Source organism: Pedobacter sp. L105 (assembly GCF_009765875.1).
In the GTDB taxonomy this organism is placed as follows: domain Bacteria; phylum Bacteroidota; class Bacteroidia; order Sphingobacteriales; family Sphingobacteriaceae; genus Pedobacter.
Genome location: NZ_LMUP01000004.1, coordinates 1 through 57,671, shown reverse-complemented (window position 1 = coordinate 57,671; position 57,671 = coordinate 1). Strand labels below are relative to the sequence as shown.

General features: G+C 41.5%; 36 protein-coding genes (1 of these 36 running past the window's edge). 17 read left to right on the top strand and 19 right to left on the bottom strand.

The window, feature by feature from the left end; all coding sequences use genetic code 11:
- From GSQ84_RS05315 to GSQ84_RS05300, 4 genes are all read right to left on the bottom strand, one after another.
- Positions 1-868 carry the 5' portion of a RagB/SusD family nutrient uptake outer membrane protein gene (locus GSQ84_RS05315; RefSeq protein ID WP_158796236.1) on the bottom strand. It extends 755 nt beyond the left edge of the window, so 868 of the gene's 1,623 nt are visible here — the first part of the coding sequence; it begins with the start codon at positions 866-868; its stop codon lies off the left edge, out of view.
- Between the two features lie 10 nt (positions 869-878).
- Positions 879-4,115 carry a TonB-dependent receptor gene (locus GSQ84_RS05310; RefSeq protein ID WP_158796235.1) on the bottom strand — a complete coding sequence of 1,079 codons (3,237 nt, stop codon included), beginning with the start codon at positions 4,113-4,115 and terminating at the stop codon, positions 879-881.
- Between the two features lie 259 nt (positions 4,116-4,374).
- Positions 4,375-5,559, bottom strand: coding sequence for a FecR family protein (locus GSQ84_RS05305; protein ID WP_158796234.1), 1,185 nt, complete (start codon positions 5,557-5,559; stop codon positions 4,375-4,377).
- 93 nt (positions 5,560-5,652) lie between these two features.
- Positions 5,653-6,228, bottom strand: a complete 576-nt coding sequence (locus tag GSQ84_RS05300) for an RNA polymerase sigma-70 factor (RefSeq protein ID WP_158796233.1) — start codon at positions 6,226-6,228, stop codon at positions 5,653-5,655.
- A gap of 202 nt (positions 6,229-6,430) precedes the next feature.
- On the opposite strand from GSQ84_RS05300, the gene GSQ84_RS05295 reads away from it, so the two are divergent.
- A complete protein-coding gene (locus tag GSQ84_RS05295) occupies positions 6,431-7,117 on the top strand; it encodes an FkbM family methyltransferase (protein ID WP_158796232.1) in 687 nt (228 codons plus the stop codon).
- On the opposite strand, the gene GSQ84_RS05290 is transcribed toward GSQ84_RS05295, so the two are convergent.
- From GSQ84_RS05290 to GSQ84_RS05235, 12 genes are all read right to left on the bottom strand, one after another.
- Complete coding sequence (locus tag GSQ84_RS05290) at positions 7,118-8,392, bottom strand: outer membrane beta-barrel protein (RefSeq protein ID WP_158796231.1); 1,275 nt, start codon at positions 8,390-8,392, stop codon at positions 7,118-7,120. It abuts the gene before it with no gap.
- The gene (locus tag GSQ84_RS05285) at positions 8,389-8,973 is read right to left on the bottom strand and encodes an RNA polymerase sigma factor (RefSeq protein WP_158796230.1); all 585 of its coding nucleotides are present in this window, start codon (positions 8,971-8,973) and stop codon (positions 8,389-8,391) included. Before GSQ84_RS05285 ends, GSQ84_RS05290 begins: the two co-directional genes overlap by 4 nt.
- Before the next feature lie 156 nt (positions 8,974-9,129).
- Positions 9,130-9,921: a hypothetical protein gene (locus GSQ84_RS05280; RefSeq protein ID WP_158796229.1), complete on the bottom strand. Its 792-nt coding sequence runs from the start codon at positions 9,919-9,921 to the stop codon at positions 9,130-9,132.
- A gap of 2 nt (positions 9,922-9,923) precedes the next feature.
- A complete protein-coding gene (locus GSQ84_RS05275; RefSeq protein ID WP_158796228.1) occupies positions 9,924-11,249 on the bottom strand; it encodes a vanadium-dependent haloperoxidase in 1,326 nt (441 codons plus the stop codon).
- The gene (locus GSQ84_RS05270; protein WP_216848878.1) at positions 11,246-14,557 is read right to left on the bottom strand and encodes a VCBS repeat-containing protein; all 3,312 of its coding nucleotides are present in this window, start codon (positions 14,555-14,557) and stop codon (positions 11,246-11,248) included. Before GSQ84_RS05270 ends, GSQ84_RS05275 begins: the two co-directional genes overlap by 4 nt.
- A gap of 132 nt (positions 14,558-14,689) precedes the next feature.
- Positions 14,690-16,294, bottom strand: a complete 1,605-nt coding sequence (locus tag GSQ84_RS05265) for a SusD/RagB family nutrient-binding outer membrane lipoprotein (protein ID WP_158796227.1) — start codon at positions 16,292-16,294, stop codon at positions 14,690-14,692.
- A 5-nt stretch (positions 16,295-16,299) separates the two neighbouring features.
- On the bottom strand, positions 16,300-19,491 hold the full coding sequence (locus tag GSQ84_RS05260) for a SusC/RagA family TonB-linked outer membrane protein (protein ID WP_158796226.1): 3,192 nt from the start codon (positions 19,489-19,491) through the stop codon (positions 16,300-16,302).
- A gap of 995 nt (positions 19,492-20,486) precedes the next feature.
- Complete coding sequence (gene eutC, locus GSQ84_RS05255; RefSeq protein WP_158796225.1) at positions 20,487-21,251, bottom strand: ethanolamine ammonia-lyase subunit EutC; 765 nt, start codon at positions 21,249-21,251, stop codon at positions 20,487-20,489.
- A 13-nt stretch (positions 21,252-21,264) separates the two neighbouring features.
- On the bottom strand, positions 21,265-22,641 hold the full coding sequence (locus GSQ84_RS05250) for an ethanolamine ammonia-lyase subunit EutB (protein ID WP_158796224.1): 1,377 nt from the start codon (positions 22,639-22,641) through the stop codon (positions 21,265-21,267).
- A 5-nt stretch (positions 22,642-22,646) separates the two neighbouring features.
- The gene (gene eat, locus GSQ84_RS05245) at positions 22,647-23,996 is read right to left on the bottom strand and encodes an ethanolamine permease (RefSeq protein ID WP_158796223.1); all 1,350 of its coding nucleotides are present in this window, start codon (positions 23,994-23,996) and stop codon (positions 22,647-22,649) included.
- A 116-nt stretch (positions 23,997-24,112) separates the two neighbouring features.
- Entirely contained in the window at positions 24,113-25,735 is a 1,623-nt protein-coding gene (locus GSQ84_RS05240; RefSeq protein WP_158796222.1) for a SusD/RagB family nutrient-binding outer membrane lipoprotein, read from the bottom strand.
- Between the two features lie 23 nt (positions 25,736-25,758).
- The gene (locus GSQ84_RS05235; protein WP_158796221.1) at positions 25,759-28,941 is read right to left on the bottom strand and encodes a SusC/RagA family TonB-linked outer membrane protein; all 3,183 of its coding nucleotides are present in this window, start codon (positions 28,939-28,941) and stop codon (positions 25,759-25,761) included.
- 430 nt (positions 28,942-29,371) lie between these two features.
- Between GSQ84_RS05235 and GSQ84_RS05230 the strand changes: the two genes are divergently transcribed.
- A complete protein-coding gene (locus GSQ84_RS05230; RefSeq protein WP_158796220.1) occupies positions 29,372-30,595 on the top strand; it encodes an ROK family protein in 1,224 nt (407 codons plus the stop codon).
- On the opposite strand, the gene GSQ84_RS05225 is transcribed toward GSQ84_RS05230, so the two are convergent.
- A complete protein-coding gene (locus GSQ84_RS05225) occupies positions 30,549-31,442 on the bottom strand; it encodes an AraC family transcriptional regulator (protein WP_158796219.1) in 894 nt (297 codons plus the stop codon). The two genes, GSQ84_RS05230 and GSQ84_RS05225, sit on opposite strands and share 47 nt — an antisense overlap.
- 155 nt (positions 31,443-31,597) lie before the next feature.
- Here GSQ84_RS05225 and GSQ84_RS05220 point away from each other — a divergent pair, with 155 nt between their 5' ends.
- The 9 genes from GSQ84_RS05220 (at position 31,598) to GSQ84_RS05180 (ending at position 43,129) form a co-directional block, all read left to right on the top strand.
- A complete protein-coding gene (locus GSQ84_RS05220; RefSeq protein ID WP_158796218.1) occupies positions 31,598-33,043 on the top strand; it encodes an arabinose isomerase in 1,446 nt (481 codons plus the stop codon).
- Between the two features lie 88 nt (positions 33,044-33,131).
- Positions 33,132-34,208, top strand: a complete 1,077-nt coding sequence (gene rhaT, locus GSQ84_RS05215) for an L-rhamnose/proton symporter RhaT (protein ID WP_158796217.1) — start codon at positions 33,132-33,134, stop codon at positions 34,206-34,208.
- A 21-nt stretch (positions 34,209-34,229) separates the two neighbouring features.
- Positions 34,230-36,350 (top strand): bifunctional aldolase/short-chain dehydrogenase, encoded by a 2,121-nt coding sequence (locus GSQ84_RS05210; RefSeq protein WP_158796216.1) that lies wholly within the window; start codon positions 34,230-34,232, stop codon positions 36,348-36,350.
- Between the two features lie 22 nt (positions 36,351-36,372).
- Complete coding sequence (locus GSQ84_RS05205; RefSeq protein ID WP_158796215.1) at positions 36,373-37,647, top strand: TIM barrel protein; 1,275 nt, start codon at positions 36,373-36,375, stop codon at positions 37,645-37,647.
- Positions 37,647-39,035 (top strand): FGGY-family carbohydrate kinase, encoded by a 1,389-nt coding sequence (locus tag GSQ84_RS05200; protein WP_158796214.1) that lies wholly within the window; start codon positions 37,647-37,649, stop codon positions 39,033-39,035. The genes GSQ84_RS05205 and GSQ84_RS05200 overlap by 1 nt, the downstream gene beginning before the upstream one ends.
- A complete protein-coding gene (locus tag GSQ84_RS05195) occupies positions 39,032-39,766 on the top strand; it encodes a (Fe-S)-binding protein (RefSeq protein ID WP_158796213.1) in 735 nt (244 codons plus the stop codon). The genes GSQ84_RS05200 and GSQ84_RS05195 overlap by 4 nt, the downstream gene beginning before the upstream one ends.
- A gap of 9 nt (positions 39,767-39,775) precedes the next feature.
- Positions 39,776-41,155 (top strand): lactate utilization protein B, encoded by a 1,380-nt coding sequence (locus GSQ84_RS05190; protein ID WP_158796212.1) that lies wholly within the window; start codon positions 39,776-39,778, stop codon positions 41,153-41,155.
- A gap of 9 nt (positions 41,156-41,164) precedes the next feature.
- The gene (locus GSQ84_RS05185; RefSeq protein WP_158796211.1) at positions 41,165-41,749 is read left to right on the top strand and encodes an LUD domain-containing protein; all 585 of its coding nucleotides are present in this window, start codon (positions 41,165-41,167) and stop codon (positions 41,747-41,749) included.
- A gap of 66 nt (positions 41,750-41,815) precedes the next feature.
- Positions 41,816-43,129, top strand: coding sequence for a carbohydrate porin (locus tag GSQ84_RS05180; protein ID WP_158796210.1), 1,314 nt, complete (start codon positions 41,816-41,818; stop codon positions 43,127-43,129).
- Positions 43,130-43,214: 85 nt separating this feature from the next.
- Here GSQ84_RS05180 and GSQ84_RS05175 read toward each other — a convergent pair whose 3' ends face one another.
- Entirely contained in the window at positions 43,215-43,847 is a 633-nt protein-coding gene (locus GSQ84_RS05175) for a porin family protein (protein ID WP_158796209.1), read from the bottom strand.
- A 291-nt stretch (positions 43,848-44,138) separates the two neighbouring features.
- On the opposite strand from GSQ84_RS05175, the gene GSQ84_RS05170 reads away from it, so the two are divergent.
- Complete coding sequence (locus GSQ84_RS05170) at positions 44,139-45,845, top strand: glycoside hydrolase family 3 protein (RefSeq protein ID WP_158796208.1); 1,707 nt, start codon at positions 44,139-44,141, stop codon at positions 45,843-45,845.
- On the opposite strand, the gene GSQ84_RS05165 is transcribed toward GSQ84_RS05170, so the two are convergent.
- Entirely contained in the window at positions 45,846-46,376 is a 531-nt protein-coding gene (locus GSQ84_RS05165) for a thioredoxin family protein (protein ID WP_158796207.1), read from the bottom strand.
- 136 nt (positions 46,377-46,512) lie between these two features.
- On the opposite strand from GSQ84_RS05165, the gene GSQ84_RS05160 reads away from it, so the two are divergent.
- The 5 genes from GSQ84_RS05160 to GSQ84_RS05140 all read left to right on the top strand — a co-directional run bounded on the left by GSQ84_RS05160 (position 46,513) and on the right by GSQ84_RS05140 (position 57,437).
- Positions 46,513-49,749, top strand: coding sequence for an exodeoxyribonuclease V subunit beta (locus GSQ84_RS05160; protein WP_158796206.1), 3,237 nt, complete (start codon positions 46,513-46,515; stop codon positions 49,747-49,749).
- A 3-nt stretch (positions 49,750-49,752) separates the two neighbouring features.
- On the top strand, positions 49,753-52,659 hold the full coding sequence (locus tag GSQ84_RS05155; RefSeq protein ID WP_158796205.1) for a PD-(D/E)XK nuclease family protein: 2,907 nt from the start codon (positions 49,753-49,755) through the stop codon (positions 52,657-52,659).
- Positions 52,660-52,784: 125 nt separating this feature from the next.
- Entirely contained in the window at positions 52,785-53,771 is a 987-nt protein-coding gene (locus GSQ84_RS05150; RefSeq protein ID WP_158796204.1) for a pyruvate dehydrogenase complex E1 component subunit beta, read from the top strand.
- Positions 53,772-53,845: 74 nt separating this feature from the next.
- Complete coding sequence (locus GSQ84_RS05145) at positions 53,846-56,161, top strand: Tex family protein (RefSeq protein WP_158796203.1); 2,316 nt, start codon at positions 53,846-53,848, stop codon at positions 56,159-56,161.
- Between the two features lie 1,120 nt (positions 56,162-57,281).
- Positions 57,282-57,437: a hypothetical protein gene (locus GSQ84_RS05140; protein WP_158796202.1), complete on the top strand. Its 156-nt coding sequence runs from the start codon at positions 57,282-57,284 to the stop codon at positions 57,435-57,437.
- The last annotated feature ends 234 nt before the right edge of the window (positions 57,438-57,671 follow it).

Sequence of the window (57,671 nt, the reverse complement as noted above, 5' to 3'; positions counted from 1 at the left end):
AAGCCAGTACAAACAGGTTTTCGGTCGATGAGGTTGTGTTGGTATTGCTAAAGGTAACAGTTAGGTTAGGATCAAGCGTAGCCGCACCATTCTGCCCTCCGGTCTGTCCGGTTAAGATCTTATCACACGCTGCTGTACATTCATCCCATTTGGCTGTTCCTGTCCATACTTCTGCATTCAGATAGAGTTCAGCCAGCATGGCATAACCTGCGGCCTGTGTAATTCTTCCTACAGATTGCTGGGAGAGTTTAGGTAACAGGTCTACATTGGCTTTCAGTTCGCTTTCTATAAAAGCGAAAACCTGTGCGCGGCTTTCTGTCGGCGGACTCAATGGAGTTCCAACCTGGGTAACTACAGGGATGTTTCCATAAAGGTCCATCAGTTTCAGGTAATGCCAGGCACGGAATACTTTAAGTTCAGCAACATATTGATCTCTTTGTACAGCTGTAATTCCCATACGGCCCAAATCATAAGCCATCAGGTTAGTGATCGGGTCGTTGCAATAACCAATCCCTGTAAACATTAAACTCCATGGATTCCAGATATTGTCTTCGAGTGAGTTCCAGGTGTGGTAATGCTGACGGATCCAGTCGCCATTGTCATAACCATGAACTCCTTTTACCGGCCAGGCCAGCTGATCTCCGGATAACTCATTAAGTCTGTAAGCACTTTGCTGACCAGTAGGGGCAGCCCATGCACCGGCATGGGTATAAGGCCTGAGCACTGCCGATAATACCTCATTGGGGTTATTATAATAATTGTCGCTCGTTATCTCGCTGTATACGTTTTCATTCAGTTTGGTACAGCTGCTGCCTAGTACAAGTAGGATCAGTAAAGAGAAAACTGATAGTTTGTAATGTCTTTTCATGTTCTTGAATTTAAAAACCTACGTTAAGTCCTAAAGTGAATGTTCTGGTTCGGGGATATACACCGTGGTTATCAATACCTGGCGCCAACCCAGTATCTTCTACCTCAGGATCTACTCCCTTATAGCCGGTGATGGTAGCCACATTTTTGGCACTTGCGTAAACTCTCAGGTTACGGATATATTTGGTTTTAGGCACAAAGGTGTAGCCGAAAGTAACGTTGTCCAGCTTCACAAAACTGCCTGATTCCAGGTAATAATCTGAAAACTGATAAGATCCGTTTAAATCCTTATGCGTAGTATTGGCCGAAGCCAGAACGTTGTTTGGTAAGGCTACTTTATTTCCATAAGAAAGCTCCGTGGTATTAAGTATGTCATAATCAAACTTACCGCGTAAGAAAACTGTCAGGTCAAATTGTTTGTATTTGAAAGTATTGGTCCAGGAAGCATAATATTTTGGAATACCATTTCCAATTACTGTTTTATCGGCATCAGTGATGACGTCTGCACTTACTTTTTCTCCTTTAGCATTGTAAAAAAGCCAGTCTCCTGTTGATGTAAATCCAGCAAAACGTTTACCGAAAAAGTCACCCAGTTTACCACCTGCTACCGTCCGGATGGCGTTACCCAGCGCACCATTACCACTTATAGGGCCAAATTCAAGGTAATCTATATTGTAGATATCATTTGAAAAGCTCAGCATCTTACTGCTTTGAGTACTTGCTGTAACGGTTGAGTTCCAGGTGAAGTCTTTCCTTTTCAGGATCACCCCGTTCAGGCTCAGTTCCACTCCGCTGTTCTGGATGGCGCCTACATTGGTATAAATCGTAGATTGGATATAAGAGGGAAGCTGGGTATTATAATTTTCCAGCAGGTCGGTCGTTTTACGTTTATATACATCTAAAGTACCGTTCAGACGAAAATTGAAAAGGGAAAAATCCAAGCCTACGTTTACTTCCGTTTTCTTCTCCCATCTCAGATCGGGATTGGGGTTTCTGCTTGGGCCATAAGTCTGGTTCCATGTTTCTCCGCCGTTTGGATCGATGCCGAACAAATAGTAATTACCTGTACCCAGCGTAACGAGTGATTGATAATTAGGGATTCCCTGATTACCCGTTACACCAATTCCTGCTCTTAGTTTTAAGTTACTGATCGCTTTAATGTTGTTCATGAAACTTTCTTTGGTGATATTCCATCCGGCTGATGCCGCAGGGAAATTTCCCCATTTGTGGTTTGCACCAAAACGGGAGGAGCCTTCATGACGTAATACCAGTTCCAGCAGATACTTGTCTTTGTAATTGTAGTTTACCCTTCCAAAGAATGCAATTAGTTTGTTGTCTTCCTTAAAACTGTTAAGGCCTCCTTTTCCATCAGTAAGAAAAGTACCAGCATTGAGGTTATTATCCTCGAAAACATCATTGGCAAAGCCTGAATTTTCAGCGTAAAAATTTTCGGTATTGTTGTATTGATAGCTATAACCAGCGATCACATCAATGTTATGGTCCTTCGCAATGGTGGTTGTGTATTCAAGGGTAGGCTCTACAGCGTAATTTTTTTCCAGGTAAGAGTATTTATAGGCATATCCGGTTCCATTAATAGCGGTTCCATTTAGCATATAGCCCTTTTGCGAATCAAAGGAACCCTGATCATAATATAGGTCATCTATATATGCATTTCGCTGTATAGAGCCGAAAATAGAAGCTTTTAACCCTTTAATGATTTCTAACGTAAGTTTTGCATCTCCAGAAGTAGTTTGCTGGTCCCTGGTATATTTTTCCTGGGCCAGGCGTGCGATCTGGTTGGGGTAAGTTTGATCCTGGTAAAAACTACCATCTGGGTTATAGATAGGATCTGTAGGGTTTTGCACCAGAGCGTTATCAAAATTTGTACCTATGCCCAAAGGATTATCTGCAGAATTTCCGCCCAGCAAATTCGCTTTATTATAGTTTGTCGCCAGATTGATCTGTGCACTTAATTTGCCTTGCAAGCCTTTTTGCGTAACACTTAAACGGGTGCCGTAATTGGTACGGGTATTTTGCTGAGCAATACCATTCAAGTCGTTATAGAAAACCGAAGCCCGGTAAGTTGCATTTTCACCGCCACCCGAAAGTGCCAGGTTATGGTATTGGGTGAGATTATTCTTATCCAGCAATGCCCCATAAAAATCTGAGGAAGAGCCATTGTCATATTGTTTATTCACCAGCCCCTGGCTGATTAAAGAGCGGTAACCTGCCGCATCTAAGAAATCAGGTTTTTTAAGTAAATAATCCCTGGAAAAGTATGTGGAATAATCATAAGTTGCAGGGCCTTTTTTCCCTTTTTTGGTGGTCACCAAAATAACCCCTCCATTGGCACGCGTTCCGTAAATTGCCGCGGCAGAACCATCCTTCAGTACAGACATCGATTCAATATCGTCCTGTTGCAAAAGGTCAAGATTCCCTCCCGGAATACCATCAATAACAATTAAGGGGCTTCTGTCACCAGTCAGCGAGGTTACCCCGCGCAACTGTATAGAAACACCAGAGTTAGGGTCACCACCGCCAGTTCTGGTAATGGTCAAACCAGCAACTTTTCCCTGTATCAGGTCCATTGCATTTTTGGAGCCTCCCTGGTTAAAATCTTCAGCTTTTACATTGGATACGGCCGAGGTGAGTTCTTCTTTTTTCTGCGTACCATACCCAACTACCACAACCTCGGTCAGCGCCTGGTTATTTTCAGCCAGCTTAACATCGATCTGTGTACGGTTATTGATGGCTATCTCCTGAACGGCAAATCCAATGGAGCTAAAAATCAGCGTCGAATTACCTTCGGCGATCAGGGCATATTTCCCATTGGCATCTGTAACGGTACCAACTGTAGTTCCTTTTACTTTTACACTGACGCCTGGCAATGGCTGTCCCTTATCATCAGTAATTGTTCCGCCCACTTTCTGTACGCTCCGCCCATTTTTCAAATCGTCTTTCCTTCTCAAAACAATGGTCTGCTGAATAATTTTGTAGGACAAGGGCTGATTATTGAGGCATTCATCAAGGGCTTTTTCGATACTGGCATTATCCAGATCGATATTGACCAATGACTCTTTAGCGATATCCTGTTTATCGTAAAGTAAGCTGTATCCGGTTTGTTCTGCGATGATGTTCAGGATCTTTTCCACAGAAACCTTTTTTTGATGGATACTGACAACCTGGCTATAACTTGCAGCGCTTACCTGGGTGAGCGCCGCAATAAAAATAACGACGGTTAATTTCATGATTAAAATAGTTTGGGCCGGGAGTGGCCAGGCTATAGGGCGTGCCTTAGCATTAAAATTCATACATTTGTTTGGTTAGTTAAACATTTAGTTCATTCATCATGCAGCGAATGTGAACCTGACTTTTTTCCGGGAAAGTGCTGCGAACACTTCCCGGTTTTCTGCTTTTTTCAGCCAGATTTTATTGCTTAATCTTAGGGTCGGTTTTTTTTCATAGCTCGGTATTTATTAGGTTTATCATAGATTGATCTTTATTTGGTTAATTCGTCACAATAATTCTTTTTTCTTCAATTCTGAAATTTATGCCTGTATAACTCAACATATTGAACAGGGTAGAAGCATTTACATTTCGTGAAAGCGTTCCCGTAAGCCTTTTAGTGGGTATTTTACCCTCATAAACTACGCTTACATCATACCAGCGGGCAACCTGACGCATTACTTCCTGTATCCCGGTATCCTCAAAACTGAAATTGCCGTTCTTCCATGCCATTACTTCGCGTTCATTAATGTGTTTCTGGATCGAGATCTTGCCATCTTGATTCAGTAGAGCCTGCTCTCCAGGTTTAATCAGATCTGAAGCCGTGGCACTGCTTACACTAACACTGCCTTCCAGCAGGGTGGTTTTGGAGGTGCTTTCGTCGGGATAAGCCATTACATTGAAATGGGTACCAAACACTTTGATGGATGTATTGGCTGTTTTAACGATAAAAGGGCGAGCTGGATTTTTTGCCACTTCAAAATAAGCTTCACCTGTCAGCTCCACTTTCCTTGACTGCTGGTTAAAGCAGACAGGGAAACGAAGCGACGAGGCGGCATTTAGCCATACTTTTGTACCATCAGACAGGAGTATTTGATATTGCCCGCCTTTAGGGGTAGAAATCATATTTTCTGCATCATCTGGTTTACCCGTTACTGCAGTAAGGTTGTATAACAATTGTCCGCTGCCGGTCTTTGTGATCTGTAAACCATCATGCTCAACCAAAACTCCATTCCGGATATGATCTAATTTGATCGTTTTACCATTTGCCAGAGTTAAAATTGCGTGGTTTCCTCCGGGAAGGATATCCTGTTTAGGGCTGTGCTTAACCGTTTTAACAACCAGAGCCGGGTTTCTTTGGTGGAAATAAAAAAAACCAGTCATTAGTAAAATGGCTGCTGCAGCTGCTTTCAGCAGGAAAGAAAAGCTAGCCTTCTTTTTTGTCAGGAGAGGCTGTTCAGCTTCCACTTTAAGAATAGAATTTAAAATCTCTTCCGTTTTTTCTGGAGAGAAAAGTGGTTTTTCGGTAGCTGCATCTTCCCAAAGATCTTGTAGAAGCATAGAGAGCTGTTCATCATCAGGAGATTCACAAACTAATTTATAGAGTTCATCAATTTCTTGCTGCGTAGCTGTATGTTCTGCATACAGTTTAAACAAGTAAGTGATTCTTTCTCTAGATGTGTCCATATGATGTTAATCAGTTCTATTTGGATAATAGCTGTGGGCTACTGACTAAAGACACAAGGGATGATAAAAAGGGGGTATAGCTTTCTGTTTTTTTTATAAATACTTATAAAGTACTAGCAAAAGCAGTATAGATTCCATGTTTGCGCGTACATGGGCAATGATGGAAGAGTTGGCAATCTTTAAATACTTTTTTACCGTTTCACTGGAAATATTCATTTCATCAGAAATTTCAACGTATTTAAGTCTTCTGTGCCTGCTCAGCAGATATACTTTTTGCTGTTGGGGTGGCAGTTGGTCTATAGCCTCGTCTATTAAACGGTAATACTCACTCAGATCATTGTCTTCCTGATCCTGATTTAATATATTTTCAAAATTGGTGATCAGCGCACGCTCCTTCATTATTTTACGAAGGGAATTTAATGCCTGATTTTTTGAGATTACGAACAGATATGCTTTAAAGTTCCTGACGTCTGTAAGTTTCTCCCGGTTAACCCAGATTTTCATAAACACATCCTGTACAATTTCTTCTGCCAGTTCCATAGAATCGGTAATTCGAAAAATATAATTACCCAAATGCTGATGGTGCATTGTAAATAATTTACGGAAGGCAAACTGGTTTCCCGATGCAATCTGAAGTAGTAAATTATTTTCCCAATTATCTGTGACCATACATAATTATTTGAGGTGTTATTACAAATAACAAAAAAATAGTTAGATATCCACTATCGAATTTACAAAAGCGAAAAAAGTAAATGTATGATATAACATTTACAGGATAGCATTTCCCCTGATTTAATAAATTTTTATCCCTTACAAGCGTTTGATTTCTTTCCACCGTATTACTAGTGTTGATTAATTATATCACTACTCGATGGGCACTATCCTACAACTATTAAAAAAGAAATTTCCTATAGATAATTTTTTCTTTCATAAATCCTACTCGCAGGAAGGAGAAGACATGGTTTACCGGTCATTTTATGAAAACCGTAAACATTACAAAGGCTTTTATATTGATGTAGGTGCCTTTCATCCTTATCGCTTTTCAAATACATTATACTTTTATCAAAGTGGCTGGAGGGGTATTAACATAGAACCAACCCCTGGAGCCATAAAAATATTTAAGCTTTTGCGTAAAAGGGATATCAATCTTAATATTGGAATAAATACTGCAATGGGAGAACTTCCATTTTATTGCTTTAATGAACCCGCTTTAAACAGTTTCAATAAGCAAATTTCAGAAAACATCGCTGCAGCTAAAAGATACCGTATAAAAAAGATTATTCCTGTACAAACCATGCCCTTGTCAAAAATACTGGATAATTATTTGCCTGCAGGCACAACAATAGATTTTTTAAATATAGATGCAGAAGGACTTGATCTGGAGGTTTTAAAATCCAATGATTGGAATAAGTATATCCCTTTATTTATTATGATTGAGGTGAGAATAACGCTCGAAGATTTGGCCATTTCTGATGTTTATAACTATTTATTAGCCAGAAATTATCAATTGGTTGCCAAAACCAGCAGAACGTCTTTTTTCAAGCTCAAACAACACTAATTACTTTTTAAATTTATAGTGTACACCTAACTGTAAAGAATGGTTATACGATTGATAACTACCAAGGTCACTGCTTACTTTATAAGGCGTTAAATTTTGCTGATAGCTGGCATCCAGGTAAAACTGTTTAATACGAATGCTTATTCCACCGGTAAATCCAATATTTATTTTATTTACAGTAGTATGTTTTAGGGTAGAATCTACTCCCTGTTTAATAACGGGTATGGTATCTTTTAAATTTGTTAAGGTTGCAAACTGGTAATTTATACCGGATTGTTTGATAGGGAAGCTGATGAGGGGTCCTGCATTCAAACTAATTATATTTGATATCCGGTATGAAACAGTGAGGGGAATAGTCATGACCGCTATATTTCTCTTGTCCGTCACTTTAAGCACTTGCGTCGTATCCGGTCGGGACTTTATAAGAGAAGAAGTATAGCTGCCAGAGAGTGCCTCAGAGGTAACTATTCTCAGTCCTCCATTTAAAAGCCAGCGTGTTCTTAGTCCGTAGCTGCCAAAAATCCCAAAATAAAAACTGTTTTTGTTACCTTTATTCAGACCTGCCTCTAATCCATAATCAAACAAAGGAGTTGTCATCTTCTTTGGTTCAAAGGAGGTCTTCTTTGTTTTAATTTTCCTGAAAAATTTATCTTCAATGGGTTCAAGTTGTGCTGGCAGGAGTAAGGCATATGTACGATTGTCTTTTTGAAACATGGACGATTGATGTCTCGCCAATACATTTTTAACACCAATTGTAGCTGTATCCTGAGTATCTATAGTAGATTTATTGGCTCCGTAAGACGAAGCTGTGCCATACTGTAATCCTCTTTCTTCTTTCATTTGCCCTTCTGCTTTTGCCTTTTCAATAATCTTTATCTTTTTTATACTGTCGGCTTTTAAGAGATCAGAAATTTGAAGAAAGTCAGAATCTGCCTGGGCCGATTGGAGTTGTTTATGATTTAAGCTATCTGCAGAAAAATGACGCCTTTCTTTTTTTGATTTGGTGTTTTTTTTACCCGTGTGCTGAGGAACTGAAAAATAAACAACTGTACTGATCATCGCAGCAGCAGGAAGAGCAAAGAATAAAGAGGAAGTTATTTTTGCCGTCAGTGATTTCGCTGCGATGTGTGTGCCCGGTGAGGCTCCACCGTGAACAGGCATTTGTGTATCCAGCATATTTTTCATGCTTGCCCATGCAGAGCCTGCATCCTCCTTTAAGGGAAGCTCTGCCAGCTTTTTACGCCAGAGTTTACGATACCATGCTGAATTTCTCATGTTGCCTTATTATAATTATCAGTTGGCGGATCGATATGGTTTCCCGGTAACATCAGCATGGCCCTCAGTTGTTTTTTTCCTGCTGAAAGATGCCATCTTGAAGTACTCTCGCTGATCATTAATTGTTCGCCTATTTCTTTATGGGAATATCCTTCAATAACAGATAAATTAAAAACAATTTGTGTCGCAGCTGGCAATTTACGGATATAGCTTAAAAGATCCTCTGCATAAAGTTTATCCAGAACTTCCGGAGCGATAAAAACATGATCAGCATCTTCTATGGTATTTTCGTGATTAAATTTGATTTCCTTTCTCCCAAGGTCTATACACGTTCTGACAATAATGGTCTTTATCCAGGTACTTAACTTGCCTTTATTTTCATCAAATGTAGCTATATGCTGGAATATCTTTAAAAATCCGTTATTAAGCGCTTCTTTAGCCAGCTCATCTGATTTCAAATATCGATAGCATACACGCAGCATTTCGGCATAAAATAATTTATATAAATCCTCCTGAGCTAAGCGTTCATTAGCCTTACAGCCTTTAATCAGCTTGGAGTGTTGCTTAGCAAATAGATTCATTCATACGTTTAGTAATCCGCTACTCATAGGTTCTCTGCATTAATTACGCAGGGTTTGAGGTAAACGTGTGGCTAAATGTATTTTATTTTAATGATTTTTATTTCCTTTAAATCAACTTTTATTGTTGGCGATTGAAAATCACCAACATATCCTTGACTACTTACCGTTCGGAGGCAAAATTTCTCGCTCCATAGGCGCAAGCGAAAACCATAAGGCAAGCAAAACACCATAACTGCCGCCCCTTTCAATCCATTCAAAAATTTCGTAATGCGGATAAAAAAGTTCTGTTCCCATTTTCCAGATGATAAATATCACCAATATAGGTCTTGATGGACGAATCAACAAAAGCAATGCGGCTATCAGTTCGATGATCCCTGCGGTAAAGGCAACCTCGTGTGCATCATGGAAACCAAGGGACGCGTACTGTCCCAGCAAACCTTTTTTACCGATCAGATTAAGCCAGGCATGGCCTGCGAACAATAAAAATGCAGTAATTCTCAAGCTGAGCTGTATATTTTTTAGCTGACCATCCTGAAGTACCATAGGAGTCTTTAATTTCTCGAACCAGGACCTTAAGCCCTGGCCGGTGTTACATAACAGCAACAGCGCAAATGGGGCTCCGTAATTACCCGCTCTCTCTATAAATTCTCCAAAAGGCTCCCCGGAAAGAGGCCTGAAGGACGCCGTCAGCAAAGCCCATATGACCAGCCATGCTGCAATGATTCTAATAGGATAAAATAAGAGTATCAGACCTAAAATAATATCAACTGTACCTACCATAGGCATGAGCTGGTATGCCATATCATGGCCAATTCCAAAAACTGCAAAGTAATTGGCCCAGATGGCTTTAGTGATGATCCCAAATGCCCCATGACCAATAAAACACATTGCAGACGTCACACGAAGTGTATAGTATATCCTTTGTTGGGTTGAAAACGACTTTTTCATGTCTAATTCTGCCTGGTAATGCCCGCCTTCTTAATTTTCTCGATGATGTAGCCCGCAACGTCCTTACCTTGTTTATTGCCTGCTTTGATGCTGTCCATAAAATGGATTCCTCCATAAAACCTGGATATGGAAGCTTCTTCTGCTGCCTGTGTAAAAGAGGTAAAACTGCGGATGCCCGAGCCAAATGGAATCTCGGTATCATCGGTATAGGCAAAGTGATCACCCAGCAGATAAGTAAGCATAGCTGCCGAAGCATTTGAAGCCACCGCATGTCCGCTGGTGTTTTCAGGAAATGGAGGGGTTTGCAATACAGGCCTCCACTTCAGGTCTATGTTCCTGTTGATATAAGTTTCAGGCCGTACCCGGTTACTTCTGTATTTTTCATCCCAGCAGGCAATAAAGGCATCCATCAGGGAAATAGACTCCATGGTAACTACTACAATGGATTGATCAAAGCCTAAATTCGCTTTTTTAACCACTAAACAAGCAATATTCATCCAGTGCCCGGCGGGGCTGATCTTCTTAAAACCAATCATCATATGGCCTGAGGTAGTTACCGCAAAAGGATTACAATCCCAAAAATTTGCTTTGTTCAAACTCTCCGGTGTCTGGTTTTTTGAAGCATCATAAACCTGTCTGGCAAGATGATAAAAATTGCTGGTCGTGTCTTTACTGTAAGGGGTAGCCGGAGTGGGTTTGAACTGCGAAGAAGAGTCGAGCACTAATGGTTTTATAGTCGTCCAGTTAGGTTCTACCGCATCAAGGTAGGCCGGAGGAGTGGGATACCAGTAAGCATCACCCTTTTTCGGAGTATATCTTAATTTACCGCTTAATTTACCATAACCATCTGTTTTGGAAAAATTAATCACCTGTGCAGCGATCTGTTTAGCCAGCTCTATTGATTGTGTAATAATAATCTCACTGATTTTATTTTTTCGGAGCAGGGCCACATAAGTGTCCTCGTCATCCTGCAATAGATAACCAGATGGCAGCATAATTTTACTGGTTTCCAGTACGCAATAAATAGCAGCGATCCGGTAATCATAACCTTTAACGTCTGTGGTGATGTTTGTTGGAAAGCGGGAGATAAATGATGAAGGTGCGGGCACTTTTTGGTTATTCTGAGAGACAATGGTATAGGACCCCAGCATGATGTAAGAATAATAGCGGCTGGCCACAGGCGGGCTAACCACATCATGTATCATCACCATATTAACTGCGTTGATAACAGGTCTGATTTCCAGGTAATCCGGCAGGGATTTTGCGGCATGGGCAAACAGATTGGCACTATAAAGGAGTGCTACGACTAAGAGGTTACGCGTCTTCATTTTGTTTCTTGATAAAATTGAACCGGTGCATTGGCAATCCCAATCATCAGGTAATTGGTTCCGTTGATTTTTATTTCCAGGGCAGACTTTACATCACCTGTAATAGAAAGCCCGCTTTCGGTTTGGCTGAGGTATTTAAAACCACCTTTTCCATCACCAGTTAACAAACAGCCATAATTGGCATCCATGCTGCCTAACTTCAGGCGGTTATCAAAATGGTTTCCAAGAAGCAGGAGGTCTTCTTTTCCATCATGGTTAAAGTCTTTAACCAATGTCTGGTAAACAGGGGAGAACTGCGCTTGTAAGGGTAGTGCCGTAGCGATAAACTTGCCATTTTTATTTAAATAACAACTAGTTAGTAAATTATCGACGGTTAGTTTTCCTGCTTTTGCCAATTGTTCAGGTGTAAAGATATCCTTCATCGTCACATCAGCATAGGCTTTATAGGAATTGAACTTTTTACGCATAGGGTAGATCAGGTCATTGAGCTCATCCCTGCTTACAAATGGATAGCTGGTGCCCTGAACATAGAAATTGAAAAATGGATCCATAGAGCCATTACCATCAAAATCGGCGTAATACATTTCTGCTGGCTGTTGTTCAGTAGCCCTGATCGGTGAATTTAAGCCAAGGTTTCCTACAATTAAGTCGGGACTGCCGTCACCGTCAACATCTGCTACGTTAAGCGAAGACCAGAAACCATTTACTGGTTTGCCGAAGTATTGATCAGTCTGGTCAACAAAACCAGCTTTTGTATTCATATATACCTTAATGGGCATCATCTCTCCGCAGATGATCAAATCCTTCCTTCCATCTTTATTGAGGTCAATCCACTGGGCATCGGTTACCATACCTGCATTAGCGAAAGGAACGTCTTCAACAGTGAAAATACCTTTGCCGTTGTTGACCAATAGATAACTTTTAGGCGTCGCAGGATACTGTCCCGGGATTACGCGTCCACCTATAAACAGGTCAATATCTCCATCGCCATCAAAATCGCAGGGACGGACGCAAGACTTGCTATTGGCATTGACTGCCGGTAGAGGGGCATCGTTAAACTCTCCCTTTCCATTATTTAAAAATAACTGATCCTGTAAATCCTGGGTGTTGGGATTATACAAAGCATAACCTCCTTTAACCAGGTAGAGGTCAGGGAACCCATCCCCATTGGCGTCAAAAAACACCGCTGCGGATACGGTTGAGGTTTGCTCTCCGCCGGGCAGATCAACTGACTTAAACTTACCATCTTTCTGCTGCGTAAAGATCTTTCCTGGTGAAAGCTGATCGCCACTGATAAAGAGGTCTTCCATTCCGTCTTTATTTACATCTGCTTTTACGATCACCGGAGAGGTTTTCGAATACATAAATAACATTACCAGCTGACGTTTAAAATCATTGATGTAATTGTCGGCAGGTTTGTAAGTTAATAAGGGCTCTGCTTTGGTAAATAATGGCGCATTGATCTTAACCTTATTCTTTTTATGGTCCGGTTTGTCGGGCTGGTAATCAATCACCAGGTGCTGATCAGGTTTAACATCCTGTAGGAGCTGTCTGTTCCCGTCCGGCCAGATAATTCGAATAGAATCAATTGTTTTCTGCTTGCCGAGTCCGAAATTCAATTTGCTGGAAACGCTCGACAAATAACCACGCCCAGGGTTCACTTCCTGGTACTGTAAACCTTCTTTGGTATATACATAGATTTTTGCACCTACAGCATTGGTATTGGCACCCTGGCCTTTTAATTTGATGCTGATATAGGAGTTGGCCGTAGTTTCCCGGCTGGTGTTTTTGTAAACAGTAGCTTCTTCGTTAATGTTATTGACTATCAGGTCAAGGTCGCCATCATTATCCAGATCGGCATACACGGCGCCACTGGAAATGGTAGGGTTAGTCATTCCCCATTCCTGCTGCTTATTTGTAAAAGTGAGGTCGTGGTTGTTTTTAAATATATAGTTGGGCAGCTTAGTTGAAGGCATGGCTTTAATTAGATCCATCAACAGAAAGGGCTCCTTTGCCATCGCTTTCTTTATTTTATAATCGCCCCAATAGCGTAAAAAATCTTTATTGGTATAATCACGCAGATAACCATTCGTGATAAAAATATCTTTGTAACCGTCATTGTCATAATCGGCTATCAGGGGGCACCAGCTCCAGTCGGTAGCGGCAACTCCGGTTAACTGTGCAACTTCACTAAATGTTCCATTGCCATTGTTCAGCTGAAGCATATTGCGCATGTATTGTTTGTAAAGATCCTGTTTAAGCATCAGTTCAAAAGTTTCGTAATTTTCTTCCAGCTGCAGGGATTTTTGCCGGTGGTTGTCTTGCGGCAGCATATCCAGTGTAAGAATATCGGGAAGACCATCGTTGTTGTAATCGGCGATATCTACACCCATAGAGAAGTGCGACATGTGCCTTAAATATTCTTTTGACTTTTCTGTAAATGTACCATCGTGGTTATTGATATACATAAAGTCAGATTCATTGTAATCATTGGTCACGTAGATATCCGGCCATCCATCCTGGTTAATATCAGCAATAGCTATACCGAGGCCAAAGGTGAGTGGATTTTGGATAATACCCGCTTTTTTAGAAACATCTACAAAGTGATTGCCCTTATTTTCAAATAATTTATTACTGGCTAGCTCATCCGTTTCATTGCGTACCTGTGCAAATTCCATATTGTCAATTTTCTTGACGTTATGGTTTAGCAGCATCATATCCAGATCGCCATCATTGTCATAATCAAAAAAAACGGCCTGTGTACTATAACCAGGATCGTCTAATCCGTATTCTTTTGATCTTTCTGTAAATGTCGAATTTCCATTATTGATAAATAGCTGGTTTCTGCGTTTATCAGCGTCTACTTTTCCCGAATAACAAATGTAAATGTCCATGAAACCATCGCCATTTACATCGGCCATCGTTACCCCGGTTTTCCATCCGCCTGAGCGGCCTTCCAATCCTTTGCAGGCTTCTTTAGTAATGTCTTTAAACTTCATATTCCCCATATTAAGGTAAAGTTTATTTGGCATCATATTACCTGTAAAAAACAGGTCTTCCAGGCCATCATTGTTGATATCACCAACGGAAACACCACCGCCGTTATAAAAATATTCGTAAGAAAGCACATTCAGGCTTTCGTTTTCATTGATCGCGTTATTGAAATGAATATTGGTTTGCTGGGAAGGTACAATTTGAAACAGCGTTTGCTGAGCAGAAGCCATAAAGCTATTGCCGTATAAGAGGATAGCTAAAACGCTATACCTTAAAAATACCTTTTTATTGAAGAGTGTTAGATGTTTAGGCATAAACAATTTTATAAATTAAACTCTTAATATACAGGATTAATCCCTGAATTTTGATGTTTGAACTTAAATTTTAATTAAAGAAAAAGGAGACGGTTACCGTCTCCTTTTTCTTTATTAGGTAATGGATAAAAACTATTTGCTATCCCACCATACTCTTGCAATGTAAGTGTCTCCGCCAGATAGACGGGCAACAGCTGCACTGTAATTTGTTGGGTTAGTAGAAGGGATACCTGTTGGATATGGTATTCTTCTTGGAATACTTCCGTCTGTAAACTGACCTGAATAAACTACTGGTGTTAATACAGGGAATCCTGATCTTCTCCAGTTGCTCCAGTTCTCATTAAAGTTGAACAAAGTAGCTGTTGCTACCCAGTATTCTGTATTGATCTGCTGTAAAGCTGTAGCTGGATTTAACGGATGCGCAGCAACATAAGTCGCAATGCTTCCTGCGTCAACAGTAGCTACCGGACTGGCGTTCAGTTGTGCTAAAGATGACATGTCTGCAGCTAATGCATTTGCGTAGTGAGTTGTAGCAGCACCTGTAGCCCATCCTCTTGTAGCAGCTTCCGCTAACAACAATTCAGATTCACCATAAGTTAACAGGAAGTTTGCACGGCTCTTATCTTCGTAAACCAAAAATCTTGGTCTAGAATATTTACCATCTGGTGCAGGTGCATCACCTGCAACCGCTGGATCAGCAGGAGTTGCGCCAGGAAATCCAGGTGCATTAGAGATATCAGTAGTACCACCGTTCTGGTCGTAACCATTTGGCATACCAATTTGTAAACTGGCAGTATTGATACCAGCAGCTAAATTCTGGTTTGCAGCTTTACCAGTACCTGATGCGATCTCTCCGATTGCAGAAATACGAGGGTCAGCATTTGCCTGCAGGTAATCCATCAATGTTTTAGACCAGCGAACTTCTCTAAAATCATCCGTAACCAATAATGCATTCGCATCACTGTTTGAATAACTATCTGCATTATCAGCATATACTTTAGCGTTATCAGTAACAGCAGCCATTGTACCGCCTGCGTAAGCTAATTCAGCATATTTCTGTGCTGTTGTTGGATCAACTTTAGTTAAACGCATCGCTAATCTTAGCATCAGCGAGTAACCTAGTTTTTTCCATTTTGTGATATCACCACCATAGAAAAGATCTGATGTTGGTTTATCTTTAGCAACATCTAAAGCTGCGGTAGCGGTTACCAATGTAGATAACATCGAAGTATAGATATCTTTCTGTGTATCAAATACAGGAGTAGTAACGCCTGTTTTTGCTTGTAACGCTTGTGAGTAAGGAATATCTCCGTAAGCATCTGTTACACGTTGTAAGATGAATATATTCATGATGGTACCAATGTTATCCAAATTTGTATAAGCAGCATTGCCTTTTACCAAATTCTTCATTTCATAGGTCAGGGTTGCTGCGCTGTAGCCTGAGCTCCAGGTTCTGCCCTGGTAAGCTGTACCACTTCCCCTGTACACATATTTATCACCATTACCATAATAATCGTAAGTAGAGGCTAAGCCTTGTGCCCACATACTTTGGTACAGCAACTGATCATATCCAGTTTGTCCAAAAGACATTTGCGACTGTGATAAGAGGAAATTTGGATTAAATAATGCTGCTGTGGTCTGATTTGGATCCGTATTTTTAGCAGTAAAGTCTTTTGTACAACTTACAAAAAAAGAACTAGCTATAAGTAAGGAACTATATATGATTCGTTTTTTCATGTTTGTTACTTTTTAAGATTAATTTTTAAACTAAACCCGTATGTTCTGGTTGATGGTAAACTTGTACCCTCGATACCTGCATATCTGATGTCTGAAGAGAAAGTCGACTCTGGGTCAATATTGTCAGAATGTTTCATGATTGTCCAGATGTTACGGGCAACCAGGTTGAATGTAATAGAGCTGAATGGAGTCCTGTTTAACTGATCTTTACCCAAAGTATATCCAAAGCTAGCCTGACGAAGTTTAATGAAGCTTCCGTCAAGAACATCTAATGAAGAGATGTTACGTGCTAATCCCTGATAGTAATCTTCTGTTTTCACAGCTGTAGTATTTGCTGTTCCATCTGCATTTACACCGGCACCTGTGATCGTACCACTTGCTGGTCTGTTCAAAGTGATCTGGTTTTCTCCGCGATAGATACTATAGTAGTTTGTTCCTGATAAGATTTTGTTTCCAAAACGGTAATCAGTCAGTACAGACAAGCTGAATTTTTTGTAAGTAAAGTTGTTGGTAAAACCACCGTAGATTTTAGGAACTGTAGATCCCATAGCTTTCAAGGCACCTCTTTGTGGAATGCCGGCAGCGTAAACGATGTTTCCTTTAGCATCACGCAGGTAGTCGTAAGCCATGATCTGTGGACCAGGCATTCCTACAACTAGTGCAAGGTTGGCATTTAAAGGACGGTATGTTCCAAGAGTTTGATCTGAATTGTTGGCGTCTGTAGCTAAAATCTTGTTCTTTACATAAGTAAAGTTGAAAGATGGTGACCAGCTAAAATCACTGGTACGTACTGGTGTGCCATTAATTTCGATCTCTACACCTCTGTTTTGAGTAGATCCTGTAGGAACGTACTGGCTAGTATAACCTGAAGAGATATCAATAGAAGAACTGATAATTTCATTTTTAGTTTTACGTGCAAAATAATCTACGTCAAAACCTAATCTTCCTTTTAAGAATTTCAATTCTGTACCTACTTCAAATTCTTTCAGGGTGAAAGGTTTTAAAAATAAGTTTGGAAGTGATTGAGAGAAAGTTCCTGAACTTACTCCATTGATAGAGTTAGCCACATTATAGTAGATGTTTGTACCATAGATATTAGTAGGCTCACCACTTGTCTGAGCATATGACATACGCAATTTACCATAATCCAAAGCTGGAATTTTTACCAGGTTAGAGAAGATAAAACTACCAGATACTGATGGAGAGAAGATACTGTTATTACCGGCTGGCAAAGTAGAATAAACATCATATCTGCCTGTAGTACTTAATGTCAGGTAATCTTTGAAGTTAAAGTCAGCAGTGTAATAAGCAGAGTTTGTTTGTTTCTGCGCATAAGTATAATTGCTGTTTCTGCTACCAAAGTTGGTTAAACTGTAGAAATAAGGGATAATAAATCCATTGTTTCCACTGATATTGTATTGATCAGTAGTATTGGTACGAATGTTTCCACCGGCACTCACATCAAAGTTTAAATAATCTTTAACAATGTCATGTTTCACACCTAATAAAACATCAGAGTTTAACTCTGTGATCGATCCTGTTGATTGTGACATGTTACCATTAGTGTTCAGATAAGCAGTTCCTGTTGGTTCAACGTGTACAACCGTATTGTTACTGTTATCATAGCCTAATCTCGCTTGTGCATAGATCCAGTCAGTAACCTGATATTTCAGGGACATCGACGAAATTAAACGCTTTCTGCCTACGTTAGTGATAAACTCATTTGCTGCCCAGTATGGGTTAGTTACATAAATATCATTAGTAAACGATTGCTCTTTTCCATTAGCCAAAACTCCTGGATTAAGGATAGATTGAGCTTCGTTGGGAGCCAAGAAAGTAACGTTGTTCGGGTTACCCGGACCATCACTTAAAGATGCTTTGTTCTTAGCAAACTCGTCGATGTAATTTATGTTTACAGCAGCTGTTAAATGTTTAGTCACATCCTGTGTTCCGCTGAAATTGAATGTTTTTCTTGATAAACCACTGTTTGGAACAATAGAAGCGTTGCTCAGCGTAGTTGCTGATAAACGGAACGTACCTGTTTCACCTCCACCATCAAGTGAGAGTGTGTTGGTGTAAGTATGGCCTGTATTGTAGAATTTCAGATAGTTATCGTCAGTTTTTGAGTAAGCATAACTCTTACCGTCAAACTGAAGAACAGATGAACCGTCTAACGCCGGGCCCCATGCTAAACTTCCGCTGTTTAAGGCATCAGCTACACTTGCTGGTTTTGCTCCGTATTGTCCTTGTCCGTAAGTAGATTGGAAATTAGTGTTATCTACTGCTTTATCTATCTGATAGTTAGTACTGTATTCTACACCGATACCTGAATTTTTCTTGCCGCCTTTTGTTGTAATTAAAATTACACCATTAGCCGCGCGTGAACCGTATAAAGCGGAAGCCGACTGACCTTTTAGTACGGTCATGCTTTCGATATCATCAGGACTGATGTTAGAGATACCATCACCATAATCAGCACCACCCCATTCTGAAGCGGAACCTCTTTGTGTGTTATCCATTGGTACGCCATTGATAACAAATAATGGAGAACCTGCACCAAAACTTGTTACCCCTCTTAACAGGATCCTTGCTGATGAACCCGGACCGCCATTGGTACCGTTGATACTTAAACCAGCAACCTGACCTTCAAGAGATAAGGCAACGTTGGTTTCTTTTACTGTACTTAATGCTTCACCTTTTACTGTTGTTACAGCATAACCTACTTTACGTGCATCTTTTACAATACCCAAAGCTGTTACTACTACTTCATGAAGGTCTTTAGAGTTTGGTACTAAATTAACTGTGATTTTTGTTTTACCACCTACTGATACTTCCTGTGGATTATATCCAATGTAAGAGAAGATCAGGACAGCATTATCAGGAGCTGAAATCGTGAACGTACCTTCAGCATTGGTTGTTGCTCCCTTAGTGGCGCCTTTAACCTTTACTGAAACACCAACTAATGGTTGGCCTGTTTCATCTAGTACTTTTCCTGAGATAGTTTGGTCTGCTAACTTACTGAATGGTGTAAGCGCAGTATAGACTGTTGGTTTAAAAATTACTTTCCGTGCATTAACTGTAGCTGAGGCGTCCAGATTAAAAAACAATAAGGAGGCGAACGCAAATTTTGCTGTCAAACGGAGCTTTGGGAAGCCCTGTTTAGCAATTGCATTCTGCAGGTTATTATTTATTTTCATATTTTTTTACATTGTTGGGTTAATGATGTGCTCTGCTTATGTTGCAGATTTCTATTTTGTAGACCAAGACAATGGTCCGGGATGCAACTATCTTCTGTAGATATTTACATGAGGGGCAAGTAGCGTTATCTCATAGATTAGGAATAAGAGGTAAATAATAGTTAGGTATAAGAGGTCAATGTTTTGTCGGATGAATGCAGTAGGATTTACTTCCAGTCCAAGACGGACTAGCTTAAAATACCTTTTCATGATGTGCAGAGGGGAAAGTAACGTTATTTCATAGGCAAATAATAGTTTCTGTTGGTTTAGGTATGTTGGCTAAATGGTTTTATCAATTTTTTTCAATCACCTTCCTTTTAAAGGATGAATTATTTAGGTAATTGTCTTATTTAGGTTCTTTTTAATTTTTTTCTTTTAAAATTTTAACTGTTTTATTGAAAATTGTACCGTAAAATTCCGTGTCTTATTGTTGTCGAGAACTAAAGTAACTTTATTTTTACAAATTATCTATTATTTTTTAATTTTTTTAAAAACATTTCAATTATTTGCTGAAGAGCACGATTAAATGTGGTTTAACAGTGACTAAATTCTGTTGTACTACTATATGTCAAAATTAAAATAGTAAAATATCTGGTTTCTATTCTTGGGAATATTTCGATGCAATCGATGGTATTCCGGAATAAGCTTTTTTAGCGGCTATAATTTGGTAAATAAATAGTTTAACTGTTTTGGAAATTTGGTTTGTTTTTGACTAGAATTTATTTTAAAAAGCAGGTATTTTATTGGTTGTTTTACTAATTAATTTTTCAAATAAGTAAGAGTGCATACAATTATTTATTGGAATTCTATCAGATTGTCAGAATTTAAATCTAATGTAACTATATAATTACAAATAATCTATTTTTTTTAAAAATATTCTTCCTTTTCGGGCGAAAGCTGTTGATAGAGATATTGGGTGTTCAGGATAGGGGGTAGGTGTAGAAGATGATTAACAATCAGCTGTCCAATAAACCTGCATTGTCTTTAAGCTCTACACCTGATAATTTTCTTTTGAAAGCTTCCTGAATGAGATAGAATATTTTTTCTGCTGCCAGGTGAAAAGATAAGCCCTGTTTTCTGATGTTAGACACACAGTTTCTTGATTCGTCGGTAAGCCCTGGTTTAGGATAATACGTAAGATAGGCCCCTATACTGTCGGCAGCGCTCAACCCCGGGCGTTCACCAATCAGTACCACGGAGAATTTTGCCTGCAAGCCATAAGCGATCTCATCACCTATAGCCACCCGTGCCTGTCCGGCCAGGCATATTGGAGATAATTTATAATTTACTCCTTTAAGTAAAGGGATCAGATTTTCCAGCAGTTCGGCGGCATGGTCATTGATTGCGCCTGCAGATAGCCCGTCGGCAAGGATAATGCAGATATCATTAGCATTAGCATAGTCTTTTACCAGCTGACTGGAGGTATTATCCAGGAGTCTTCCCAAATCGGGTCTTTGTAAATATTGCTGGCGGTTTCCTGCCTGGCTATGGAGTTGTAATAGAGGGAGGTCCAAAGGACTTATTGCCTTTATCAGGTGCTCATTGTTCAATAAAGAATATACTGCGTCCCTTGCATGGGCATGGGCCAGTTTAAATTCCAGTTCCTGTTTTAGCGGAATACTGCTGCCTGCGCGTCCAAGAGCTATTCTTGCATCTGTAAACTGTTTTAAAGAATTCCATGGATCATTAATCTTAACCGCAGCAGGCTCTCTTTTCTCCATGTGATAAATTTAATTAAAATAAATGATCAATCATCCTGGTCATCAGCTGGGTTTGCGCAAGCTTTCCCTTTTCATCTGTAATCCCCTGTTTGATCAGCCATTGCTCAAATTCGGGAGCGGGTCTTAAACCAAGTACTTTCCGAAGGTATAAAGCGTCATGAAAGGAAGTAGACTGATAATTGAGCATGATGTCGTCCGAACCTGGAATGCCCATGATGAAATTGCAGCCCGCAACACCCAGTAAAGTGAGCAGATTATCCATGTCGTCCTGATCTGCTTCAGCATGGTTTGTATAACATATATCTACGCCCATGGGTAAACCCAATAACTTTCCGCAAAAATGATCTTCGAGTGCAGCCCTGATGATCTGTTTTCCGTCGTACAAATATTCCGGGCCGATAAAACCCACAACGGTATTTACCAGCAAAGGATTATATTTTCTGGCTACACTGTAAGCCCGCGCTTCACAGGTTTGCTGGTCCACACCATGGTGTGCATTGGCAGACAATGAACTTCCCTGTCCGGTTTCAAAATACATCACATTATTCCCTTTTGTTCCCCGGTTTAACGATAGGGTAGCATCGTAAGCCTCATCCAGTAAAGCAAGGTTAACACCAAAACTCGTATTGGTCTGCTGGGTGCCGGCTATCGACTGAAAGCACAGATCAACAGGGGCCCCGCTGTTAATTAAACCAATAGTTGTGGTAATGTGGCTCAGCACACAGGATTGTGTTGGAATGTCAAACTGCTGACGCACGGTATCAATTAGATTCAGTAAGTTCATCACTCCTGCAGGGCTGTCTGTAGCCGGGTTAATGCCGATAACGGCATCACCACTTCCATACAATAAGCCATCTATAATGCTTGCGGCAATACCTTTAGGGTCGTCTGTTGGATGATTCGGCTGCAAACGTGTAGACAGGTGTCCCTTTAAGCCTATGGTATTCCGAAAACAGGTAACCACCTCACATTTTTTTGCTACGGCAATCAGGTCCTGGTTCCGCATTAATTTTGATACTGCTGCCGCCATCTCCGGGGTGATTCCCATCTTTAACTGTTGCAGAACTAAGCCATCGGTTTCCTCATTTAGCAGCCAGTCGCGGAATTCACCTGTTGTTAAATGTGCTATCGGCTGAAATGCCTGGCTGTTATGGCTATCAATAATCAGACGTGTAATTTCGTCTGTTTCATATGGGATAACCGTTTCATTTAGAAAGGTTTTCAATGGAACGTCTGCTAAAGTGATCTGGGCTGCAACCCGTTCTTCATAACTTGCGGCACAGATTCCTGCAAGCGCATCACCCGTCCTGAAGGGGGTGGCCTTGGCTAGCAAATCTTTCAGGTCGTTAAATCTGTAAACCTGCTGATGTATGGTATGTTGGTAAGCCATAATAATCAGTCTAATATCGGAACAGCAATATTTTCTAACAGTACATCATTTGTTATCTTTTCTTTATGTTTTCCGGTAAGAATAAAAATGAAAACCGACACGGCGAGGCCGGCGAAGAAAATAAAACTCAATATAAGATTATAATAAACGATCGCCATCAGGCAAACAAAAGATAAGACCAGGGCAACAGCCGGAAAAACAGGGTAAAATGGTGAACGGAAAGGACGTTTTAATTCAGGCTCTTTTTTTCGTAAAATAAACAAACTGACCATGCTCATCATATACATCACTACTGCGCCCATCACAGATAAAATGATCACCTGGCTGGTAGTGCCGGTAAATAGCGCAGCGAAACTCACTACACCTCCTGCTATTACCGACCAATGTGGTGTTTTGAATCTATGGCTCACCCTTGCTAATCCCCGGGGAAGGTATCCGCTTCTTGCCATGGCAAAGATCTGCCTGGATGAGGCCAGTATGGTGCCGTGAAAAGAAGCGATTAGGCCAAAGAGACCGATACTGGCAAATACTTTAGTCAGGCTATTGGCTTTTCCCAGCACAACAGCAATGGCTTCGGGAAGTGGATAATCGATGTTGCTCAGTTTGTGCCAATCGGTAATACCACCGGTCAGGATCATGACACCCAATGCCAGTAAGGTTAAGGTAGCCATGCCGGATATATATCCTTTTGGAATATTTTTTTCTGGCTCCTGAACTTCTTCGGCAACCATGGCCACTCCTTCAATCGCCAGATAAAACCATACGGCATAAGGGAGGGCTGCAAATATCCCTTTCCATCCAAAAGGCATCGGATCGTGAAGATAATTTCCCATTTTAAAATGCGGGGCTATAATGCCCATAAATAACAACAATTCTGCTACCGCCAGTATCGTAATGAAAACCGAGAAGGCTGCGGATTCTTTTACGCCTGAAATATTGATGAAAATAAAGATCACGTTGAAAAATAATGCTGACTGCAAAGCAGAAACTGAAGGGTAAAGAAAGTGAAGATAGCTACCTAGTGCAAAAGCAATTGCAGGTGTGGCCAATAAAAAATCAACGAGGGTGGCGTAACCTGCAATCAGGCCTCCGAACGGCCCCATGGCTTTGTAGCTATAAGCAAAAGCCCCTCCTGCATGAGGAATGGATGAGGTAAGTTCTGTGTAGCTGAATATAAAAGTAATGTACATTACCGTTACAATTAACGTGGCTATTAAAAAACCAATAGTGCCCGATACTCCCCAGCCATAGTTCCAGCCGAAGTATTCGCCCGAAATGACCAGTCCTACAGCTATGCCCCACAAATGAATGGGTTTTAATGTTCTTTTTAAACTTTCGGAGCTAAGCTTTTCCATTAATTTTTTTGTTAATGCTATGGGCACTGAAATATAATGAAATTTAACGCTCAACTGATTACTCCCAAATAAAAAAAGGCGCCCTTAAGGCGCCTTTTTTTATTTGATGACGTTGATTAGAAATTTCCTTTGGCAACGTCCCACCATAAACGTGTCCCACCATTATCTGGTCCGCCGAGAAGGCTGAGGCCAGTCTGCAGGCCAGCTGCATTGGTTTGAGATTCAGTGATAGGGTAAGCTAAACGACGAACTTGTGTTTGTGTGTCTATTGTTCCATTGCTGTTATTGTTAACTACAGGGAACAATTTAGGATAGCCGGTACGCCTGAACTCAGTCCATGCTTCCTGTCCTTCAGGGAACATGGCCAGCCATTTTTGGGTAATGATTCTTTCCAGTTTTACCTCATTGCTGGCTCCGGCGTCCCATTTAACGGTAACGGTAGATAGCGCCGGCGAGTTGTTAACTGAATTTAAAGGGTCTGCATATGCTTGTGGGGTGCTTGTTGCATCTGCAATATAAGCTGCCGCGCCTGCACTGGCGCCATATTGGGCCATAGATCTATTGATACCTGTTTCATAGTCGGCTTGTGCCTCACCAGCACCCGCCCAGCCTCTTAACGAAGCTTCCGCTTTCAGGAACCATACTTCTGCTGCGGTCATGAATACTTCAGGAGCGGAAGAAGTAAAGGTAGTATTGTAGTTGTATACCGAGAACCCGGAGTACATTGGCTTGCTGCCCACGTCAGAGCCAATGCGGATACCCAGATATTGTCCGGCATATTGTGCTGGTAATGGCCCTTTGGTTGCATCAGTTGTATTTACCGGAAGGAAATATTTAGGAAGCCTTGGATCATTATAACCTACCATGTAAGATTGTATCGAAGCGCTCATGGAGTTATCTGTATAACTTTCTGTAATAACATAATAATCATTTTGTCCACTGCCTGCGATGGCTGCAACGTCGCCGGCATCAGAAAGTAATCCTCCATTGGCACTCATCGCTTTTTCTGCCTGGGCCTGCGCTGTTGTTGCATCAACTTTTACAATATGCATAGCAAGGCGCAACCTTAATGAGTTAGCTAGTTTTAACCATTTCGTATAATCACCTGCAAAAACAACATCCGAATTTGCAAAAGGTGTTTTGCCTGGATTGGCCGCTATGAATGTTGATAAGTTTGTTGTAGCAGTGTCAAGCTGAAGAAACATTTGCTGATAAATGCTCTGCTGACTATCGTAGGGAATGGAAATCAGCGAAGAACCAACTTTGCTATAAGGGGCAGGACCAAATTTATCGGTCACCCTATCCATTGCTTCAACTTCAAGAATTAATGCTATTGCCCAGAAATCAGGTAATGTACTTTTAACATTCAGCGCGGCTAATTTATTTTTGATAGGGCCAATGATATCCGGATAGATATCATTAAAGGCAGCTGAATTCCAGCCATCAACAAATACATAGTTCATGTTGTACAAAGTTCTGCCGAATTTTTGCGGAGGAGTGGAATAACCTGCATAAGCATCGGCATTCAGGTTTTGGGCAATTTGATAATCGACAAATATTTTCTGCTCAATAGGGATAAATAAAGTAGGGATTTGCAGGTTTTTATCTGCAATGGCCGTTTGATCAGTGTTAAAAGTCTCAAAGTTTTTCTTGCAACTGTTTAGTCCTAATGTTGCCAGCAGGCAAAACACCACCATATAGGGATTACGGTATCTATTTAGAGTATTTTTTGTTTTCATTGCTTTTAATTTTAGAGATACAATTAAAAAGTAGCATTCAGGTTCAAACCATAAGAGCGTTGTGCAGGCTGATTGAAAACGTCTACACCGCTAAGCCCGTTTCCTGTTGATGAAGTAACCTCAGGATCAAAAGGAGCTTTTTTGTAGAAGTAAATCAGGTTTCTTCCTGTTGCTGAAAGTCTAAGTGCTTTAATGGCGCCGGTTTTGGCTAGCGGAAAGCTGTAACCTAATGCTGCCTCTCTTAGCCGTACCACGGTAGCGCTATAAACATATTCACCTAATGCAGCATTACGGCCGCCAATTGACGTGTACCATTTTTCTGCATCAACAGTGCTTACTGCCTGTCCGGTAGCACTTACGGCATTTACCGATACCCCACCTGCATTACGGGCCTGGCCTGAAACTTCAGACACGCCATATGAATCCAATAGTGATTGCATTACAGAAACTACTTGTCCTCCTAATTTCGCGTCAACCAGGAAATTCAATGAAAACTGCTTATAAGTAAAGTTGTTGCTCCATCCCAATTGGAATTTCGGTGCAGAGTTAGCTATTTTAGAAAAACCAGTACTTAGTAATGGTAAGCCTTCAGAAGTAAGTATTACTCTGCCTTGTGCATCTTTTTGTATGGTTTGGCCATATATATCACCAAATGAACCACCTTTAGCTAAATAAGAACGGTAACTGTTACTATTGGTTAGCGCAAAGAGGTCAATGCCATCCTTGGAATCCAGATCAATAACCTTATTAACGTTTCTTGATCCATTGAGTGTGGTATTCCAGCTAAAAGCTGATGTTTTTATTACATTATAACCAACAGTGAATTCAAGACCTGTATTTTGAATATTACCTGCATTTACATATCCATTGCTATATCCGGAAGGTGACGGAGGGACGATCTCCAATGATTGATTATAAGTGTTTGATTTATAATAAGTGAAACTAACACTCAATTTATCTTTTAAAAACCTTAAGTCAGTTCCCAATTCAAACGATTTAGTTTTTTCTGGTTTTAAAGTTGGATAAGGGGCAATACTACTTAATGTTACACCGTTGGCACTTGGGGTATTGGTAGGATAGGTAGCGTATTGCTCTACAGTATTACCTACCTGCGCATAAGTTCCGCGAACTTTAAAGTAGGAAATTTCTTCCGGCAGTTTGGTCATCTGGCTAATAATAAATGACAAACCAGCTGAGGGATAAAAGTAGTGATCGGTAGGTGTAAAGGCCAGATTAGATGACCAGTCATTTCTGCCTGTCAAAGTCAGATAAGCCCAGTCTTTATAAGAAAGATTGGCGTTGGCGAATATAGCCTGAATCTGGTTATGGTAGTTGGCCAGTGTATTCACGTTGCTTCCGGAATTTACACCCTGTGCAGCATTCGACACCTGGATATTCTGAATGGTAAATAAATTAGGAATAGAAAGTCCATAACCGCCCGATCCGGATCCGAAATTATATCCCGAGGTAAATTGATCCGTTATACTGGTACCAATTAAACCGTCCAATTTAAAATCCGATGTTCCCGGAAGGGTTAAGTTAACAATCACATCACCATACTTTTGGTTAAGTACCTGGTCAGATCCGCTATAACTCCCGTTGCCGTTTCCTGCTGCTAATGGTGCTAATGTACCTGCGTAATAACGCTGATCGTAATTGTCATCTGTACGGTCAATACTTCCGCGGGCCTGTATGTTTATCCAGTTCGTGAATTCATATTTAGCACTACCGTTTAGCATAATACGGTTACGTGTTGCGGTATTGGTATTTCTGTTGATGATCCACCATGGGTTTTGCTGTAGGTCTTCCTGAAAAGGCCAGTTTTGTGTAGGTACGCCATTCGTTCCATTAGGCCCTTCATAGCTGCTTTTATAAGGATCTATGTTTTGTCCTCTTGGAAACAAATATAGTCCTGTTAAAGGATTGGTATAAAAACCGATGGTTGGGCTATTATTGATCTTTTGTGTAATGTAATTTACGTTTCCATCAACACTCAGTTTATTGTTCAGAAACTTAGCTGTTTCATGAAAATTCACGTTGTTTCTGTCCAGTTTGTTGCCTGGTTCCACTCCTCTGGCATCTGTATTGGAATAGGAGAAATAAGTCTGGGCAATTTCATTACCACCTGTCAGGCTAAGCGCATTGGTGAAGTTTTGGCCTGTCTGGTAAAATTTAGATAAATTATCAATGGCTCCTCCGTTTGTTTTTGGTCCCCAGCTGGTGGTAGATCCGGCGGTGGTTGCGCCATAGTCGTTTTGGAATTTAGGCTCGTAAGCATTTTTGCTGAGTGTGTAACCGCTGGAAAAGTTGATCGTGGTTTTGCCGGCCTTTCCTTTTTTTGTGGTAATTACGATTACCCCATTCGCTGCCTGACTACCATATAATGCTGCTGCAGAAGCCCCTTTCAGCACGTTCATGCTTTCAATATCTTCCGGGTTCAGGTTTGAGATACCGTCACCACCATCAGGTGTTCCACCATAAGTATCATTAGGCTGTCCGTTTGCGTTAGCACCGTTGCTGATGGGTACACCATCTATTACATATAAGGGCTGGTTGTTTCCTGAAGCTGACCGTTCTCCACGCAGAATAACTTTTGCTGATCCGCCTACGCCCGAAGCGCTGGGTGAAATCGTTACCCCGGCAATCTTGCCATTCAGGGAGTTCATTAAGTTGTCACTTTTAACATCAGTAAGCTCTGTTCCGGAAACTGTCTGTGTAGAATAGGTCAATGATTTTTCAGACCTCTTGATGCCTAAAGCAGTAACAACAACTTCGTTTAGTCCGTTTGCCGCTTCTGCCATCACCACGTTAATGTTGGTTTCTGAACCTACGGTAACTTCTTTGGTGTCGAAACTGATATAAGTGAATACCAGAATGTCTCCTGGTTTTGCCATTAAGGAGAACTTACCGGCAGCGTCTGTTTGTGTGCCTGTTTTAGTGCCTTTGATACTTACACTCACGCCAGCTAAAACACCGCCACTCGTTTCTCTTACTGTACCGGTTATTCTAATGTCTGCTAATTGTGATTTTGGTAAAGTAAATGTTGTTTTATAAGCAATTGATTTTAAAGATGTTTGATGTTTTCTTTCGGTAGCTGATGCATCCAGATGGAATAGTAATAAGGATGCAAGGGCAAAATTGGCTAAATAGAGCTTTGAAGCGCTTTTTTTTGCCAATGGACCTCGCAGGTTATCATTGATTTTCATACTTTATTCGTTTTGGTTGATAGTATTGTTTAGTTGATTTGCAGATTTAACGCCCATGGTTGGGGTGGGCCTTCTCTAAATTCTTCTGCTGAAATTTACGATGGGGTTCTTTCCTGTTTCATAATTGGGATTAAAGGTTTTAGTAAAAATGAATAAGAGAGTGTTCTATAATAATTTAATAGTTAAATTATCCGGAGATAATCCGCTATTATTTTGATAAATAACATATAGCTATATACCTATTCATGATTTTAAATAAAAACATGAATTTTTTATTTGGTTTAGGTTTAATAAAAGTTGTAAGATTTAATAATTAAATCATAGTCTAAAAATAACTTTTTTTTATTAAGTTGTCTAATCTTTTTAATATTATTAATAAGATCTAATGTCTTCGGTAAAAATCTTTAAATATTAACTCTATAAATTTTTTATGTTGAACAATAAAACAAAAATATTAATTGATAATAGCGAAACGATAAAATGTTTATATTATAGTGAATTGCAGACTAGTGCGGATGTGAGCAGGTTTACCGGAAAAAGTATTCCTTATGTAACAAAAGTGTTAAGTGAGCTGAAGAAAAAAAATTATGTCCAGGAAAAAGGCTTTGCGAACTCAAGTGGTGGCAGAAAACCTTTGAATTATTCATTGATTTCCAGTGCTTATTATTTGATGTCTGTGGCGATGGACCAGTTCTCCGCACAGCTGGCTATTGTAGATCTCGGGAATAATTTTGTTACTGAGGCGGTTAGGTTCGAATTTGATATACACAGCCTGAAACCTCAAGAGCTGGCCGATCATATTAATCAATTTATAGCAAACAGTGGGACTTCTAAAATCGATATTTTGGGTATCGGTATCACGATGCCTGGATTTGTAGATTCGATAAAGGGTATTAATTATACTTATTTAACAACAGACGGCCTGTCTTTAGCTGATTATTTACAGAAAATAATAGCTTTGCCCGTTTTTATAGAAAATGATTCTACTGCTATCGCTTTGGCAGAACAAAAGTTCGGTGTTGCGGCGCAGCTAAGAAATGTGATGGTGCTCAATCTGGGATGGGGAATTGGCTTGGGAATGATCTTAAATAATGAAATTTTCAGGGGCAACAATGGTCTTGCAGGAGAGTTTAGCCATATTCCATTATTTAAAAATGGTAAGTTATGTACCTGTGGAAAACATGGTTGTCTGGAAACGGGTGCCTCCTTAACTGCAGTCACGGCCCTTGCTAAGGAAAAAATCGCGCAGGGGCATACTACCAGTTTAAGCAATTACAAGGAGATCGATGCTGATAGGATCATTAACGAAGCGATAAAAGGAGACGTGCTCTCTGTAAAACTAATTTCTGAAGCAGCTTATCACGTTGGGGAAGGACTGGCGATATTGATTCATTTGATAAACCCTGGTACTATTGTATTGAGTGGTAAAGGAAGTGTGATCGGTAATTTATGGCTTGCACCTATCCAACAGGCAATCAATGAACATTGTATTCCGTTGCTTACCCATTTTACGGAAATTAAGATCTCCGGTTTAAAAACAAAAGCCCAGCTCATTGGAGGGGCCGCTTTGATCGTAGAAAATTTTGGGAAAAGCCTTGAAGTTAAACTCATGGCGATAGCTGCATACCCATCGCCCGCTGCCGGTAAGCCGTAGGCGTCATACCCGTCTTTTCCTTAAATACTTTTGAAAAGTAGAAACTGGAATCGAAGGTAAGCGTATAGGCAATTTCCTTCACCGAGAGGGTCGAATCTGCCAGCATAGTCTTTGCCTTTTCTATTTTCAGCTGAATAAAATACTGTCCGGGAGAAAGGCCTGTATAGTTTTTAAACACCTTTCTGAACAACGAATAGCCTACCTGCAGTTCTTCAGCAGCCTGTTCCGGGGAAAACGTTTTATCTATATTAGAGCGGAATAAGATCCTGGCTTTATCAACTAATATCTCCCTGTCCTCATGTTCTACATTACTCTGCTTTAAAATCGCATGTAAACTGCCCATCAGGTAGAAAGCAGCTCCCGAAATTAAAGGCTGATAGCCAGTAACCTCTGTTTTCGTTTTTTCGATGATCCCTTCATAGATCTCAAATATCTGTTCGTTGAAACCGATATATAAACAAGGGTTCTCCCTGCTGAAAAAGCTATTGTTTACCAGATTATCTAAGATTTCTCCTTTTAGGCCTATCCAGTATTCGTCCCAGCCCGTCTGCTCCGCAGGTTTATAACGGTGCCTTTCTCCGGGAAACAAAATGATAATCGTACCCGCTTTTATTTCCTGGTAATGGCAGTGGTCAGATTCGAAGAAACCAGAACCTTTGGTAATATAAATAAGTTGATATTCATCAAGGATACGGCCATTGTTCCAGTTGAAATAATACTGGGAAGGATGGTTGCTGATAGGATATATTCCTGAGGGCTCTGTTCTGGTACAGCCTGCATCCAATACATATAATCCCCATTTTTTGTCTTCTGTACTCAGGGGAAGGTATTTATAATAATTGATCATCAGGTTTACAATTGGTTTTGGCTGGCGAAAATTGTAAAAAAACAACTAAAAATTTACAGATCTGTACTTTTTGTCAAAAATCACAGCTCAAATATCAAAATCTATAGTTTACTTTTTCCGGGTAACGATACATTCGTTATTCCAAATATAACGATATGAAACCAATACAAAATGGAGTTCCGTCACTAAAAGTAGGTTTGTTCGGAATTGGGTTGGACACTTACTGGGAACAATTTGATGGATTAGAAGATCGCCTGACAGGATATATCCACCTGGCAGAACAGCAGTTGCAGCAATTTGGGGCAGAAGTAATAAACATTGGTCTCATAGATAATACAGATAAAGCATTTAACGCAGGGCACCAGTTCAGGGAAGCAGATGTAGATCTGATCTTTTTATATGTCACTACCTATGCCTTATCATCTACCGTTCTTCCTGTAGTTAAGCGCGCCGGTGTTCCGGTCATCATTTTAAATCTTTCCCCATCAGCAGCTATAGATTATACGTCGTTTAATCAAATGAACAACCGTACACAGATGACAGGTGAATGGTTATCTTATTGCGCACCATGTACCGTACCGGAAATTGCCAATGTTTTTAAACGTGCCGGTATTCCTTTTCACCAGGTTACAGGGATGCTCACTGATGACCCTATCGCATGGACGGCTATTGAGGAATGGATCGATGCGGCGAAAGTAGCCCATATCCTGGCGCATAACCGGTTGGGGCTCATGGGTAATTATTATGGCGGCATGCTGGATATCTATACCAATCTTACTTTACAGTGCAGCACCTTTGGCGGCCATATGGAAATCATCGAGGTGGATGAATTGTCTGCGATAAGAAGCAGCATCACCGGGCAGGAAGTAGAAGAAAAAATAAAAGAATTTGTAGAAAAGTTTGACGTGCAGGCGGATTGCCAGGAAATAGAGATCCGCAAAGCCGCTAAAACTTCGGTTGCGCTCGATAAACTCGTATCGAAATATAAACTGGGTTCCATGGCTTATTACCATAAAGGAACAGGAAACCCAGAAAATGAAGAAACCATGAGCTCCGTGATCCTCGGCAACTCCTTACTCACGGCCAATGGCATTCCTGTAGCAGGTGAATATGAGGTGAAAAATGCCCAGGCGATGAAGATCATGGATAGCTTTGCTGCGGGTGGATCGTTTACAGAATACTATGCCATGGATTTTACTGATGATGTAGTTTTGATGGGTCATGATGGTCCCTGCCATCCGGGAATTGCCGAAGGAAAGATCAAAGTTAAACCCCTTCAGGTCTATCATGGTAAGACAGGAAGCGGCCTCTCTGTAGAAATGTCGGTAAAACACGGAAAAGTTACATTACTTTCTGTAGTGGAAACTGCTGATGGCAAAATAGAGTTCCTGGTGGCCGAAGCAGAGTCTGTAGCCGGACCTATCCTGGAAATAGGGAATACGAACAGCAGATACCGTTTTCCTGCTGGTGCAAGGCCTTTTGTAGAGCAGTGGAATGCTGCCGGGCCGGCCCACCACTGTGCTATTGGTACAGGTCACCTGGCATCGAAGATTAAAAAACTAGGCCAGCTGCTAGGGGTGAAGATTATCCAAATCAGTTAATTTTTGTGACGGAGCAGGACAGTTAAGTACAGTTAACCCAATTGCATCTATTATACTTGTTTCATTATTCTAACCAGATATATAAATTATGGAGATCATTTTTGGAGTCATATTCCATTTTATCGGAGGTTTCGCCTCAGGTAGTTTTTACATTCCCTTTAAAAAAGTAAAAGGCTGGGCCTGGGAGAGCTACTGGATTGTTGGCGGCATCTTTTCATGGCTGATTGTTCCGCCTTTAGCGGCTTACCTGACTATTCCTCATTTCGGTGAGATCATTAAACATACTAACGGCGGTATCCTTGGCCTTACTTATTTCTTTGGTGTTTTATGGGGCATCGGCGGACTTACCTATGGTTTGGGGGTAAGGTACCTGGGCGTTTCCCTGGGAAGTTCTATCATCTTAGGGCTGAGCTCTGTTTTCGGGGCGCTTCTCCCTTCTATTTATTATAACTTTTATCCTAAAGCAGGTAAAGATAGTTTTACAGAGATCGTTACCAGCCCCTGGGGACAATGGGTACTGGCCGGCCTGGTGGTTTGTATCATTGGAATTATCCTTTGCGGTAAAGCGGGCATGATGAAAGAGAAAGACCTGGCTGCACAAAAAGAAACCAAAGAAAGTGCCGAGTTTAAAATCGGGTTAGGCCTGGTTGTAGCAATTATTTCCGGAATTCTCAGTGCCTGTTTCGCCTTTGGAATTGATGCCGGAAAAGATATGGCACATGAAGCCAATAACCTGTGGAAAACACTCCATCCGGGACAAGGAGAATTTCTTTTTCAGAATAACGTTACCTATGTGATCATCCTTTGGGGTGGCCTTACTACTAACCTTTTCTGGTGTATGGTACTGAATACGCGAAATAAAACCTTTGGTGATTATACTAATAAAAAGACACCGCTGCTGTCCAATTATATCTTTTCTGCCCTGGCAGGTACTACCTGGTTCCTGCAGTTCTTCTTTTATGGAATGGGAGAAAGCAGACTGGGTAATGGCGCAAGCTCATGGATACTTCATATGGCCTTCATTATCCTGGTTGCCAATGTATGGGGACTGGTATTAAAAGAATGGTCGGCCGTCAGCAAAAAAACATTCCGGACAGTTCTGGCCGGTATTTTATTCATTGTCATATCCATCATCGTAGTTGGATATGGAAACTCAATTAAATAGAAACATTTAACATTAAATCATATGTCTGAGGAAAGAGACCGTTTTAAACACGTAAGTTATTTATGGGATGAAACAGAAGCTGCTAAGTTAGCAGGAGATGAAGTGGCGCTTTTGCTTTATCGTTCAAATCTATTAGGTGCAGATTTGCGCCTGACCAATTATGGGGGCGGAAATACGTCCTGCAAGGCCGATGCCATTGATCCGCTGACAGGTAAAACTGCCGAGGTAATGTGGATCAAAGGTTCGGGAGGGGATATCGGGACTTTAAAGCGCAATGGATTAGCCGCATTGTATGTAGACCGCCTGCGGAGTTTGAAAAATATTTACCGTGGTATCGAACAGGAAGATGAAATGGTGGAATTGTTTAACCACTGTATCTACGATCTTAACTCCAAAGCGCCTTCTATTGATACGCCTTTACACGGGTTCCTCCCTTTCAAACATATTGATCACTTACACCCCGATGCAGCCATCGCTATTGCAGCAGCAAAAGATGGACAACAGATCACCCATGATTTGTTTGGCGGAACCATCGGCTGGGTAGGCTGGCAGAAACCAGGTTTCGATCTTGGCCTGCAGCTTAAAGCCTGCCTGGATGAGAATCCCGGAATCCGCGGGATCATGTTAGGCTCTCATGGTTTGTTTACCTGGGGTGATACTGCCTATGAAAGTTATATCAACACCCTGGAGGTGATCGAGATCTGCGCCAACTACCTGGAAGAAAACTACGGAAAGAAAGGCCCTGTATTCGGCGGACAAAAATTAAGCAGCCCGGAAAAAACACAACGAGAAGCACAGGCAGCATTGCTGGCACCTGTTCTCCGTGGTTTCTGTTCCAGTGAAAAACATATGGTGGGTCATTTTACCGATGATTCCAGGGTACTGGAGTTTATCAATTCCAACGACCTCGATCGTCTAGCGCCATTGGGTACCAGCTGTCCGGATCACTTTCTGCGTACCAAGATCAGTCCGCTGGTACTGGAACTGAGCCCTGATGAAGACCTGTCAGACCCTGCAAAGATCAAAGAAAAGTTAGCCCCTGCTTTTGTGGCTTACCGTAAAATGTATGCAGATTATTATGAAACCTGTAAACACCCCAATAGTCCTGCAATAAGGGATGCGAATCCGGTGATCATTCTTTATCCCGGCATAGGCCTGTTCTCTTTTTCAAAAGATAAACAAACCACCCGTGTGGCGGCAGAATTTTATACCAATGCCATCAATGTAATGAAAGGTGCAGAGGCGATCTCTGAATATACTTCATTGCCGCGCCAGGAAGCCTTTAACATTGAATACTGGCTGCTGGAAGAAGCAAAACTACAGCGTATGCCAAAACCTAAAGCATTATCCGGTAAAATAGCCCTGGTTACAGGCAGTGCCGGTGGTATAGGTAAAGCGATTGCCAAGAAATTTGTTGATGAAGGTGCCGTAGTGGTGATCAATGACAATGATGCCGGCCGTTTGGAAAAAGCAGATCAGGAATTTAAAAACCAGTATGGCAAAGATGCTTATACCACTGCTTTGCTGGATGTGACCAGCGGAGAGGATATTAATAACGCTTTCCATAAAGCTGCTTTGGCCTTTGGCGGGGTAGATATTGTGGTGAACTGTGCCGGATTATCGATCTCTAAACCTATTGAAGAACATACGGATAAAGACTGGGACCTGTTGTATGATGTACTGGTGAAAGGCCAGTTCAAAGTTACCCAGGCAGCGGTTGCAGTGATGCGTAAACAGGCTATTGGTGGCGATATTCTGAATATCGTTAGCAAAAATGCACTGGTTTCAGGACCAAATAATGCAGGTTATGGATCTGCAAAAGCTGCACAGCTTCACCTGAGCAGATTAAATGCCGCAGAGTTAGGTGGCGATAAAATCAGGGTAAATGTAGTGAACCCGGATGCGGTGATCTCAGACAGTAAGATCTGGGAGGGCGACTGGGCTGCCGGCCGTGCAAAAGCTTATGGTGTTAAAGTAGAGGAACTGCCGGCATTTTATGCCAAACGTACTTTGTTGAACCAGATTATTCTGCCAGAAGATATCGCCAATGCCTGCCTGGTATTTGTTGGCGGTCTATTGAATAAATCAACAGGTAATGTATTAAATGTGGATGGCGGTGTAGCCATGGCATTTGTTAGGTAATTAATTTTAAAAATATATTCTTATGGAAATCGAGAAATATCAGATAGATGAGCACAATCAAAAACTGGATAGTGCTCATCAGGTAAAGTTCAGCTTTGCTGCATCAGAACATCCACATATAGAAGAAGTAATCAGCAAGCTGATCAAGTTTCAAATTGCTATTCCAAGCTGGGCATTAGGCACAGGGGGTACCCGCTTTGGCCGTTTTTCCGGTGGTGGCGAACCGCGCAGCCTGGAAGAGAAAATCGAAGATATTGGCGTGTTAAATAGCCTGAACAGATCGAGCGGTGCTATATCCCTCCATATTCCATGGGATATTCCACAGGATTACGATGCCATTAAAGCTTTGGCAAGCCATCATGGCCTTCGCTTTGATGCCATGAACTCCAACACCTTCCAGGACCAGGCCAACCAGGCTTTAAGTTATAAGTTCGGTTCACTGCAGCATGTAGATAAAGCAGTACGCAAACAGGCCATTGAACACAATATTGAAGTGATCCGTCAGGGAGTAGCCCTGGGCTCTGATGCACTGACCGTTTGGCTGGCCGATGGCTCCTGTTTCCCCGGACAGCTAAATTTCAGAAAAGCCTTCCAAAATACACTGGAAAGCCTGGAGGAAATATATGCTGCCTTACCGGAGCAATGGAAAATCTTTGTAGAATACAAAGCTTTTGAACCTAATTTTTATTCTACAACGGTAGGAGATTGGGGACAGTCTTTATTATATGCCAATAAATTAGGACCAAAGGCCTTTACCCTGGTTGATCTTGGACATCACCTGCCCAATGCAAACATTGAACAGATCGTTTCCCTGTTGTTAATGGAGGGTAAACTGGGTGGTTTCCACTTCAATGATTCCAAATATGGCGATGATGATTTAACTGCGGGCAGTATGAAGCCTTATCAGCTTTTCCTGATCTTCAATGAACTCGTAGAAGGAATGGATGCCAAAGGTATTGATCATGCCAAAGGTTTAGGATGGATGATCGATGCTTCACACAACGTGAAAGATCCGCTGGAAGATTTGCTGCAATCAGTAGAAGCCATTATGCTTTCCTATACACAGGCGCTATTGGTAGACCGGGCTGCATTGAATATCGCACAGCAGGATAATGATGTGGTGCGCTGCCAGGAGATCCTTCAGGATGCATTCCGTACAGACGTAAGGCCTATCGTTCAGGAAGCAAGGTTAAGGAGCGGGGGCGCTGCCCAGCCTGTGCAATTGTACCGTGAGCTGAGAATCAGGGAAAAACTGATTGCAGACAGGGGATTGAAAACCGTAGCTACAGGACTATAATGGCTGCGCTGCCAGTTATTGTAATTTTTGACGTCGGGAAGACCAATAAAAAGATCTTCCTGTTCGATGAAAATTATAAGATCGTTTTTGAACGGTCTGCCCGCTTCATTGAAACCTATGATGAGGATGGGGACCCCTGTGAAAATCTGGAGAGCCTCAGGCTGTCCATTTTTGACTCCCTGCGGGAAGTACTGAAGCGTAAAGAATTTGATATCAAGGCGATTAATTTCTCTACCTACGGGGCCAGCTTTGTGTATATTGATGAATATGGGAAACCATTGGCACCTTTATACAATTACTTGAAGGCTTATCCGGAAGACTTGAAAAAAGAGTTTTACGCAAAATATGGCGGAGAGGCGGCTATTTCAGCGGCAACAGCATCCCCTGTTTTAGATAGCCTGAATTCCGGGATGCAGTTTTACAGGATCAAGAAGGAAAAGCCGGCACTGTATAAACAGATCAAGTATGCGCTGCACTTGCCGCAGTACCTGAGTTATCTGGTTACAGGTCAGGAATATTCCGACCTCACCAGCGTGGGCTGCCATACGCAGTTGTGGGATTTTACAAAAAATGATTATCACGACTGGGTTAAAAAAGAAGGTTTAGATCAGAAGCTGGCGCCAATAGTAGACGCCGAAGCTGTTTTCCCTTCAGAATTTCCAGGCAACCAGTACAAAGTAGGTGTAGGCCTGCATGACAGCTCTGCAGCATTGATCCCTTACCTGATCAATTTCCATGAGCCTTTCATGCTGATCTCTACCGGAACCTGGTGTATTACGCTGAATCCATTTAACACTTCTCCGTTGAGGCCCGAAGAGCTGGAACAGGATTGCCTTTCTTACCTGCAATACAAAGGATTGCCGGTAAAAGCTTCCCGTATTTTTGCCGGTTATGAACATGAGCAACAGGTAAAACGTATTGCCGCACACTTTAACCAAAATGTTGGCCGTTACAAAACAATGAAATACAACCCGGGGATCATTCATCAATTGCTGAAAGATATGGACGAAAGGAAGGAACCAGCACCGGTAAGCAGTAAAGAATCGGCTTTTGTAACGCGCGACCTATCGTCGTTTGCATCAGATCAAATTGCTTATCACCAGTTTATTTTGGATATTGCCCGTCAGCAATTGGCCTCTTCAAAACTAGTGATAGGAGATAGCCAGGTTAAACGTATTTTTGTAGATGGCGGCTTCAGTAAAAATTCAATTTACATGAACCTGCTGGCCATGTTGTTTCCGGATATGGAAATATTTGCGGCTTCTATGGCACAGGCTACCGCAATTGGAACTGCACTGGCCATACATAAATGCTGGAATACCAAGCCTATGCCCAATGATATTATTGAATTAAAGTATTACGCTTCTAACAATGATTTAGCCATATGAAAGTAGGATTATTCATCCCCTGTTATGTAGACCAGTTTTATCCCAATGCGGGTATTGCTACTTACCAGTTATTGCGTAAACTGGGGGTTGATGTCACTTATCCTGCGGGACAGACCTGCTGCGGGCAGCCCATGGCCAATTCTGGCTTTGAGCATCTCACTGGCGATTGTAACCGGTTGTTCCTGGATAATTTTAGCGGTTTCGACTATATTGTTTCCCCTTCAGGAAGCTGTGTGCTGCACATCAAAGATCACCTGCATGTAGAAAACGCAGAGGCAGAAGCTACTGTAGTTAGGACTAAGGTATATGAGCTGGTGGAATTCCTGGTGGATATTTTAAAAGTAAAAGACCTCAAAGCGAAGTTTCCCCATAAAGTAGGCCTGCACCAAAGCTGCCACGGACAAAGAGGGTTATATCTTACACAAATGACAGAGCTGGTTGCACCTTATTTTTCTAAACCGGGGCAGCTGCTCTCACAGGTAGAAGGGTTGGAGCTGATCTCTTTGAGCAGGGAAGATGAATGTTGCGGTTTTGGCGGTACCTTTTGTGTAGTAGAGGAAGCCGTATCTGTAAAAATGGGTAAAGACCGGGTAAAAGATCACCTGACACATGGTGCAGAATATATTATTGGTGCCGATATGTCTTGTTTAATGCATATGGAAGGTATCCTTAAAAGAGAGAACAGCACGGTGAAGGTGATGCATATTGCAGAAATACTGAATGCAGAATAAGTACAGGAGATGAGCGAAACGATTAAAACACATCCTGAATTAGCAGAAATATTCAACAAGGATGAAGAACGGGTAGACTGGCATGATGAAACCTTATGGTGGATCAGGCAGAAAAGGGATAAGTCTGCACATAGTATACCCGAATGGGAACAACTAAGAGAAACTGCTTCGCAGATAAAAAACAATGTGCTTTCAGATCTGGCGAATTATCTGCTAGCTTTTGAAAAAAATGCGAAGGCCAATGGAATCATTGTGCATTGGGCAGCCAATGCCGAAGAACATAACCAGCAGGTTCATTCTATTTTGAAGGTACATGGTATTCAGCAAATGGTAAAAAGTAAGTCCATGCTGACAGAAGAATGCCATTTAAACGAGTACCTGGAAAAACATGGAATGGATGTGATCGATTCCGATCTTGGAGAACGTATCGTTCAATTAGCCAAGGAACCACCAAGTCATATCGTATTGCCTTGTATCCATAAGAAAAAAGAAGAAATAGGAGACTTGTTCCATATCCATCTAGGTAGTCCTGCCGGTACTTCAGATCCACAGGTACTCACCGAAACCGCCAGGCAGCATCTCCGGGAAACTTTCCTCACCAGGAAAGCTGCACTAACAGGAGTAAATTTCGCTATTGCAGCAACCGGTGAATTTGTGGTATGCACCAATGAGGGAAATGCCGATATGGGGGCGCATTTAGCGGATGTTCATATCGCCAGTATGGGCATTGAAAAGATCATTCCTGACCGCAAACATTTAGGCGTATTTCTTAGGCTGCTAACCAGAAGCGCTACCGGACAGCCTATTACCACCTATTCGAGTCATTTTAAAAAACCCAGGAAAGGACAGGAAATGCACATTATTATTGTAGATAATGGGCGTACTATACAAATGGGACGTGAGGATTTCAGGGCTTCCCTGAAATGTATCCGCTGCGGTGCCTGTATGAACACCTGTCCGGTTTACCGGAGAAGTGGCGGGCATAGTTATCACAATGCGATATCCGGGCCTATCGGCGCTATTCTTGCACCTAATCTGGATATGAAAAAATATGCCGATCTGCCTTTCGCTTCTACCTTATGTGGTTCCTGCTCTAATGTATGTCCGGTTAAAATAGATATTCATCAGCAATTGTATAAATGGAGACAAGTAATTGTTAAAGAAGGATATGCCGATACCTCAAAAAAATTGGGTATGCAGCTGATGACCTTTACACTGTCTTCTCCAACAGTATACCGGACAGCGGGAAAAGCCGGGCGGTGGGTATTAAAACATATTCCATTTGCTGTAAATAACCAGTTTAATCCCTGGTATAAACACCGGGACATGCCCGAAGCACCGGCCGAATCATTTGGTGAGTGGTACAAAAAGAACGTGACGGATAAATAAAAAACAGGAATGAGCAAAGAGAAAATATTAGCTGCTTTACGACATAATCAACCGGAAATTTCTGCCCTTCCTGTAAACCTGGCCTTTGAAAGGGATGAAAGCATCAACCTGGTAGAAAAGTTCAGGGTAATAGCTGAGGGAATAGGAAGTAAAGTATATGTCGTTGCTGGTCTGGAAGAAGTCGCTGCGTTGATTGCTGCCGATTTTCCGGAAGCTAAAAGGGTACTTTCTACAGTAGCTGAAGTGGTATCCTCAGCTATTCCTGCATTTGAACTGCATGAGGATCCGCATACTTATGCCGATGTAGATATCGCTATATTTAAACCCAGGTTAGCTGTTGCGGAAAATTCGGCTTTATGGATCACTGAAGACCGGATGGGGGTAAGGGCATTGCCTTTTATCACGCAGCATATCATTATGCTGGTAGACAAAAACACGCTGGTACCCGATATGCATGCAGCCTATGAAAAAATCGGCGATACAGATTATGGATTCAGTACTTTCATAGCAGGCCCGTCAAAAACGGCAGACATAGAACAGTCGCTGGTTTTAGGGGCACATGGGCCGAGAAGTATGACCATTTTTATGCATTAAGATTTTTAATCTTGTTTTAATGTCGCTTTAGGGGATTGTCCTATCTTTGCCGTTACATCCGCTAATATGAAAAAAATTGTACTCGCAGCTATAACATCGGCAATGTTAAGCCATGGATATGCACAGAATATTGATAGTCTGGCTAAAAAAAGGTTTAACCTGCATTTCCAGCAAACGATTATTACACAAACCAAACCTGGCTTTCAGGCCGATTATTCCGGTGAAAACAGTCTCTCTAATAAAGGTGAAACAGCCACTTCCTTAACTACAACATTATTTGGCGGTGCCCGTTTATGGAAAGGTGCCGAAGCTTATTTTAACCCGGAAATGTCGGGTGGAAAAGGTTTCAGCCAAACCTTAGGTCTGGCAGGATTTAGCAACGGAGAAACATTCAGGGTAGGTTCGCCAGAGCCTGCTATCTATATTGCCAGAGCTTATCTGGTGCAAACCTTTGGCTGGGGAAACCAGGTAGATACCATCCCTGATGATCAGAATCAACTGGCTGGTTACCGCAAAAAGAAATATTTCTCTATCACTGCTGGTAAGTTCGGATTGAGTGATTTCTTTGACAACAACGCATATAGTCATGATGCCAGAACACAGTTTTTAAACTGGTCGCTGATGTCTAATGGGGCTTGGGATTATCCGGCAAACACCAGGGGATATGTGATCGGGGCAGTATTTGAATTGGGGCAACCTACATGGTCATTGCGTTTAGCCACTACTATGGTTACTACCAGTGCCAATGGGGCAATCTGGGACGGTAACCTGGCAAAAGCCCATGCTTTTACACTTGAATATGAAAAAAGATATGCGATTAGTGGTCAAAAAGGAACCATTCGCGTATTGGGATATGATAATGCCGCCAAAATGGGCGACTATGCCTTAGCTATTGCACAAGACCCGCTGTCTCCCGATGTTACAGCAACACGAAAATACGGAAGGAACAAATATGGCTTTGGTGTGAATCTGGAACAGAGTGTAAACCCTAATCTGGGCGTATTTGCTAAAACAAGTTACAATGATGGTAAAACAGAAACCTGGGCGTTTACAGAAATAGATCAGTCTGTCAGTCTTGGGGCTGTCCTGAATGGAAAAAGCTGGAACCAGAAAGATGCTGAAATCGGACTGGCCTTTGTAGGAAACGGGATCTCTAAAGATCACCGCGATTACCTGGCAGATGGCGGTTATGGTTTTATCATTGGAGACGGTAAATTAAATTACGGTCATGAGATGATAGCAGAGGTATATTACAAAGTGGACGTATACCAGAAAAAAGTATTTCTTTCTCCGGATTACCAGTTCATTGTGAATCCAGCTTATAATAAAGATCGCGGTCCGGTAAATGCTTTTGCATTGAGGATGCACGTAGAATTTTAACTCCCGCCAGAATAATATTAAAAAAGCAAACCCCGCTTCTATTTAAAGAAGACGGGGCTTGTTTTCCATAGGTATGGAATATTTCTTATTGGAATTTAAATCCTAGGCCTAAAGAAACAACCTGATTTCTGTATCGTGGTGTGTAATAATCACCATAACCATCATTCTGACTGAAATCTATTGCATAACGTGCGTGGATATCCACTGTTGGCGTAATATCATATCTAAAGCCAACTACACCACCAATCATGGTTTTATTATAGTTGTCTGAATGATTGTTGATCGTTGTTTCTTCAGTTGTTCCAAAACCATCGTCAAATTTGTTTTTAGTAGAGGTAAGGAAAGACACTTGCGGACCGATCAGGAAATTAAATGCCGGACCTACTCTAAAACTGAATAATAGGGGTACATCAATATAATTGGTAGTTTGTGTGAACTTACCTGCAGAATAACCCGCATCAGTGTCATAATCCAGGCTGTATCCTTTTTGAGAGAACATTACTTCCGGTGCAAATGCTATTCCTGGGTAAAACGGTATTTCCAAAGTAAGACCTGCATTAAAACCTGCTTTTGTATTGGTGCTACCATAATCTCCGTGGCCCTGTATCACATCCGAAACATTAAGTCCCCCTGCAATACCAAATTTAATTCCATGATCCTGAGCGCTTGCGGCTGTGGCCACAAAGAGGCCTATAGCTAGTATAAAAATCTTTTTCATATCCTTTAAGTTTTTTGTTAAACCGAGAGGGCATTGAAAGAAATGTGCCAGTTTAAAAAGCAGCTTGTTTTCAAGGTTTAATTCATTGTTTTTTATTTGATATACAGATAGTTGTGAAGGTTTAAATCCATCTATCTAAAGTTTTAGATAGATGCTTCAGGTGTATTGAATTTAATACATATCTGCGTTTTAAATTCAAAATTCCTATGTTTTAGCATCGAACCTTTAGCTAAATCAGCTTGCGTGGCTTTGATCAATTTAATTTAACTTTGATGGTATAACCGGTTCTTCATGATTCAAAAGCAACTCTTCAGTTTAACGATCTTTCTATTGAGCATTACCTTTTTTGTTCAGGCACAGCAAAAATCTTATATCCAAACACTCCGTGAACCTAACCCCTGGGTAGATTCTGTTTTTCATCATATGAGCAGGAGAGATAAAATCGCGCAGTTGTTTTTTGTAAGGGCGCTAACCAGCAAAGGACAGGCTTATGAAGATTCGATAGGGCATGTGATCAAAAAAGAACATATCGGCGGATTGGTCTTTTTTCAGGGTGGGCCGGGAAGAGAAGCAATCCTGATCAATAAATATCAGGAGATCACAAAAGTGCCTTTGTTAATTGCTTCGGATGGAGAGTGGGGCCTGGGCATGCGTCTGGACAGCACCATCTCTTACCCCTATCAGATGGCACTTGGCGCTATACAGGATAAAAACCTGATCTATAAAATGGGCCTCGAGGTAGCCAAAGATTTTAAAAGGATTGGCGTACAGATGAACCTGGGGCCTGATGCTGATATTAACAATAACCCTGAAAATCCGATTATCAATTACCGGTCTTTTGGAGAGAACAAATACAATGTAGCCCTTAAAGCTGCGGCTTATATGAAAGGAATGCAGGATGGCGGGCTGCTGGTTACCGTTAAACATTTCCCCGGACATGGAGATACAGATGTAGATTCACACTTAGATCTGCCACAGCTAAATTTTACCCGTGCACGTTTGGATAGCCTGGAAATGTATCCTTTCAGGGAATTGATTGCTGCCGGTGCTTCAGGTATCATGGTAGCGCATATGAATATTCCATCACTAGATACCACTAAAAACCTTCCTTCTACTTTATCTAAGCCCATTGTAACTGGTATTTTAAAAGATGAGCTGGGTTTTCGTGGTCTGGTAGTTTCAGATGCTATGGAAATGAAAGGGGTGGTCAAAAATTTCAAAGATGGAGAAGCAGATGTACTGGGTGTGATTGCCGGTAATAATATCCTGGAACTTTCTGAAAATAGTAAAAGAGCGGTGAAACTGGTGCGCAAAGCAATCAGGCACAAAAGAATCCCGATGGAGAGAATTGACGAAAGCGTAAGAAAGATCCTGATCGCTAAATATTGGTCGGGATTAAACGTAAAAACCAAAATTGATGAACAAAACGTGAATGCAGGAGTAAATAGGGCAGAAAGTCTCGCTTTGTTACAGCAACTTGCAGATTCATCCATGACCCTTTTAAATGGTTCAGCAGCAATTCAGGACTTATCAACTGAAAAGAGAACAGTGGTAATCAGTATTGGTACACCTGCCCTCAACGTTTTTCAGCATGAACTGGCTGGTCATTATAAAAATGCTATACTGCTTAACCTGGATAAAATGGCATCAGCTGATGACATTGCAAAAGTGACCAAAGGAATTGATCCTTCAGATCAGGTCATTGTAAGTATCCACGATACACGCACACGTCCGGGAAATGGAATGGCCTTTAGTCCTGCTATTAAATCCCTGATCAGCACACTGGCAGAGAAAAACTCGGTATTCGCCTTTTTTGCCAATCCCTATAACCTGGCAGGATTACCAGGGATTGAAAAAAGTAGATCATTGATCGTTGCCTATCAAAAGGACGATTACATGCAAAAAGCCGCTGCCGGAGTTATCGCAAAACAGTTTAAGGCTAGTGGAAAACTTCCGGTAACGGCTAGTCCTAATTTTAAATATGGTGACGGCCAGTAGTTATTTGGATGTGCTTTCTTTAGCATAGGTGGCAGGATCTAAAGCTGTATAGTTCCAGTTTTTAAGAAAGTCCAGTACTTTTTTAGGGTTGTGTCCTTTTCCTTCTTCCAGGTAGGCCGAGTTTTCTGTGTGCAGCAATTTTCCATTTCCGTCAAGAATTACGAATACCGGGAAACCGAAACGTTCCGGATGGCTTAGGCTGGCCAGTACAGCTTCGTTTTTATTTTCTTTGCTATAGTTTAATAATACGGTTTCATAATTCCCATCCAGATAGCTTTTCAATTCGGGCGTGTTATCTACCAGATGGTGAAAAGCCAGACACCATGAACACCAATTTCCGCCTACCATCACAAATACATGTTTGTTCAGTTTTTTGGCACGTGTTACTGCGGCTTTTAGATCTGCCCGTGCATCAGCATTCGGATTATATATTTTTATTTCCTGTTTTTTATCTTCAGTTTTTTGCTCTTGTGCAAAAGATAGGGTAGAAATGGCCAGCAAGCCTGCTAAAATAAAAGAGAAACGTTTCATATGATCTTTTTTTGTAAAAGTATATAAATCTGAACAGCAAATTGTAATCGTATTTTAAAATTACTACTAATATAGTAGATTATTTTTTGTCGGTCATTTTGGGACATTCTTCCCAAATATGTTTTAACTTCACCTCATGCCGCAACCTCTAAAAATATTGCAAGCTTCTGCAGGCTCAGGTAAGACATTTAGCCTTACAGCACATTACCTCACCCTACTGTTATCCGGAGAAACAAAATACAGGGAAATTCTTGCAGTAACCTTTACCAATAAAGCTACGGAGGAAATGAAAACCCGTATCATGGAGGTTTTAAAAGGATTTGCTACGGGAGATGAAGAAGTCAATGACTACCGCGTGCTGGTCTTAAAAGCACATCCGGATTTAAATGAAGAAACTTTACAGCAACAGTCCGAACGGATTTATAAAAGGATATTGCATGACTATAGCCGGTTCTCCGTAAGTACGATCGATGGGTTTGTGCAAAAGGTGATCCGTGGTTTTGCCTTTGAACTGGGGCTCGACTCAGGTTATACCCTGGAGATGAACTTCGATAAGGTAAAAAACGACCTGGCCGATCGCCTGGATCAACAACTCGACAACAACCCCAATTTATTGCAATGGATCATTGACTTGGCGCTGGATCGGATTAATAACAATATCAGCTGGAATTACAGAACTGAACTCACCGATCTTGCCGGGGAGATCTTTAAAGAAAGATACCAGCCTTTTGATGAGGCTATACAAAACCTGGGTCAGGAGCACGACCTTAACCAGTTATTCGGCGGGTATGGTAAAGAGACTAAACAGCACATGGCTTCCTTTGAGGATATGATAAACCAACTGTCTGCCAAAGCGATGGAACTCTTTGAATCTTCAGGGGTTAATCCCGATCATTTAAAAGGCAAATCCAGGTCGCCACTAAACAATTTAAAGAAAATTGCTGCGGGCGACCATGATAAAATGGACAGCCTGACCAAGCTGATCGATGAGCCGGATGAATGGTTCAAACCAGGTTCTGATACTTCATTATATGAATCCCTAAACCCGATCATCCGGGAATTGAACACCAGTTACGTGGAAAAGCTGCCGGAATATATCCTGGCACAGGCTTTTCATAAAAACCTGTATTATCTGAGACTAATGCAGGAAATGGCCGTATTGCTAAAAACATACCGTGAAGAAAGCGGGAACCTGCTGATCAGTGATGCGCAAAATCTGTTAAAAGGTATCACGGGTGAGGACGATGATAATCCAGCCTTTATCTGGGAAAAGACGGGCAGCCGCTACCGGCATTTTTTATTCGATGAATTTCAGGATACTTCTGCCAACCAATGGGGTAATTTTAAACCACTGCTCAAAAATGCAATGGCAGAGGCCAATGGGAAGCTGATTGACCATTTGATTGTGGGTGATGTAAAGCAGTCGATCTACAGATGGCGGAACGGGGATTGGAATATCCTCCATCAGCAGGCAAAGAAGGATATCGGTGCAACTTATGTAACGGATGCCAACCTGGAAGAGAATTACCGGAGTACCAAAAATATCATTGATTTTAATAATCTGCTGTTTAAAGTGCTGCCGATACTCATGCAGCAGAATTTAAATGAAACCGTAACAGGGCAAAGCACCAATCCAGACGTAAGTACCTGGTGGAAAGACAAGGGATTTGATCATATCATGACCGATGTATATGCTGAAGTTGGACAAAAGACAAATCCGGGGACTGCTTCCGGCGGGGCGATAGATTTTAATGTACTGAAGACAGATGTAGAAGGTAAAGCTTTAAACCGGACAGGATTTAAAGAAGAAGCCCTGAAGAAAATGGTAGAAACCCTGCATCGCCTGTTCACTGTAGAAAAACGCTATCAGCCGGGAGATGCCTGTGTGCTGGTTCGTTCTAATTCAGAGGCCATAGCTGTAGTAGATATACTGATGGCAAACAATATCCCTGTGATATCTGGTGAAGCTTTACTGATTGAAAACGATATTTCTGTTAAAATATTAATAGATACCTTAAAGGTCATGGCTGGCCTGTCTGAAAATACAGCTTTATACAAAGCAAATTGTATCAGCTTATATGCACAGCTGCAGGGACGTAAAGTTAAACCTGTACAGTTATTTAACCTGAAAACTAAAAACCTGGAAGACCTTAGTGACGTACTGCCAGCAGAACTGTGCAGTCAATGGCAAAGCTGGATGCAACAACCGCTGCCAGAAATGCTGGAGAAACTGCTGTCAGCTTATGGACTAAATCAGCCTGCACATGCCAGTCATTTGCCTTATCTGTTCGCTTTGAGGGATCTGGCCGGAAATATAGGCCGCCAGGGTGAAAAAGGAATTACCTCGTTTCTAAAATACTGGGACGAAGAAGGGCGAAGAAAAACATTGCCTTCTTCAGAAAGTGCAGATGCCGTACAGGTAATTACCATACATAAGTCTAAAGGACTAGCTTTTAAAGTAGTGATGGTTCCTTTTTGTAACTGGGATATCAACGGCAAAGTAAACACCATATTCTGGGTGCCAGCGGCCAATACCCCTTACCATCAATTGAACCGCATTCCGCTAAAATACAATTCCAGCCTGGGGCAATCGGCAGTAGCCATTCCTTATTATGAGGAGTTATTGTATAACAATATGGATGCTTTGAATATGCTCTATGTAGCCACTACCAGAACTAAAGAATATTTATACCTCAGCTGCCTGGGGAAAAAGAACGAAGGTATCAGTACCATAGGCGATTTGCTCATTAAGATTTTTGAAGACCAGCTGTCAGAAGAAGGACAATTCCTGATCGATGAGGAAGTGGTTAAAAAAGGAAAACCCGGCAGCAAAAAAGGATTCAGACCTGAGTTAATTGATCTGAAAGCTTATCCTACTTCAGAGCGTTTAACTGCCGTATTCAACAGTAACTTAAAACGCAGGGAGCTGGATATGATGGGAAATAATCCTGCCGGTAGAGAAGGAAGTATTTTACATGAAGTCCTTGCGCGAACTTCGGAGAGTAGCGAGGTAGACCATATCTTGTCAGAAATGCTGACAGAAGGAATCTTTCGTGAAGAAGAATTGGAAGCTTTCAGGTTACAGGCATTGACTGTTTTAGGAAATAAAGACCTGCAGCAATTGTTGAGCAGCAGCAGGGAAACGGTGAATGAGAAAAGTATCGTAGACCGTTCAGGGAAGAGTTACCGTCCTGATAAGGTGCTGCTGTCTGATAAAGAAGTGATCGTAATCGATTATAAGTTCACACAGCAGGAGAGTCCTGCCCATATCAAACAGGTGCATGGCTACAGGACCCTGCTCCAGGAAATGGGTTATCCCTCTGTAAGTACCTATTTATTTTATGCCCATAGCGGCGAATTGAAATTAGTTTAAGGCATGGTTCCATTTTTAAGAGAAGTTGCAGAAGATTTAGTGAAAAGAACGGGTGAAAACCTGCACAATAGCGCTATAGTATTTAACAATAAACGACCGGTGGCTTATTTGCAAAACCATCTGGCACAAACTATAGGTAAACCTTTCTGGAGTCCCTCGTTTTTTACCATACAGGAATTTTTTGCTCTATCTACCGATCTGCAGGTTGCGGATAGCTTTAGCCAGTTTTTTACGCTTTTCCAGCAATACAATGAGTTATTAAAGAAGGAAGGTGCAAAAACAATCAATCCTGATGTTTTTTATCCTGTCGCCCGGATTATCCTGAGCGATTTTGCCCAGATAGATAATGATCTGGTCAATGCTGGTCAGTTGTTCGAAGAACTGGAAGATATCGCTGTAATTGAAAAGAACTTTCAGCATCTTTCTGAAGAGCAGCAAGCTTTTTTACAGCAATTCTGGACGTCCTTCTCTTCAGGAAGACAGAAAAACCATCAGGAACAGTTTATCCGGATGTGGCGAAGGATGCCTGCCTTATACGATGGTTTCCACAACGCATTGGAAGCAAAAGGGTTAACATCTATGGCCCGGGTATACCGGAAACTGGCAACTGGCGAAGCTGAAAAGCCAGATTTTACTGCTGATTTTGCCCATGGGAAACTGGTATTTGCTGGTTTTAATGCATTGAGCAATGCCGAAGCGGCCATCTTTAAGCGCTGGAGCCAGGAGGAAAAAGCACTTTTTTATTTTGATACCGATAACTATTATATGCAGGATGAGACCCAGGAAGCTGGGCTTTTCCTGAGGAAAAATATACAAAAATTGGGTTTACCCAATGCGCTGGGTGAAAGCAGGGACCTGATCAGATCGGCTGCTAAAGAGATCAAAGTATACAAAACACAGGGGCAAACGGCGCAGGCCAAGATCCTGCAGGAAGGGTTAGCTGAAGATTATCCCCTGCTGGAAGCTCAGGACAATGCCGGGAAAATAGCCCTCATCCTGGCAGATGAAAGTCTGCTGCTGCCGGTACTGCAAACTATTCCTACACATTATGAATATGAAGGGGTAAACAGAGAGGTGAACCTTAACGTAACCATGGGGTATCCTTTGCTGGCCACTTCTATTTTTGGATTGGCCGATATCTGGTTATGTGTACAATCCCAGCTTGCTGCGGGTAAGAAAAATACCATCTCTCACCGGGAGGTAGAAGCATTCCTTTCACACCCCCTGGTTAATCTCCCTTTAGGATTACGCAGTCAGCTGCAAAAAGATATTTTAGCCCGTCAGCTGATTGAAGTGGATATGGAAGTGTTAAGCACTGCAGGAGAATTATCGGAACAGTTTTTTACCCGAAGGGATACAGGTTCTGCTGCTATTATGGGGCTGCTGGAGGTTTTCAGACAGATCCTACAGCAGCAGCTGGCAGAAAAATCATTGAAACAGACTGAAGCAGATCTGTTTATTGCAACTATAAAAGAATTAAACCGATTACATGATACCTTAACGTCTTACACCGCAGACCTTCCTCTTCCATTTGTATTGTCACTGATGCAAAAGGCGATACAGGGCATTGCAGTCCCGCTTACCGGTGAACCTCTGCAGGGTGTTCAGGTGATGGGATTGCTGGAAAGCAGAAGCCTTGACTTTGACCATGTTTATATCCTGGGCGTAAACGAAGGGATTCTTCCACAAGTAGCTGTTTCCCCGAGTTTTATCCCCGACAGCATCCGCAGGGCCTATGGTTTGCCGGTGCTGGAAAACCAGGATGCGATTTCTGCTTACATGTTTTATCGCCTGTTACAGCGCTCACGGCAGGTAAGCCTGGTGTATAATGGGCAGGGCGACGATAACAATACCGGTGAACCGAGTCGTTTTTTACGGCAGCTGGAGTTTGAAAGCGGTTATACCTTTAAATATTTTGATCAGTCGCAGGCTATTTCAATCGACCATCCTATTAGTTTCCCTATTGAAAAAGATGAAGATGTGCTGCATCGTTTAAATCTGTATCTGGATAAACAGGATCCTTCTGCAAGACTTTCAGCAACGGCTTTAACAACTTATATGAACTGTCCGGTTCAGTTTTTCTATAAATACATTGCAAAAATCGAAGAGCCAAAAGAACTGGCAGAAAACCTGGAAGCCAGCAATATCGGCTCCATGCTGCATTTTGTAATGGAGCGCTTTTATGCAGAACTGAAAGAAGAAGGGCCTTATATTACGCAGGAACGAATCTCCATCAAACGAAAATCGCTGAACAGGTTATGCAAAATGGCTTTTTCCAAAGTGATGTTTAATGATGAGCATCAGGTAATCACCCATAATGGGATGCAGCAGGTGGTACTGGCCATCATTGCAGAATATGCCAATGTGATCCTGAACCATGATGAAATCGAGGCACCTTTTTCTATCCTTGATCTTGAAAGTAAAGACGAGATCAGTTTTAAGATCATTGTTGGCGGTAAAGAAAGAAGCCTGACCTTACATGGGATCATCGACCGGGTGGATAAAAAGAATGGGATAACCAGGGTAGTGGACTATAAAACGGGAAGTGACGATCTGCAGTATGCTCCGCTGGATGAGCTATTTAGTTTTAACAGCGGTAAACATAACAAAGCGTTGATACAAACCCTTTTTTATACCTATGTCTATGAGCAGTCGAGGGGCATCACAGGGATGGAGCCTAATTTGTACCTGATCAGGAAGATGAGAAAGGAAGGGACACTATTCCATTCTTCCGAAAACAGAAAGCGGGTCCACCTCGAGGCGGAACATTTAGAAGGGCTGAAGGGTAATTTTAGCGAACTTTTAAGAACAAAATTGGAAGAATTGTTTGATCCTGAACTTCCATTTTTACACACAAATGTGGCAGATAACTGTAAATATTGTCCTTATTTATCCCTATGTGGTAATTAAAATTTGTGTTTTGGCTTTTTCACCATATTTCCTACTCTTTTTGTAGCAGGAATATTGTAATTAAAACAGACTTTATTATTACGTTACATTAGTTATATTTGCCGCAGTTAATATTTGAATATACAATGAGAGAGATTCAATTTAGAGAAGCTTTGCGTGAAGCTTTGAGCGAAGAAATGCGTAAGAACGAAAACGTATTCTTAATGGGCGAAGAAGTTGCGCAATATAATGGTGCATATAAAGTAAGTCAGGGTATGCTTGATGAGTTTGGCGACAAACGTATCATTGATACACCCATTGCTGAGCTTGGTTTTACCGGAATCGGTATTGGTGCAGCGATGAATGGATTAGTTCCGATCATAGAGTTTATGACATTCAACTTCTCTTTAGTTGCAATTGATCAGATCATCAATGGCGCTGCTAAAATCTTATCGATGAGCGGTGGTCAGTTTTCTATCCCTGCTGTATTCCGCGGTCCAACGGGTAACGCTGGTCAGTTAGGTGCACAGCACTCTCAAAACTTTGAAAACTGGTATGCTAACTGTCCTGGTTTAAAAGTAGTAGTTCCTTCTACTCCATATGAGGCCAAAGGATTATTGAAACAATCTATCCTTGATCCGGATCCTGTAATTTTCATGGAATCTGAAGTGATGTATGGTGATAAAGGAGAAGTTCCTGAAGATGAATATTACATCCCTCTGGGAAAAGCAAAAGTAACCAAAGAAGGTACTGATGTAACCATCGTTACTTTCGGTAAAATGCTTACCCGTGTTGTTAACCCTGCAGTTGAGGAATTAACAAAAGAAGGTATCAATGTTGAAGTAATCGATTTACGTACTGTACGTCCTATTGATTATGCTACGATCATTGAATCTGTAAAGAAAACTAACCGTTTAGTGATCGTTGAAGAAGCATGGCCACTGGCTTCTATTTCTTCTGAGATCGCGTTCAACGTACAAAGAAATGCTTTTGATCATTTAGATGCTCCGGTATTGCGTATTACTTGTGCAGATGTACCATTGCCATATGCACCTACATTGATCGCAGCCAGCTTACCTAACGCAGAACGCGTAATCAAAGCGGTGAAAGAAGTAATGTACGTAACAAAATAAATTATTTTTTTTAAAGAATATATAATCCCGTTGGCTAAACCCTGCGGGATTTTTTATTTTATATCTATTTGAAGATGACTAGTCACTCGAAAATTATTGCTGCGGAATTAGCAGTTGCTGAAAAGCAGGTTGTTGCTACAATTGCCCTGTTAGATGAAGGGGCTACAGTGCCTTTTATCTCCCGTTACCGTAAAGAGGTGACCGGCAGTTTAGATGAAGTACAGGTGGCTGCGGTCCGCGACCGTTTCCAGCAGCTGCGGGAGCTGGATAAACGTCGTGAGGCGATATTAAAAGCCTTGACAGCTTTGGGCAAACTTAGCCCTGAATTGGAAGCGCAGATCAATGCGGCCGAAAATATAACCGTAATAGAGGATATTTATTTGCCCTACAAACCTAAAAGAAAAACCCGTGCTTCTGAGGCCAGGCGCAAAGGCCTGGAACCTTTGGCGTTACTGATCTTTGAGCAGGGCAGGTTAAATCCTGATGATGAAGCGGAAAAATACCTGGATGCAGAATTGGGAGTAACCACTACTGAAGATGCCCTTGCCGGAGCCAGGGATATTATCGCGGAGATGATCAGCGAAAATGCAGAAGTGCGCACAACAATGCGGAATTATTTTCAGCAGAAAGCCGTGATTAAGTCTACTGTTGTAAAGGGTAAAGAAGAAGAGGGAATAAAGTATAAGGATTACTTTGAATGGGAAGAGCTGGTGAAAACGGCACCTTCACACCGTATTCTCGCCATGAGACGCGGAGAAAATGAATCGATATTAAAATTGGAAGCACATCCTGAAGAGGAAGGGGCTATCACTATTCTGGATAAACATTTTATCCAGGGCAACAATGCCTGTTCTAAACAGGTGGAACTGGCCATACATGATAGTTATAAACGCCTATTAGGCCCTTCTATGGAAACGGAACTTCGTCTGCTGTCAAAACAAAAGGCCGATGAGGAAGCGATCCGTGTATTTGCAGAAAATGCAAGACAGTTATTGCTGGCAGCACCTATGGGACAAAAGAATGTGCTGGCTATTGATCCGGGATTTCGTACAGGATGTAAGGTGGTATGTCTGGACAGACAGGGGAAATTACTGGAGAATACAACGATCTATCCGCATACCGGACAGGGAAATATAAAAAACGCTGCAGATACAATACAAAAGTTATGCGTTAAACATGAAGTAGAAGCGATTGCTATTGGAAATGGCACCGCGGGAAGGGAAACTGAAGTTTTTGTGCGTGGGTTGAACTTACCTGGAGTGCTAATTGTAATGGTGAATGAAAACGGGGCGTCTATTTATTCCGCTTCTGAAGTTGCCCGCGAAGAATTCCCTACACAGGATATTACGGTTAGGGGAGCTGTTTCTATAGGACGCAGGTTAATGGATCCTTTAGCAGAATTGGTGAAGATCGATCCTAAGTCAATTGGCGTAGGACAGTATCAGCATGATGTGGATCAGACTAAGTTGCAGCAATCATTGGATGATACGGTAATGAGCTGTGTAAATGCAGTTGGAGTCGAATTGAATACAGCATCTAAACAGGTGCTGGCCTACGTATCCGGCTTAGGCCCTCAGCTGGCGCAAAATATCGTGACCTATAGAAATGAGCACGGCGCCTTTAAAAACCGTGAGAGCTTAAAGAAAGTGCCACGCCTGGGAGATAAAGCCTATGAACAGGCAGCCGGATTTTTAAGGATCAGGGATGCCGCATTAATTTTGGATGCCAGCGGCGTTCACCCTGAGCGTTATGATTTGGTGAACCAGATGGCGAAGGATCTTGGACATTCGGTGAATGACCTGCTTAAAGATGTACAGTTACAGAAACAGATCAGGCTGCAGCAGTATATCAGCGATAGCGTGGGACTGCCTACCCTGAATGATATCATGAGTGAATTGGCTAAACCCGGGAGAGATCCAAGGGAGCAGTTTGAAGCATTTAGCTTTACCGATGGCGTAAATGAGATAGGTGATTTAAAAGTAGGAATGAAGTTAGCTGGAATAGTAACCAACATAACCAATTTCGGTGCTTTTGTAGATATAGGTGTACACCAGGATGGTTTGGTGCATACCAGTCAGCTGGCAGATAAGTTTGTGGCCAATCCTAACGATGTAGTAAAGGTTAGTCAGAAAGTTGAAGTAACGGTCAAAGAAGTGGATGTAATGCGTAAGCGGATCTCCTTATCGATGAAAAGTGAAAATGCACCAAAACAGGGGAATACGGTTAAGTCTGAAAGACCTGCTGCATTCAGAAAGCCGGACGGTCCGCGAGGGAATACAGGTAAGCGTCCGCAGGCTGGTCAGCCTGGAACAGCGCAAAGCAAACCGAAGCTCCAGCCGGAAGGTGATTTGCAGTCTAAGCTGGAAGCTTTGAAAAATAAGTTCAAATAGTGAGTTATAAAGAGCGTTACCACCCGGTAGCGCTTTTTTTATACACTCAATCGGTGTTTTCTAAATCTATTGTCTGTATAAATGATAAATGTATAACCCTATTGTTAATATATTTCATATATGTTATTTTAATTTCCTTTAACCTTGATGATATTCGTGTCTGCGAGTGGTTTCTTCCTGAAATGGCTCTATTTTGCGAAGGCGTTAGTTAGTCATTGGATAAGCGTTGGATAGGCGTTGGTATATCCCCTGGCTATAGAAATGCCTGCCCAATGTTATAATAAGGCCGGTTTAACTTTTGTTTAACTACGATTTAAACTCGAAACATGTGTGACCTGTATTCCTATATCTAAGTTTGGGTGGCTTCCCCGTACTTTGCTAGTAGCTTGCTTTACGAAACTGTACGTTAACGCTATATAGGTTTAGTCTGTTAAAGCAGGCTGTCAGGTGAATCCGGGAAAATAAATAATTATTAACACTAAAACGTCAGGTTTTTCCAGAATAAGATACCCCACATTACGGACATACGTTTGTTAAACTAAAAAATGACCCGTCAGACTAATCAGGAAAATAAATCAGGGGATGTAAGGTAAAATCGGGAAAGAAAAAGCGACGTGTCAAGTGAAACCAGAAAATTAAAATAACTATCAACTCTAAAATGTAAGGTTTTTTCAGGATAAGACAAGGAAAAGGACACTTTGAGATGGTTTTGACTTCGGTTTGCGTTGGTAGGGTATTGATAGGGTGTTGGTAGGGGATTGGTAGGGGGTTGGTTCGGGTAAGAGCCGAACCAACCCCCTAAAATAGCGCACTCAATGGCCTTTCAAGGCAAAGTTAAGGGTTAACCAAATATTTACAAGCTTGTATGATCAACAGTAGGAAAGATTTTGGAATGTTGTCACATTGCTTTGCCTGATCTTTTTAATTCTATCCGGAAGTTTTTCTGCTTGTGCGCCATGCAGTTAAGTGCGGTATACAAATGAATTGCTTGAATTGTTTTGTGGTTGGGTTATTTTTCCTACTTTTGCATCCCGCTTCGGAGGAAGGGAAACAGTGAAAGTGATAAGAGAGAAGGATTTTGAAAGGTTGTAAAGTAGGACGTTAGTTTAGCTTTTAAAAAATGGAAAGAGGTTTAAAACTTCTGAAAATAAAAAAGAAAAAGCTTGACAGAACGAAAAAGATTTCTACCTTTGCAGTCCCAACAAAAACGGGAAAACAAAACGCCACTGACGGATGTCAGCTGAGCGAAACAAACAAGATTGAAACGATGGAATGAATGGAGTGAAGCAGGAACATTAAGACCTGGGGAACGAAAGTTAAACCATTGCAACATATAAAAGGCCGCCGCGAGGTACGTGCCGAGAAGTTCATTAAAGAGATGTCATTTATACACGTAGCGGGGTAAGCAAGTACAAGTTCAAAGTACATGAACCGCACGAGTTTTTTAAGTCTATTCTGACAGACAAATAAGAATACAAGACTATTATTAATACAAGTTAAGAATGGTCAG

What these genes read in the sequence shown, in the direction of transcription:
- GSQ84_RS05310 (WP_158796235.1), bottom strand. Translation starts at nt 4,115, where the DNA reads ATGAAATTAACCGTCGTTATTTTTATTGCGGCGCTCACCCAGGTAAGC.
- GSQ84_RS05305 (WP_158796234.1), bottom strand. Translation starts at nt 5,559, where the DNA reads ATGGACACATCTAGAGAAAGAATCACTTACTTGTTTAAACTGTATGCA.
- GSQ84_RS05300 (WP_158796233.1), bottom strand. Translation starts at nt 6,228, where the DNA reads ATGGTCACAGATAATTGGGAAAATAATTTACTACTTCAGATTGCATCG.
- GSQ84_RS05295 (WP_158796232.1), top strand. Translation starts at nt 6,431, where the DNA reads ATGGGCACTATCCTACAACTATTAAAAAAGAAATTTCCTATAGATAAT.
- GSQ84_RS05290 (WP_158796231.1), bottom strand. Translation starts at nt 8,392, where the DNA reads ATGAGAAATTCAGCATGGTATCGTAAACTCTGGCGTAAAAAGCTGGCA.
- GSQ84_RS05285 (WP_158796230.1), bottom strand. Translation starts at nt 8,973, where the DNA reads ATGAATCTATTTGCTAAGCAACACTCCAAGCTGATTAAAGGCTGTAAG.
- GSQ84_RS05280 (WP_158796229.1), bottom strand. Translation starts at nt 9,921, where the DNA reads ATGAAAAAGTCGTTTTCAACCCAACAAAGGATATACTATACACTTCGT.
- GSQ84_RS05275 (WP_158796228.1), bottom strand. Translation starts at nt 11,249, where the DNA reads ATGAAGACGCGTAACCTCTTAGTCGTAGCACTCCTTTATAGTGCCAAT.
- GSQ84_RS05270 (WP_216848878.1), bottom strand. Translation starts at nt 14,557, where the DNA reads ATGCCTAAACATCTAACACTCTTCAATAAAAAGGTATTTTTAAGGTAT.
- GSQ84_RS05265 (WP_158796227.1), bottom strand. Translation starts at nt 16,294, where the DNA reads ATGAAAAAACGAATCATATATAGTTCCTTACTTATAGCTAGTTCTTTT.
- GSQ84_RS05260 (WP_158796226.1), bottom strand. Translation starts at nt 19,491, where the DNA reads ATGAAAATAAATAATAACCTGCAGAATGCAATTGCTAAACAGGGCTTC.
- eutC (WP_158796225.1), bottom strand. Translation starts at nt 21,251, where the DNA reads ATGGAGAAAAGAGAGCCTGCTGCGGTTAAGATTAATGATCCATGGAAT.
- GSQ84_RS05250 (WP_158796224.1), bottom strand. Translation starts at nt 22,641, where the DNA reads ATGGCTTACCAACATACCATACATCAGCAGGTTTACAGATTTAACGAC.
- eat (WP_158796223.1), bottom strand. Translation starts at nt 23,996, where the DNA reads ATGGAAAAGCTTAGCTCCGAAAGTTTAAAAAGAACATTAAAACCCATT.
- GSQ84_RS05240 (WP_158796222.1), bottom strand. Translation starts at nt 25,735, where the DNA reads ATGAAAACAAAAAATACTCTAAATAGATACCGTAATCCCTATATGGTG.
- GSQ84_RS05235 (WP_158796221.1), bottom strand. Translation starts at nt 28,941, where the DNA reads ATGAAAATCAATGATAACCTGCGAGGTCCATTGGCAAAAAAAAGCGCT.
- GSQ84_RS05230 (WP_158796220.1), top strand. Translation starts at nt 29,372, where the DNA reads ATGTTGAACAATAAAACAAAAATATTAATTGATAATAGCGAAACGATA.
- GSQ84_RS05225 (WP_158796219.1), bottom strand. Translation starts at nt 31,442, where the DNA reads ATGATCAATTATTATAAATACCTTCCCCTGAGTACAGAAGACAAAAAA.
- GSQ84_RS05220 (WP_158796218.1), top strand. Translation starts at nt 31,598, where the DNA reads ATGAAACCAATACAAAATGGAGTTCCGTCACTAAAAGTAGGTTTGTTC.
- rhaT (WP_158796217.1), top strand. Translation starts at nt 33,132, where the DNA reads ATGGAGATCATTTTTGGAGTCATATTCCATTTTATCGGAGGTTTCGCC.
- GSQ84_RS05210 (WP_158796216.1), top strand. Translation starts at nt 34,230, where the DNA reads ATGTCTGAGGAAAGAGACCGTTTTAAACACGTAAGTTATTTATGGGAT.
- GSQ84_RS05205 (WP_158796215.1), top strand. Translation starts at nt 36,373, where the DNA reads ATGGAAATCGAGAAATATCAGATAGATGAGCACAATCAAAAACTGGAT.
- GSQ84_RS05200 (WP_158796214.1), top strand. Translation starts at nt 37,647, where the DNA reads ATGGCTGCGCTGCCAGTTATTGTAATTTTTGACGTCGGGAAGACCAAT.
- GSQ84_RS05195 (WP_158796213.1), top strand. Translation starts at nt 39,032, where the DNA reads ATGAAAGTAGGATTATTCATCCCCTGTTATGTAGACCAGTTTTATCCC.
- GSQ84_RS05190 (WP_158796212.1), top strand. Translation starts at nt 39,776, where the DNA reads ATGAGCGAAACGATTAAAACACATCCTGAATTAGCAGAAATATTCAAC.
- GSQ84_RS05185 (WP_158796211.1), top strand. Translation starts at nt 41,165, where the DNA reads ATGAGCAAAGAGAAAATATTAGCTGCTTTACGACATAATCAACCGGAA.
- GSQ84_RS05180 (WP_158796210.1), top strand. Translation starts at nt 41,816, where the DNA reads ATGAAAAAAATTGTACTCGCAGCTATAACATCGGCAATGTTAAGCCAT.
- GSQ84_RS05175 (WP_158796209.1), bottom strand. Translation starts at nt 43,847, where the DNA reads ATGAAAAAGATTTTTATACTAGCTATAGGCCTCTTTGTGGCCACAGCC.
- GSQ84_RS05170 (WP_158796208.1), top strand. Translation starts at nt 44,139, where the DNA reads ATGATTCAAAAGCAACTCTTCAGTTTAACGATCTTTCTATTGAGCATT.
- GSQ84_RS05165 (WP_158796207.1), bottom strand. Translation starts at nt 46,376, where the DNA reads ATGAAACGTTTCTCTTTTATTTTAGCAGGCTTGCTGGCCATTTCTACC.
- GSQ84_RS05160 (WP_158796206.1), top strand. Translation starts at nt 46,513, where the DNA reads ATGCCGCAACCTCTAAAAATATTGCAAGCTTCTGCAGGCTCAGGTAAG.
- GSQ84_RS05155 (WP_158796205.1), top strand. Translation starts at nt 49,753, where the DNA reads ATGGTTCCATTTTTAAGAGAAGTTGCAGAAGATTTAGTGAAAAGAACG.
- GSQ84_RS05150 (WP_158796204.1), top strand. Translation starts at nt 52,785, where the DNA reads ATGAGAGAGATTCAATTTAGAGAAGCTTTGCGTGAAGCTTTGAGCGAA.
- GSQ84_RS05145 (WP_158796203.1), top strand. Translation starts at nt 53,846, where the DNA reads ATGACTAGTCACTCGAAAATTATTGCTGCGGAATTAGCAGTTGCTGAA.
- GSQ84_RS05140 (WP_158796202.1), top strand. Translation starts at nt 57,282, where the DNA reads ATGGAAAGAGGTTTAAAACTTCTGAAAATAAAAAAGAAAAAGCTTGAC.